The sequence below is a fragment of the Aeromonas sp. ZOR0001 genome (assembly GCF_000801015.1).
In the GTDB taxonomy this organism is placed as follows: Bacteria; Pseudomonadota; Gammaproteobacteria; order Enterobacterales; family Aeromonadaceae; genus Aeromonas; species Aeromonas veronii.
In genome coordinates this window covers 1-57,140 of sequence record NZ_JRJY01000128.1, presented here as the reverse complement: position 1 = coordinate 57,140, position 57,140 = coordinate 1, and the positions used below count along the sequence as shown (strand labels likewise).

Annotated in this window: 49 protein-coding genes; 22 read left to right on the top strand and 27 right to left on the bottom strand. The window is 60.2% G+C overall.

The features are described from left to right. Window positions 1-13: 13 nt before the first annotated feature. Together L972_RS16480 and L972_RS16475 are read right to left on the bottom strand one after the other, a co-directional pair. Complete coding sequence (locus tag L972_RS16480; RefSeq protein WP_047439623.1) at window positions 14-832, bottom strand: Cof-type HAD-IIB family hydrolase; 819 nt, start codon at window positions 830-832, stop codon at window positions 14-16. A gap of 110 nt (window positions 833-942) precedes the next feature. Further along, a complete protein-coding gene (locus L972_RS16475; RefSeq protein ID WP_047439621.1) occupies window positions 943-2,172 on the bottom strand; it encodes an MFS transporter in 1,230 nt (409 codons plus the stop codon). Between the two features lie 106 nt (window positions 2,173-2,278). On the opposite strand from L972_RS16475, the gene L972_RS16470 reads away from it, so the two are divergent. Beyond that, complete coding sequence (locus L972_RS16470; protein ID WP_047439619.1) at window positions 2,279-2,902, top strand: helix-turn-helix transcriptional regulator; 624 nt, start codon at window positions 2,279-2,281, stop codon at window positions 2,900-2,902. A gap of 311 nt (window positions 2,903-3,213) precedes the next feature. Then, the gene (locus tag L972_RS16465) at window positions 3,214-3,690 is read left to right on the top strand and encodes an Lrp/AsnC family transcriptional regulator (protein WP_005304871.1); all 477 of its coding nucleotides are present in this window, start codon (window positions 3,214-3,216) and stop codon (window positions 3,688-3,690) included. A gap of 131 nt (window positions 3,691-3,821) precedes the next feature. Here the strand turns inward: L972_RS16465 and L972_RS16460 are convergent, their stop codons facing one another. Together L972_RS16460 and L972_RS16455 are read right to left on the bottom strand one after the other, a co-directional pair. Continuing rightward, a complete protein-coding gene (locus L972_RS16460; RefSeq protein ID WP_005343224.1) occupies window positions 3,822-4,139 on the bottom strand; it encodes a hypothetical protein in 318 nt (105 codons plus the stop codon). Window positions 4,140-4,284: 145 nt separating this feature from the next. Then, complete coding sequence (locus L972_RS16455; RefSeq protein ID WP_005335715.1) at window positions 4,285-4,512, bottom strand: hypothetical protein; 228 nt, start codon at window positions 4,510-4,512, stop codon at window positions 4,285-4,287. Window positions 4,513-4,718: 206 nt separating this feature from the next. Between L972_RS16455 and L972_RS16450 the strand changes: the two genes are divergently transcribed. Both L972_RS16450 and chrA read left to right on the top strand, forming a co-directional pair. After that, window positions 4,719-5,174 (top strand): nucleotide triphosphate diphosphatase NUDT15, encoded by a 456-nt coding sequence (locus L972_RS16450; protein ID WP_047439616.1) that lies wholly within the window; start codon window positions 4,719-4,721, stop codon window positions 5,172-5,174. A 73-nt stretch (window positions 5,175-5,247) separates the two neighbouring features. Next, window positions 5,248-6,399 carry a chromate efflux transporter gene (gene chrA / locus L972_RS16445; protein ID WP_139714611.1) on the top strand — a complete coding sequence of 384 codons (1,152 nt, stop codon included), beginning with the start codon at window positions 5,248-5,250 and terminating at the stop codon, window positions 6,397-6,399. Window positions 6,400-6,472: 73 nt separating this feature from the next. On the opposite strand, the gene msrB is transcribed toward chrA, so the two are convergent. The 4 genes from msrB to malQ form a co-directional block, all read right to left on the bottom strand. Continuing rightward, complete coding sequence (gene msrB, locus L972_RS16440; protein ID WP_047439612.1) at window positions 6,473-6,859, bottom strand: peptide-methionine (R)-S-oxide reductase MsrB; 387 nt, start codon at window positions 6,857-6,859, stop codon at window positions 6,473-6,475. A gap of 68 nt (window positions 6,860-6,927) precedes the next feature. Beyond that, complete coding sequence (glgX, locus tag L972_RS16435; protein ID WP_047439610.1) at window positions 6,928-9,084, bottom strand: glycogen debranching protein GlgX; 2,157 nt, start codon at window positions 9,082-9,084, stop codon at window positions 6,928-6,930. Beyond that, window positions 9,084-11,261: a 1,4-alpha-glucan branching protein GlgB gene (glgB, locus tag L972_RS16430; RefSeq protein WP_047439608.1), complete on the bottom strand. Its 2,178-nt coding sequence runs from the start codon at window positions 11,259-11,261 to the stop codon at window positions 9,084-9,086. The genes glgX and glgB overlap by 1 nt, the downstream gene beginning before the upstream one ends. 82 nt (window positions 11,262-11,343) lie before the next feature. Beyond that, window positions 11,344-13,533 (bottom strand): 4-alpha-glucanotransferase, encoded by a 2,190-nt coding sequence (gene malQ / locus L972_RS16425; RefSeq protein WP_047439605.1) that lies wholly within the window; start codon window positions 13,531-13,533, stop codon window positions 11,344-11,346. Window positions 13,534-13,880: 347 nt separating this feature from the next. On the opposite strand from malQ, the gene gap reads away from it, so the two are divergent. Both gap and L972_RS16415 read left to right on the top strand, forming a co-directional pair. Further along, window positions 13,881-14,876, top strand: coding sequence for a type I glyceraldehyde-3-phosphate dehydrogenase (gene gap, locus L972_RS16420; protein WP_005335708.1), 996 nt, complete (start codon window positions 13,881-13,883; stop codon window positions 14,874-14,876). Window positions 14,877-14,962: 86 nt separating this feature from the next. Continuing rightward, complete coding sequence (locus L972_RS16415; protein ID WP_047439603.1) at window positions 14,963-15,829, top strand: D-hexose-6-phosphate mutarotase; 867 nt, start codon at window positions 14,963-14,965, stop codon at window positions 15,827-15,829. A gap of 70 nt (window positions 15,830-15,899) precedes the next feature. Here L972_RS16415 and nadA read toward each other — a convergent pair whose 3' ends face one another. After that, complete coding sequence (nadA, locus tag L972_RS16410) at window positions 15,900-16,973, bottom strand: quinolinate synthase NadA (protein ID WP_005343233.1); 1,074 nt, start codon at window positions 16,971-16,973, stop codon at window positions 15,900-15,902. Window positions 16,974-17,113: 140 nt separating this feature from the next. On the opposite strand from nadA, the gene L972_RS16405 reads away from it, so the two are divergent. Continuing rightward, entirely contained in the window at window positions 17,114-19,219 is a 2,106-nt protein-coding gene (locus L972_RS16405) for a methyl-accepting chemotaxis protein (protein ID WP_047439602.1), read from the top strand. 69 nt (window positions 19,220-19,288) lie between these two features. Here the strand turns inward: L972_RS16405 and L972_RS16400 are convergent, their stop codons facing one another. Beyond that, on the bottom strand, window positions 19,289-19,744 hold the full coding sequence (locus L972_RS16400) for an NfeD family protein (RefSeq protein WP_005343235.1): 456 nt from the start codon (window positions 19,742-19,744) through the stop codon (window positions 19,289-19,291). After that, window positions 19,741-20,664 (bottom strand): SPFH domain-containing protein, encoded by a 924-nt coding sequence (locus L972_RS16395; protein WP_047439600.1) that lies wholly within the window; start codon window positions 20,662-20,664, stop codon window positions 19,741-19,743. The genes L972_RS16400 and L972_RS16395 overlap by 4 nt, the downstream gene beginning before the upstream one ends. 331 nt (window positions 20,665-20,995) lie before the next feature. Here L972_RS16395 and L972_RS16390 point away from each other — a divergent pair, with 331 nt between their 5' ends. The 12 genes from L972_RS16390 to cysC all read left to right on the top strand — a co-directional run bounded on the left by L972_RS16390 (window position 20,996) and on the right by cysC (window position 37,316). Continuing rightward, window positions 20,996-23,614 (top strand): nitrate reductase, encoded by a 2,619-nt coding sequence (locus L972_RS16390; RefSeq protein ID WP_052200079.1) that lies wholly within the window; start codon window positions 20,996-20,998, stop codon window positions 23,612-23,614. 110 nt (window positions 23,615-23,724) lie between these two features. After that, entirely contained in the window at window positions 23,725-24,303 is a 579-nt protein-coding gene (locus L972_RS16385) for an ANTAR domain-containing response regulator (RefSeq protein WP_047439635.1), read from the top strand. A gap of 355 nt (window positions 24,304-24,658) precedes the next feature. After that, window positions 24,659-26,002: a CmpA/NrtA family ABC transporter substrate-binding protein gene (locus tag L972_RS16380; RefSeq protein ID WP_047439598.1), complete on the top strand. Its 1,344-nt coding sequence runs from the start codon at window positions 24,659-24,661 to the stop codon at window positions 26,000-26,002. Between the two features lie 14 nt (window positions 26,003-26,016). Further along, window positions 26,017-26,946: an ABC transporter permease gene (locus L972_RS16375; RefSeq protein ID WP_047439596.1), complete on the top strand. Its 930-nt coding sequence runs from the start codon at window positions 26,017-26,019 to the stop codon at window positions 26,944-26,946. A 15-nt stretch (window positions 26,947-26,961) separates the two neighbouring features. Continuing rightward, window positions 26,962-27,789 carry an ABC transporter ATP-binding protein gene (locus L972_RS16370; RefSeq protein ID WP_047439595.1) on the top strand — a complete coding sequence of 276 codons (828 nt, stop codon included), beginning with the start codon at window positions 26,962-26,964 and terminating at the stop codon, window positions 27,787-27,789. Between the two features lie 19 nt (window positions 27,790-27,808). Further along, on the top strand, window positions 27,809-30,310 hold the full coding sequence (gene nirB, locus L972_RS16365) for a nitrite reductase large subunit NirB (protein ID WP_047439593.1): 2,502 nt from the start codon (window positions 27,809-27,811) through the stop codon (window positions 30,308-30,310). Then, window positions 30,307-30,651, top strand: a complete 345-nt coding sequence (nirD, locus tag L972_RS16360) for a nitrite reductase small subunit NirD (RefSeq protein ID WP_052200078.1) — start codon at window positions 30,307-30,309, stop codon at window positions 30,649-30,651. Before nirB ends, nirD begins: the two co-directional genes overlap by 4 nt. 155 nt (window positions 30,652-30,806) lie before the next feature. Next, complete coding sequence (cysG, locus tag L972_RS16355; protein ID WP_047439592.1) at window positions 30,807-32,243, top strand: siroheme synthase CysG; 1,437 nt, start codon at window positions 30,807-30,809, stop codon at window positions 32,241-32,243. A gap of 96 nt (window positions 32,244-32,339) precedes the next feature. Further along, complete coding sequence (gene cysD, locus L972_RS16350; RefSeq protein ID WP_052200077.1) at window positions 32,340-33,308, top strand: sulfate adenylyltransferase subunit CysD; 969 nt, start codon at window positions 32,340-32,342, stop codon at window positions 33,306-33,308. Window positions 33,309-33,320: 12 nt separating this feature from the next. Beyond that, window positions 33,321-34,748, top strand: a complete 1,428-nt coding sequence (gene cysN, locus L972_RS16345) for a sulfate adenylyltransferase subunit CysN (RefSeq protein WP_047439590.1) — start codon at window positions 33,321-33,323, stop codon at window positions 34,746-34,748. 4 nt (window positions 34,749-34,752) lie between these two features. Then, window positions 34,753-36,477, top strand: coding sequence for an SLC13 family permease (locus L972_RS16340; RefSeq protein WP_047439587.1), 1,725 nt, complete (start codon window positions 34,753-34,755; stop codon window positions 36,475-36,477). Between the two features lie 248 nt (window positions 36,478-36,725). Continuing rightward, window positions 36,726-37,316 carry an adenylyl-sulfate kinase gene (gene cysC / locus L972_RS16335; protein ID WP_047439585.1) on the top strand — a complete coding sequence of 197 codons (591 nt, stop codon included), beginning with the start codon at window positions 36,726-36,728 and terminating at the stop codon, window positions 37,314-37,316. Between the two features lie 281 nt (window positions 37,317-37,597). Here the strand turns inward: cysC and L972_RS16330 are convergent, their stop codons facing one another. The 10 genes from L972_RS16330 to L972_RS16285 form a co-directional block, all read right to left on the bottom strand. Further along, on the bottom strand, window positions 37,598-39,280 hold the full coding sequence (locus L972_RS16330; protein WP_047439582.1) for a hypothetical protein: 1,683 nt from the start codon (window positions 39,278-39,280) through the stop codon (window positions 37,598-37,600). A gap of 614 nt (window positions 39,281-39,894) precedes the next feature. After that, entirely contained in the window at window positions 39,895-41,532 is a 1,638-nt protein-coding gene (locus tag L972_RS16325; protein ID WP_047439580.1) for a methyl-accepting chemotaxis protein, read from the bottom strand. Between the two features lie 276 nt (window positions 41,533-41,808). Then, window positions 41,809-42,669: a TIGR03899 family protein gene (locus L972_RS16320; RefSeq protein WP_047439578.1), complete on the bottom strand. Its 861-nt coding sequence runs from the start codon at window positions 42,667-42,669 to the stop codon at window positions 41,809-41,811. A gap of 104 nt (window positions 42,670-42,773) precedes the next feature. Continuing rightward, window positions 42,774-43,247 carry a DUF3299 domain-containing protein gene (locus L972_RS16315; protein ID WP_026034852.1) on the bottom strand — a complete coding sequence of 158 codons (474 nt, stop codon included), beginning with the start codon at window positions 43,245-43,247 and terminating at the stop codon, window positions 42,774-42,776. Window positions 43,248-43,277: 30 nt separating this feature from the next. After that, window positions 43,278-44,525, bottom strand: coding sequence for an ABC transporter permease (locus tag L972_RS16310; RefSeq protein ID WP_047439576.1), 1,248 nt, complete (start codon window positions 44,523-44,525; stop codon window positions 43,278-43,280). Further along, entirely contained in the window at window positions 44,519-45,208 is a 690-nt protein-coding gene (locus L972_RS16305) for an ABC transporter ATP-binding protein (protein WP_005335686.1), read from the bottom strand. The genes L972_RS16310 and L972_RS16305 overlap by 7 nt, the downstream gene beginning before the upstream one ends. Before the next feature lie 4 nt (window positions 45,209-45,212). Further along, the gene (locus L972_RS16300; protein ID WP_047439574.1) at window positions 45,213-45,797 is read right to left on the bottom strand and encodes a DUF2796 domain-containing protein; all 585 of its coding nucleotides are present in this window, start codon (window positions 45,795-45,797) and stop codon (window positions 45,213-45,215) included. A gap of 31 nt (window positions 45,798-45,828) precedes the next feature. Next, window positions 45,829-46,128, bottom strand: a complete 300-nt coding sequence (locus L972_RS16295) for a DUF2607 family protein (protein WP_047439572.1) — start codon at window positions 46,126-46,128, stop codon at window positions 45,829-45,831. Between the two features lie 44 nt (window positions 46,129-46,172). Further along, window positions 46,173-46,715 carry a YtfJ family protein gene (locus tag L972_RS16290; RefSeq protein ID WP_005343253.1) on the bottom strand — a complete coding sequence of 181 codons (543 nt, stop codon included), beginning with the start codon at window positions 46,713-46,715 and terminating at the stop codon, window positions 46,173-46,175. 220 nt (window positions 46,716-46,935) lie between these two features. Then, window positions 46,936-47,826, bottom strand: coding sequence for a hypothetical protein (locus L972_RS16285; protein WP_047439570.1), 891 nt, complete (start codon window positions 47,824-47,826; stop codon window positions 46,936-46,938). 139 nt (window positions 47,827-47,965) lie between these two features. Between L972_RS16285 and L972_RS16280 the strand changes: the two genes are divergently transcribed. Next, window positions 47,966-48,313 (top strand): hypothetical protein, encoded by a 348-nt coding sequence (locus L972_RS16280; RefSeq protein ID WP_005335669.1) that lies wholly within the window; start codon window positions 47,966-47,968, stop codon window positions 48,311-48,313. A 28-nt stretch (window positions 48,314-48,341) separates the two neighbouring features. On the opposite strand, the gene ppa is transcribed toward L972_RS16280, so the two are convergent. From ppa to L972_RS16265, 3 genes are all read right to left on the bottom strand, one after another. After that, window positions 48,342-48,872 (bottom strand): inorganic diphosphatase, encoded by a 531-nt coding sequence (gene ppa / locus L972_RS16275; protein WP_005335667.1) that lies wholly within the window; start codon window positions 48,870-48,872, stop codon window positions 48,342-48,344. Between the two features lie 216 nt (window positions 48,873-49,088). Then, complete coding sequence (locus L972_RS16270; protein ID WP_047439568.1) at window positions 49,089-50,669, bottom strand: DUF3369 domain-containing protein; 1,581 nt, start codon at window positions 50,667-50,669, stop codon at window positions 49,089-49,091. Window positions 50,670-50,778: 109 nt separating this feature from the next. Beyond that, a complete protein-coding gene (locus L972_RS16265) occupies window positions 50,779-51,660 on the bottom strand; it encodes a LysR family transcriptional regulator (RefSeq protein ID WP_047439565.1) in 882 nt (293 codons plus the stop codon). Between the two features lie 158 nt (window positions 51,661-51,818). Here L972_RS16265 and L972_RS16260 point away from each other — a divergent pair, with 158 nt between their 5' ends. Both L972_RS16260 and L972_RS16255 read left to right on the top strand, forming a co-directional pair. Next, complete coding sequence (locus L972_RS16260) at window positions 51,819-52,205, top strand: DMT family transporter (RefSeq protein WP_047439563.1); 387 nt, start codon at window positions 51,819-51,821, stop codon at window positions 52,203-52,205. After that, entirely contained in the window at window positions 52,202-52,522 is a 321-nt protein-coding gene (locus tag L972_RS16255) for an SMR family transporter (protein ID WP_005335659.1), read from the top strand. The genes L972_RS16260 and L972_RS16255 overlap by 4 nt, the downstream gene beginning before the upstream one ends. Before the next feature lie 78 nt (window positions 52,523-52,600). On the opposite strand, the gene gloA2 is transcribed toward L972_RS16255, so the two are convergent. The 3 genes from gloA2 to hrpB all read right to left on the bottom strand — a co-directional run. Then, window positions 52,601-53,002 carry an SMU1112c/YaeR family gloxylase I-like metalloprotein gene (gloA2, locus tag L972_RS16250; protein ID WP_005362902.1) on the bottom strand — a complete coding sequence of 134 codons (402 nt, stop codon included), beginning with the start codon at window positions 53,000-53,002 and terminating at the stop codon, window positions 52,601-52,603. A 58-nt stretch (window positions 53,003-53,060) separates the two neighbouring features. Further along, a complete protein-coding gene (mrcB, locus tag L972_RS16245) occupies window positions 53,061-55,379 on the bottom strand; it encodes a penicillin-binding protein 1B (RefSeq protein ID WP_047439561.1) in 2,319 nt (772 codons plus the stop codon). Between the two features lie 73 nt (window positions 55,380-55,452). Next, window positions 55,453-57,140, bottom strand: a 1,688-nt coding sequence (hrpB, locus tag L972_RS16240; RefSeq protein WP_047439558.1) for an ATP-dependent helicase HrpB, incomplete at its 5' end; no start/stop codon positions are given.

Genomic DNA, 57,140 nt, shown 5'->3' with positions numbered 1-57,140 from the left:
GCACCTTGTCAGATCAGGGCAGTACCCAGCGCTGCAGTGCCAGTGCGATACCATCTTCGTTGTGGTCGGCCGTGACCCGATGGGCATGGCTCTGGATCTGCGGCGCCGCATTGCCCATGGCCACCGCCAGCCCCACCTGCTCGAACATGCTGATGTCGTTGTTGTTGTCACCAAACGCCACCACCTGCTCCATCGCAATTCCTTCGCTGGCCGCCCACTGGGCCAGCCGGTTGCCCTTGCTGCAACCGGGCTGTACCAGCTCCACCGCATAGGGGGCCGCCCAGTCGCGGGTAAAGGGCATCTGCTCGACCACCTTGCCCATAAAGGTGTGCAGGCGCGCCGGATCCTGATTGAACAGCTCCAGTTTCCAGACCGGGTTGTCGAGCCAGCCTGCCAGCTCCTCGACCGGGTGGAGGGCGATCTTGAGGTGGTCCGGCTGATTGGCCGACCAGTGGCGGATGCGTGTGACATGCTCTTCACAGCCGATGTAGCCAATGCCCTCGCTCAGGTGGAACAGGGCGCCCATCTGCTGCGCCTCGACCGCGGCCAGCAGCTCGGTAAGCGGGGCGGCCGCCAGCGGGTCGCCGCTGATGATCCGGTTTTGCACCGGATCATAGAGATAGGCGCCGTTGCTGCAGATGAGGGGGGTATCGAGGGCCAGCTCGTGGTGAAAGGGGCGCGCCGTCATATAGTGGCGCCCCGTGACCAGCAGCACCTTGATGCCGTGGGCGCGGGCCTGCGCCAGTGCTGCCCGGGTGGCCGACGAGATCTTGTGATCACGGGTCAGCAGGGTGCCATCCATATCGAGCGCGATGGCCTTGTACTCACTCATAGCTCCTCCAGCATCGAACAAATCCGCAAAGAGCCTTACCGTCCCAGACCCAGCGCCCCGATGCAAGTCTTGCCCGCAGCCGAAGCGCCGAACTGTGATCCCTTCGTGGCTCAGGTGCAGCTGGCCAGCTGTTGACGACGGTCGGCACGGCGACGCAGCAGATAGAAACCGGCGGCACTGGCAAGGGAGCAGAGGGTGGCGAGATAGAAGGGCCACTCGGTACCGGCCAGCAGCACCAGACTGCCGAGCAGCACCGCCAGGATCTCGCTGCCCACGGCGAGGGCGCGGTAGAGCCCCATCGCCTGCCCCTGCTGCTCCGGGTGACTGCGGTTGGAGATCGCCACCGAGGTGGCCAGCTCCCCCAGACTCATGCCGATGCCAGCGGGAACGAAGGTAAGCGCCAGCCCCCACCAGTGCACGGGCAGGATAAAGAGCAGCATGCCGCTCGCCATCACCAGATGGCCGACAATGCCGAGGGAGCTGCCGCGCCAGTGGCGGGCGATGCGAGAGCCGAGCCAGGAGCCCGCCATCATGGGCAAACTCACCAGCACCGCCGCTTGCGCCAGCTGGGCCGGATCCCACGCCAGCCGCTCCACCAGCCAGATATTGAAGTAGGTGAAATAGAGCTGCACGGCGCCATAGCTGATCAGGGTAAGTGCGAAGTAGGGCAGCAGGGCCGGTTGCATCAGCAACTGGCGGCTGGAGAGGGTCGCAGTCTGACGGGTGGCCGCCACCGGAGGACGATAGGGGATCAGCCAGTAGACCAGCAGCAGGTTGATCAGGGTCATTCCTACCGCCAGCCAGGCGGCCAGACTGTAATCCCCCGAGATCACCGCGGCGTAGCCCCCGATCACCGGCCCCACTATCCAGCCCAGATTCATGCCGATATTGATCCAGGCGAAGCTGCGCGCCTTGTGCTCCTTGCCGGCGAGATCCGCCGCCATCGCCTGCACGATGGCGATGTTGCCGTTGCATAGCCCCTCCACCATCCGGCTGAGCAGCAACAGGGGGAGTGAGCGCCAGGCGATACCGAGTGCCATCAGGGCATAGCCTGCCAGAACCCCCGCCAGCGAGAGCAACAGCAGTGGCTTGCGGCCATAGCGATCGGAGAGGCGACCGAGCCAGGGACTGCCCACCAGCTGGAACAGGGGATAGAGCCCCATGATGACCCCCAGCCACACCTTGCGGCTCCAGTCGGAGGCTTCCGGCGTCAGCATCCCCTGCGCCGGATCCAGCAGCAAGGGTGCCAATACCGGGGAGGGGAGACTGAAGCCCGCGACTGCCAGCGTGACCGTCATGACCAGCACCCAGAGGGGATTTTTGTGCCCGTGTTTCTCCATGTTGCACCCATTAAGTAAAGTTATTTGTTTATTTATGCTGATTCATAGACGGGATTAAGTAAAGTGAATCGTTGATTTAATAAAGGGGGCTCCCCATAATGGGGTCATGAACGCAAGCACCGACAAGATCCTGTTTCTGCTCAAGAGCCATGGCCCGCAGAGCGCCGCCGCGCTGGGGGAGCAGTTGCAGATGACCTCCATGGGCGCCCGCCAGCACCTGCTCGCACTGGAGCAGGAGGGGTGGGTCACATTCAACGACGAGGCTCGCGGGCGCGGTCGTCCCGTGCGGCTGTGGCAGCTCACCGAGCAGGCCTGGCAGCGCTTCCCCGATAGCCATAGCGACCTGACAGTGCAGCTGATCGACAACGTGCGCGAGCTGTTTGGCGAGGAGGGGATGGAGCGGCTGATCCAGCAGCGGGAGCAGCAGATGCTTGCTCGCTATCAGGAGGTGCTGGGGTCCCATGGTCTCTCTGGCCGGCTGGCGGCGCTCAAGGAGCTGCGCACTCGCGAGGGCTATATGGCGGAGATCCGCCGCGAAGAGGATGGCAGCTGGCTGCTGTGGGAGAGCCACTGTCCCATCTGTGCGGCGGCGCGCACCTGCCGCGGTTTCTGTCGCAGCGAACTGGCGCTGTTTCGCCAGCTGCTGGCGCCGGCGACGGTGGAGCGGGAGCAATATCTGCTGGAGGGGGCGCATCGCTGCCTCTATCGTATCACGCCGCCCGCGCTCTGATTTCGTCAAACGCCCAAAAACAACAAAGCAGGCGCCGGGATGCCTGCTTTGTTGCCTTCGGGGAGGGGATTCTCTCGTTCCAGCCCGTCATTTCCCGATAAGGTAAGACGGCTGATGGGGCTCTTGACCCGGTAAGGTCCTTCACCGCAGAGACCCGGTCAGGTATCTGCTTTGCCACCGGAAGATGTAACCATAGTATCCCTCCCGTGCCGGTGAGTGGTTGCAAAGTAACCACTTATTTCGGTTGTTTTTGCAATAGTTCACCCTTAATCTAGGAAAAGTGGATTAGTCATTGCAACGAGGAAGGGTAAATGCTGAAACTTGATCGCATAGACAGACATATTCTCGAGCTGATGCAGGAGAATGGCCGCATCAGCAATCTGGAACTGGCCGAGCTGGTGGGGCTCTCCCCGTCCCCCTGCTCCCGCCGGGTCAAGGCGCTGGAGGATGCCGGTCTCATCGACACCCACGTTACTCTGCTCAACGCCCGCCAGCTTGGCCTCACCCTCACCGCCTACATTCACATTTCCATGGACAGACACACGCCCGAGCGGTTCGAGAATTTCGACCGCGCCATCAGCGAACTGCCCGAAGTGCTGGAGTGTGATCTCATCACCGGCAACGATGCCGACTACCAGCTCAAGGTGGTGGTGCGCGACATGGAGCACTATCAGCACTTCTTGCTGGACAAGCTGACCCATATTCCGGGGGTGACCGGAGTGCGCTCCAGCTTCGTGCTGCGCCGCATCAAGCACAAGACGGCGCTGCCGCTCAACCATCTGGGGTGAGCCCGCGCAAACCGCTCATATAAACAGAAAGAGGAGGCCAGTGGCCTCCTCTTTTGCTATTCGCTCTTGGTTATTCGGTAGTGGTTATCGGGTCTGGATTAGCTGTCGCGGTGACGGGGCAACTGCCGCTGTCAGACGCTGACCTGGCTGATGTCTTCCACCTGCAGCAGCCAGCCGCTCTGCTCCTGCTGCGGTTCGCCGCTGACCCGCAGCCGCTCGCCGGTCGGCACCCACTGCCCCTCGGGCAGGGAGACCAGCAGGCTCTCGCTGCCGTTGTCGAACAGCCAGCGATCTTCGCCAAGCGATTCAATCAGATAACCTTCCATCTCCACTCTGGACTCGGCTTGCCAGGATGGCGCAACGGAATCACGGCTCTCGATGAAATCCCCCTGAACACCAAAACTGGCTAGCCCCCACAGAATGGAGAGCCCGACGATGGATGTTTGCATCTTGTCTCTCCTCTTTTGGAACTGTAGGGCCAGTATGGGAACAGAAAACTGAGCGCACCATGAACAAGGTGGCAAAGTGCTGGCGAGATCGCGAAAAAATCCGGCCAATTGGCCGGTAGTGTCATTTTATGGTGCCTGGATCACACTATTTGGCGGCTTCTTCTGCCATCCGTTCAGCTCTTGGCTTATTCGTCCACATGGCTACCCCGCGATGATCCCCACAGATCCCCTCTGCCACCACGGCGCGAACCCGGGTGCCATCTTTGCAAATGGCCTGCCAGGCGTCAGCATCATCGATGGCGAGCGAGTTGGGGGGCGGCGTGGTTTGGCAAGCCGTGAGCAGCAGGGCGCACAGGGGGAGCAATTTTTTCATGGCGGACTCCTCGGGGTGATGGGGGACTGAGAGGATGGGGATGACCTCTCCATCCGGGCTTCACACCCCAGCATCAGTGATAACCGGTTCAGGGGCAAGGGGAGGGGGCACCGACAGGCGCAGGTGCCGTGCAGCCGGGGCTTGCCCTGTGCCCTTCTTGGGCCTAAGGTGGGGCCGTTTTACTGCCTGATTGAAGGAGCGTTTTCATGTCCACTCTCTATCCCCGCGTCGGGGTCGGCGTCATCCTGACCAACGCCCAAGGCCAGGTGCTGCTTGGCAAACGCAAAGGGAGCCATGCCCCCTACTGGTCGATCCCGGGTGGCCATCTGGAGTTGGGGGAGAGCTTCGAGTCGGCGGCGATCCGCGAGGTTGCCGAGGAGACGGGACTTGAGATCCATGGGCCCGAGGTGGTAGCGGTGACCAACAACCTGGAGACATGGCGCGAGAGCGGGTTGCACTATATCTCGGTGACACTGTACGCCCGAGCCGATGGCGAACCGCAACTGCTGGAGCCGGAGAAGTGCGAAGGCTGGGTCTGGTGCGATCCGCGCGAGTTGCCCGAGCCCCATTTCGACGCCAGCCGCCAATCCATCGCCTGCTGGCTGGCGGGACGCTGCTATCTGCCGGGTGATGTGCCAATGGTGTCGGCCGGATCAGCCTGATTGTCATAAAACGATCATCGCGCTGTCATAATATCTCCTCTCCATCGGGAGAAGAGGGATGAGGGAGAAGAGCGTGGGACAGGTATTTGTTCAGTTTTTATGGCTGGGATGCATCAGTTTTGGCGGCCCGGCCGCTCATATCGGCTATTTTCAGCGCACCTTCGTCCAGCGGCTCGGCTGGCTGACACAGGCCGAATTTGCCCGCTTGCTGGCGTTGTGCCAACTGCTGCCGGGGCCCGCCTCCAGCCAGCTTGGTTTCGCCATCGGTCGTCATCGCGCAGGTCTGGGCGGGGCGCTCTCTGCTTTTATTGGCTTCACGCTGCCCTCATTTCTGCTGCTACTGGCGGCCGCGATCGGCATCGGCCAGCTGGGCAGCAATCTGTGGCTCGATGCGACGCTGCATGGCCTCAAGCTGCTGGCGCTGATCGTGGTGGCCGATGCGGTGCTCACCATGAGTCGTCAGTTCTGTGCCACGGGAATGACCCAAGGGATCATGGTGGTGACCGCCGCTGCACTCTGGTGGCAGCCCGGCCTGCTGACTCAACTGTTGATGCTGGCGGGAGCTGCGCTGATCTGCGCCCGCAGCCAGCGCGGGGCGGGCAGTGTGCCAGCCACCGCCGAGTTGCCTTCTGCCGCCAGCAGTCAGCCTCATTGGCCGACCCTGCTGCTGTTTGGCATCCTTTTTATCGGTCTGCCGCTGCTCGCTAGCCCGATTGGCCAGCTGGCTGCCGACTTCTATCGTGCCGGTAGTCTGGTGTTTGGCGGTGGCCATGTGGTGCTGCCGCTGCTGCAAGAGAGCGTGGGCCAGACCCTCAACGAGCAGCAGTTTCTGACCGGTTACAGCCTGGCCCAATTGGTGCCAGGGCCCATGTTTACCCTCGCCACCTATCTTGGCGCCCAGCTGTTGCCCGAGATGCCGCTGACCGGGGCCCTGTCGGCGACCCTGGCGCTCTTTGTGCCCGGCTTTCTGTTGCTCTGGGCGGTGGGCCCCTGCTGGCAGCAGTGGTTGGCCCGGCCCCGTCTGGCGGGAGCCGTCACTGGCATCAACGCCGCCGTGGTGGGCTTGTTGCTGGCGGCGCTCTATCAGCCGGTGTGGCAGAGTGCGGTGCTGGCGCCGACCGATCTGGCGCTGGCGGCCATCGGCTTTTATCTGCTGCGGGTGTTGAAGTTGCCGGTGCCGGCCATCGCGGCCCTGTTGGTGATGGCTGCTATCCTGCTGGCGTGAAGCCGATGAAATCCCGATAAAAAACGGCGCCTCCGTGATGGAGGCGCCGTTTTTATTGCAATGGGTCAGCCGTTCAGACCTCGGGATCGAAATCCAGACTCAGGCTGTTGACGCAGTAGCGCTGGCCGGTCTCGGTCGGTCCATCGGGGAAGACGTGACCGAGGTGAGAGCCGCACTGGCGGCAGGTGATCTCCACTCGCTTCATGCCGTGGCTATTGTCTTCGGTGTACTCCACCGTCCCCTCGATGGCCTTGTCGAACGAGGGCCAGCCGCAGCCGGAATCAAACTTGGCTCCTGAGTGAAACAGCACGCTCTTGCAGCAGACACAAAGGTAGTCGCCGCTCTTGCGATTGTGGAGCAGGGCGCCGCTGTAGGGACGCTCTGTGCCCTTCTCCCAGCAGACGTGAAACTGCTCGGCGGTCAGTTTGCTGCGCCACTGTTCCGGATTGTTACTGCTCATACCGACTCCTTGCCATCCATACCGGAGCCCAGCATAGCGGCTCCGTAAAGCTGACTCCAGCATGCCTCTTATGCTTTGCCTGTATCTGTGATCGAGGTGGCAACCATCTCCTCACCGGATGCAGGGAGAATTTCCTGCTGCGGTGGCTGGGCATCCTCCGCCGTGCTGGCCAGCGCCACCCGCTCCAGCAGTTTGAGGGAGTGGGCCCGGCCGACCGCTACCTGCCGTTTGATGTCATCGGGCAGGAAGGGCAGCCCATCGTTGGTTGCGGTGTCGATGGTCTGGATCCACTCCAGCCCTTCCCCCGGCGGCGGCAGGCGGAACTGGATATCGTAGTCGCTGGCGTTGAATAGCACGTACCAGCGCTCGCCGACACAGTTGATCATGCCGATATCCATGGCGAACGCCTGCCCCATGGGGGCGTGCCAATCCTGATCGGTGAGCTGGTGGCCGTCCGGGTGATACCAGTTGACCTGATGGCAGCTGGACGGGGTGCCATTCCAGCTGTCGTCGCTCAGTTGCAGGTTGGAGAAGACGCAGGACTCCGCCCGCAGCGCCATCATCTGCTGGGTGAAGGCGAACAGCCGCTCATCCTCCGGCCGCCACTGCCAGTTGATCCAGCTGATCTGGTTGTCCTGACAGTAGGCGTTGTTGTTGCCAAGCTGGCTGCGGCCCATCTCGTCCCCGGCGAGGAAGTGGGGAGTGCCTTGGGAGAGCAGCAGGGTGGCAATCAGATTGCGCTTCTGCTGCTGGCGCAAGCTGTTGACCCGCGGATCCAGGGTCGGCCCCTCTACCCCGTGGTTATAGGAGAGGTTGTTGCCGTGGCCGTCCCGATTGTCTTCACCGTTGGCCTGATTGTGGCGCTGGTTGTAGGAGACCAGATCCTCCAGGGTGAAACCGTCGTGATAGCAGAGGTAGTTGACGCTGGTGTGAGGCGAGCGCCAGTTCTTCGGGAAGATATCCCGCGAACCCACCAGACGGGTGGCGAAGTCCCCCATCTTGCCCGCATCACCGCGCCAGAAGGCGCGCACCGTGTCGCGGTAGCGGTCATTGATCTCCTGCCACTGGCTCGGGAATTGACCCAGCCGGTAGCCGAAGGGGCCGATATCCCAGGGTTCGGCGATGAGCTTGACCTGTGACAGCACAGGGTCGGCCATCACGGCCTTGAAGAAGGCTCCCATGGGCTCGAACTCCCCCGCTTCCCGCGCCAGCGTCACCGCCAGATCGAAACGGAAGCCATCCACCTGCATTTCGGTGACCCAGTAGCGCAGGGCATCGAGCACCAGCCGCAGGGTGTTGGGGTGATCCAGATTGACGCTGTTGCCACAACCGGTCACGTTGGCGTGACGGCGGTAGTCGGGACCGTGGGGGCCCGCTTCGAAGGCGAAGTAACCGGCGTTGTCAAAGCCCTTGAACGAGAGGGTGGGGCCATCGAAGCCGGAGGCTGCCGTGTGGTTGTAGACCACATCCAGAATCACCTCGAGCCCGGCCCGGTGCAGCTCGCGTACCATGGTCTTGAACTCGCTCACTGCCGCCGCAGGCTGAGTGCTGTAGCGTGGCTCGGGGGCGAAGAAGGCGATAGGGTTGTAGCCCCAGTAGTTGGTCAGGCCAAGTTGCTCCAACCGCGGCTCTGACATGAAGGCGGCCACCGGCATCAACTGCACCGAGGTCACCCCCAGGCTTTTGATGTGCTCGATGATCAGTGGGTGGCAGATGCCCAAGTAAGTCCCTTGCAGCGCCTTGGGTACCCCGGGGTGCTGTCTGGTAAAGCCCTTTACGTGAGTCTCGTAGAGGATAGTGCGAGCCGGACTGATCCCCGGCTTGCCGATCCCCTGCCAGTCAAAGTGGTCATCAACGACCACTGACTTGGCAATCATGTCAGCGCTGTCGCCCTCATAGAGGGCCTCATCCCAAAAGGTGGAACGGCTGAGCGCCTTGGCATAGGGATCGACCAGCAGTTTTTGCGGATCGAACAGGGTTCCCTCCAGTGCGGGGCCGTAGACCCGATAGCCATACTGCTGCCCGGCTTTTACGCCGCGCACGTAGCCAAAACGATACTGGCCACGGCGGCCGGGCAACTCCAGCCGCATCAGCTCCTGCTCCTGCTCGTCGTACAGGCAGATCTCCACCTTGTCCGACTGGGGGGCCCAGACGCAGAAGTGGCAACCGTTCTCGTCAAGGCGGGCCCCCAGCGGGTGGCCCACCCCTTTTTCCATTACAAGCATCAAGACTCCTGTTTGATAAACAAGGTCGCCAGCGGCGGCAGATCCAGCACTATGCTGTGTGCCATCCCCTGCCAGGGGGTCGGTTCGGCAGCGAACACCAGACCTACATCATAGTTACTCCCCCAGTAATACTCGCTGTCGGTGTTGAGCACCACCCGATAGTGGCCCGCCGCAGGGACGCCGATCCGATATTCGAGACGAGGCACCGGGGTGAAGTTGCAAGCCACCACAATAGCCTGCTTGCCCTCTTTGTCCGCCCGCAGCCAGGCAAAGATGCTGTTGTCGGCATCGTTATGATCCAGCCAGCGGAAGCCGGTCTGCTCATAATCGGCCTGATACAAGGCAGGCTCATGACGGTAGAGGTGGTTGAGATCGTGGATCAGCCGCTGCTGACCGGCATGCTTGGGATATTGCAGCAGGTGCCACGGCAGCTGGGCATCGTGGTTCCACTCGTTGCTTTGGGCGATCTCGGTGCCCATGAAATTGAGCTTCTTGCCCGGGTGGGCGTACATGAAGCCCATATAGGCCCGCAGGTTGGCAGCCTGCTGCCACTCGTCACCGGGCATCTTGTAGAGCATGGAGTGCTTGCCGTGCACCACCTCGTCGTGGGAGAGCGACAGGATGAAGTTCTCGTCATAGTGGTAAACCATGGAGAAGGTCATGTCGTTGTGGTGGTAGCGACGGTGGATCGGCTCTTTCTGCATATAGGTGAGGGTGTCGTGCATCCAGCCCATATTCCACTTGAAGCCAAAGCCGAGGCCGCCGAGGAAGGTGGGGCGGGAGACACCGGCAAAGGCGGTGGACTCTTCGGCTATGGTCATGGCGTGGGGATACTTGCCGTAGACCTCCTCGTTGGTCCACTTCAAGAGGCTTATCGCCTCGTAGTTGTGGTTGCCGCCATCGACGTTCGGTACCCACTCACCGGCGTTGCGGGAGTAGTCCAGATAGAGCATGGAGGCGACCGCATCCACCCGCAGGCCGTCGATGTGGAACTTGTCGAGCCAGAACAGGGCGCTCGCCACCAAGAACTGGCGCACTGTGTCGCGGCCAAAGTCGTAGATGTAGGAGTTCCAGTCCGGGTGCCAGCCACGGCGCGGATCTTCATATTCGTAGAGCGGGGTGCCATCGAAACGGGCCAGGCCGTGGGCATCGGACGGGAAGTGGGCGGGCACCCAGTCCAGAATGATGCCGATGCCGGCCTGGTGGCACTGGTCGACGAAGTATTTGAAATCATCGGCGGTGCCGTAGCGGCTGGTGGGGGAGAACATGCCCACCGGCTGGTAGCCCCAGGAGCCGCTGAAGGGGTGCTCGGAGACCGGCAGCAGCTCGATGTGGGTGTACTCCATCTCCTTGACGTAGGCGACCAGCTCCACTGCCAGTTCACGCCAGCTCAGGCTGTCGCCGTTGGGGTGGCGTTTCCAGGAGCCGACGTGCAGCTCATAGATGGAGAGCGGCTGCTCGCGTTTGTCGTTGTGCTGGCTGGCAATCCACTCGGCATCCTGCCACTGGTACTGGGCGTGGTCATAGACCACGGAGGCGAACGACGGATACTGCTCGCAGTAAAAGCCGACCGGATCGCTCTTGTGGGGCAGCCGGTTGCCCATGGGGTCTTTGAGCTCGAACTTGTAGCGATCCCCGGCCTTGAGGCCCGGCACAAACAGCACCCAGTGACCGCAGAGGCTGCGCTGCATCGGATGGCGGCGGCCATCCCAGAAGTTGAAATCGCCGATGAGGCTCACGGCGGTGGCGCTCGGCGCATAGACCGCAAAACGCACCCCTTCCACCTGCTGGCCAAGATGCTCCACGGTGCGCAGCTGGGCGCCAAGGGTGTGATAGAGGTTTTCCGGCTGGGCGGTCAGTTCGGCCAGGCCTGCCCAGGCGGCATCCTGAAACTGATAGGGGTCGATGACCTCGGTGGTGGCATCTTGGTAGCTGGCGATCAGCTGATAGGGGAAGGAGTTTTTGCGGCGGGTGAAAACAGTTTCAAAAAGACCCGATTCATCGGTGGGCGCCAGGGTGGCAACGACTTTGCCCGACTTGAGATCCTTGACGCGGACTTCGAGGGCATCAGGCAACCAGGCGGTCAGTTTGAGGCCGGGCCCATCCGGATTGGCCTGCAGGCCTAAGTGAGAGAAGGGATCGGAACAGCGGGCAGCAACCAAACGTTCAACGAGCATCGAGATTTCCTTTCATGACAGAGCATCCACTCCGGCCGAAGCCGGAGTGGATTTAGGTGAGAGCGCTGTGGGAGACAGCGTCTCAACGACTGGCCTCATCACGGGCTTGGCTCATCTTGCCAGCCAGTGCCTTGAGTGCCTCATTGGCAAAAATATCTTCCAGATCAGCGGAAAGCTTGCGGCGCCAGTTGGGGTATTCGTAACTGGTGCCCGGTACGTTGACCGGCTTGTCCATCTCCAGCCAGTCTTCCAGCTGGGTACTGAACAGGGCGCAGCTGCCGCGGGACATGTGGATCTGCAGACCGTGGTTGAGTTCGGTGTTCATGCCGACCCAGTTCACGTCATGACTGATGTTGTCAGAGATGACCTTGTGGGCATGCAAGCTGTCGAGGATCCGCTGTTTGGCCTGGTGACGATCAGCATACAGAGTCTTCAATACATCTTCATCCGGATACAGACCCAGTTGACGGCCGAGCGCCAGATCGTCGCAGTGCCAGAAGCCCTTGAGGGTCGGCATGTCGTGGGTGGTCAGGGCCGACATCGCCTGCTCGGTGTAGTGCGCCGGGGAGATAAAGCCGCCATCTTCCTTGGAGCGCTCGAAGAAGAACACCTTGTAGGAGTGGACGCCGTTCTCTTTCAGGGTCACGTCGATCCCCTCCGGCACGGTGCCAAGATCCTCGCCGATCAGCAGGCACTGGTTGCGGTGGGATTCGAGGGCCAGAATGCCCAGCAGATCGTTGACCGGATAGTAGATGTAGGCGCCCTTGGCGGCGGACGCTCCGGGCGGTACCCACCACAGGCGCAGCAAGGCCATCACGTGGTCGATGCGCAGTGCGCCGCAGGAGCGCATGTTGGCACGGAACAAGTCCACCATCGGCTGGTAGGCCGCTTCGAACAGCTTGTTCGGGTTCATCGGGGGCAGGCCCCAGTTCTGACCAAGCGGGCCGAGGATATCGGGCGGCGCACCGACCGAGGCTTTCGGGCAGTAGAGATCCTGGTTGGCCCAGATCTCGGTGGAGCCTTCGGAGACGCCCACCGCCAGATCCCGGTAGATCCCCATCACCATGCCGGCAGCCTTGGCGCGTGCATCGGCTTGCGCCAGCTGCTCGTCGGCCAGGAACTGCAGATAGAGGTAGAAGTTGACATCTTGCGGGTGCGCGGCCATCCAGGCGGCAACGGCAGGATTGTGGTAATCGCGCAGCTCCTGAGGCCATACCGGCCAGCCCCAGGCATTTTCGCCTTTGGCATAGAAGTGGGCCTGCAGGGCATCAAATGCTGCCTGCTGTTGCAGGCTGTCGCCACCGGCGGCCACGAAGGCATCAAAGGCGGCCTGACGCTCGGCGCTCAGGGTGGCTTCATCGAACACCTGACGCAGCATGCCGAGTTTGGTCTGGATCACGCCGGTGTAATCGACGTTCTCTTTGGCGCGCAGATCAGCCAGATGTTGCTGGAAGGCAGGACTTGCCACTTCCGCTTTCAGGCGATCGCTCTGCTGGAATTCGGGTACCGCTTCCACATTGATATAGGCCACGTTGAGCCAGCGACGGGAAGAGGGGCTGTAGGGACTGGCGCTCTCCGGATTGGCCGGATAGAGGGCGTGGATGGGGTTGAGGCCGACGAAGTGGGCACCCCAGGCGGCCGCTTTCTCGACCAGCTGGCCCAGATCGCTGAAATCACCAATACCCCAGTTGTGGCGGCTGCGCAGGCAGTAGAGCTGCACGCTCGGGCCCCATACCTTGCGGCCATTAGCAATCGGCGCCTGTTTGTAGCAGGCCTTGGGGGCGACGATGAGGCGCATGGTGGCCAACGGCTCGTCATTGCCCTCTTCCAGCAGCACCAGCTGGTGGTAACCCAGCTCCGGGGCCATCTCCAGGGTGACGCGATAGGCCTGGCACTCCATCTCTTCAAATTCGGCCACGCCGACCAGCTCACCCTCGATGGGGGTGAATTGACCGGACAGCACTGCCCCCTGCTCCTGCTGGAGCTGCCAGTTGAGGGCGTCGTTGACGAATTCGATGGGGAGGCGAACCTCAAGGGTAACGGCGTCGCCGGTGCGAACCACCATGACAGGATCCAGCGCCCGCAGCCAGTGCTGGCGATGCTCCTCTTCCAGCTGCTGCACCAGTGCGGCCTCGTCATCGACGCGGTAGCCCATGGCGCCCAGCATGGCGGCCTTACTCTCTTCTGATACCTGGGCCGGGTGGCCCCAGGCATCGACATACTCGCTGGCGATACCTTTTGCGGCAGCCAGCTGTTCAATCAGGGTGGTCATAGTTTGAGAATTCCCGCTGTGGATTCTATCTATACTATTTTGTTTGATTTTTATGGGGTGGTACTTGAACAGTGGCTCTTTGGCCATGCTAAACCGCGCACATTTTTACATATCTCTGTGAATGGTTGTGTGACCGAGTAGGCACTATTGTTGATATCTGCGCGATGCCACGATCTGGCACTTTTTTCGTCAAAACGTGGTAATCAGTTACATAAACAGAAAATTAATTTCACAGTTTTTCATGATATAGCGCAATTTCAGACAGAATGTTGGTTGACTCACCGGAGAGTTCTAGTAAATTTACAAGCGGAATTTTCTTTGACTACTGAACAGTTAGGTAACTAAATATGACTATCAAAGTAGGTATTAACGGTTTTGGCCGTATCGGTCGTTTCGTATTCCGTCTGGCTTGCGAGCGTGCAGACATCGAAGTTGTTGGTATCAACGACCTGATCGATGTTGACTACATGGCTTACATGCTGAAGTACGATTCAACTCACGGTCGTTTCAACGGTACCGTTGAAGTTAAAGACGGCAACCTGGTTGTAAACGGCAAAACCGTACGTGTTACCGCTGAGCGTGACCCGGCCAACCTGAAGTGGGGCGAAATCGGTGTTGACGTTGTTGCTGAAGCTACCGGTCTGTTCCTGACCGACGAGACTGCTCGTAAGCACATCGCTGCTGGTGCCAAGAAAGTTGTTCTGACTGGCCCGTCCAAAGACGCTACCCCGATGTTCGTAATGGGTGTTAACGACTCTACCTACGCTGGCCAGGACATCGTTTCCAACGCTTCCTGCACCACCAACTGCCTGGCACCGATCGCCAAGGTTCTGAACGATACCTTCGGTATCGAGTCTGGCCTGATGACCACCGTTCACGCTACCACTGCTACCCAGAAGACCGTTGATGGTCCGTCTGCCAAAGACTGGCGCGGTGGCCGCGGTGCGGCTCAGAACATCATCCCGTCCTCTACCGGTGCTGCCAAGGCTGTTGGCGTAGTTATCCCGGAACTGAAAGGCCTGCTGACCGGTATGGCTTTCCGTGTTCCGACTCCGGACGTGTCTGTTGTTGACCTGACCGTTAACCTGAAGAAAGCTGCCACCTACGCAGAAATCTGCGAAGCGATGAAAGCTGCTTCCGAAGGCGCTATGAAAGGCGTTCTGGGCTACACCGAAGACGAAGTTGTATCTACCGACTTCCTGGGTGAGCGTCAGACCTCCGTATTCGACGCCAAGGCTGGTATCCAGCTGAACGACAAATTCGTTAAAGTTGTATCCTGGTACGACAACGAAATGGGCTACTCCAGCAAAGTTCTGGACCTGATCGCTCACATCTCCAAGTAATTTGGGATGCGCAATCGCGTAGCTTGAAAAAGGCGGCCATTGGCCGCCTTTTTGTTTTTCGGTTTCCCCTGATGACAGGAGTCCACATGCAATCCATTCGTCCCCTGACAGCCAATTGCAAGCTTGCCAACAATGCGGCCGGTCTGCCGGTTCTAACCATCAACAACGACTATGCCAAGGCAGAAATCAGCCTGTTTGGCGCCCATGTGCTGAGCTATCAGCGTCATGGCGAGCCATCCTCCATCTGGTTGAGTGACAAGGCGGTGCTGGATGGCAGCAAGCCTGTTCGCGGTGGTATCCCGATCTGCTGGCCCTGGTTTGGCCCGGCGCCCGCCCGCGTCGGTAGCGGCAAGCCCTCCCACGGTTTTGCCCGTACCACCCTCTGGATGCTGGACGGGGTCTCCGATCACGCTGATGGCACGCTTGTTCATCTTTCCCTGCGCGACAGCGACGCAACCCGTACCCTGTGGGATCACCCCTTCGAACTGGAACTGGACGTGCTGGTGGGCAAAGAGCTTTCGCTGGTGCTGACCACTCGCAACACCGGTAGCCAGCCGCTGACCTATAGCGGTGCGCTGCATACCTATTTGCAAATCAGTGCGCCGGAAGCGGTGAGTGTCACCGGCCTGGGCGAGCCCTATGCTGACAAGCTGACCGGACAGGATGCTAAGCAGCAGGGGGCATTGACCCTGAGCGGGCCGCTGGATCGGGTCTACTGGCAGCCAGAGGCGCTGGTGAGAGTGCAGGATGGTGAGCGCGAGATCCGGGTTGTCAGTGGCAACCACGACAGCGTGGTGGTCTGGACCCCCTGGCTGGAAGGGGCTACCGCCATGGCCGACATGAGCGACGATGGCTATCGCACCATGCTCTGCGTCGAAGCCGCCATCGCTGGCGAGGCGGGTGTGACCGTTGCGCCGGATGAAGAGCACAGCCTCTCCACTGTGATCATCTGAGCAGGATGAGTTTCAGATAAATAAAGAGGGCTCCCGCGGGAGCCCTCTTTGCATCTCGTGACGGCGGCAATCAGGCGTTGCCCTGGGTCTTGAGCTTGAGTTCGGCGGCGAAATTGAGCATCCGATCGAGCGGGATGAGGGCCTTTACCCGCAGCGCTTCATCGACATGGATCTCGTGGCGCTCGGCACCGTCGGTGAGCGCCTCCTTGATCGCCACCAGACCGTTCATCGCCATCCAGGGGCAGTGGGCGCAGCTGCGGCAGGTAGCGCCATCGCCACCGGTCGGTGCTTCCACCATCTCTTTCTCCGGACAGGCCTGCTGCATCTTGTAGAAGATGCCCCGATCGGTCGCCACGATCAGCTTCTGCTGGGGCAGCTCCTTGGCTGCCTTGATCAGCTGACTGGTGGATCCCACCGCATCGGCCAGCTCGATCACCGAGGCGGGGGATTCCGGATGAACCAGCACGGCGGCGTCCGGATTCTGCTCTTTCAGCTCGCGCAGGGCGCGGGCCTTGAACTCGTCGTGGACGATGCAGTGGCCCTGCCAGCGCAGCATCTGCGCCCCGGTCTTCTTCTCGATATAGGCACCCAGATGGCGATCCGGGCCCCAGATGATCTTGTGACCCAGACTGTCGAGGTGTTCGACGATCTCGAGCGCGATGCTGGAGGTAACGACCCAGTCAGCCCGCGCTTTGACGGCGGCCGAGGTATTGGCATAGACCACCACGGTATGGTCGGGATTGGCATCGCAGAAGGCGGAGAACTGTTCGATGGGACAGCCCAGATCGAGGGAGCATTCGGCCTCCAGAGTCGGCATCAGCACCCGCTTGTGGGGGCTCAGGATCTTGGAGGTTTCCCCCATAAAGCGCACCCCGGCGACGATCAGGGTTTGCGCCTCGTGATCGCGGCCAAAGCGGGCCATCTCCAGCGAGTCACCGACGAAACCGCCGGTGGCTTCGGCCAGCGCCTGGATCTCGGGATCCGTGTAGTAATGGGCGACCAGTACCGCCTTGCGCTCCTTGAGCAGCGCCTTGATTTCTGTGGTCAAGGTCGTTCTCTGCTCGGCACTCAGGGGAAGAGGTTTGGCCGGAAAGGGGTAGTCCATTGCGACTACCGGCGGGACACTGCTCAGTGCATTGCTCATTGCGACTGTTCCATCAACGCTCGGGAAGGCAAAAATTATAACCAGAAGCCTGCCACAAACCCATCAACAAATCGGGTGAAGCGCAAGTGGGCGAATATACTCAAGTAATTCGTTGTTATTCTGCCATAAGGAGTTGTCGCATGAAGCAACGTTCCCTCAAGTTCAAGTTGTTGTGCCTTACCATGGGGCTGTTTTTGCTGACCGGGCTGGCCATGACCCTGTTGCAATCGGCCTCTTTCAGCTCCCTTCGCAACATGGTGATGACCCAGACCAGCGATGCACTGGAAGAGGAGGTCTCCCGCAGCCTGCAGTATCAGGCAGAACGCTATGCCATCCAGATTGCCTCGCTGATGCAGAACTCCTATCAGATCCCCCTGACCGTGACCGCCCAGATTGAAGCCGGGATGGCCAAACCGGAACTGCGCTTGTCGCGACCCCAAGTGGAGTCTCTGCTCGGCAGCAGCCTGCAACAGGCGAGCGGGATCAGCTCCATCTACGCCCAGTTTGAACCGGACGGCTATGATGGCGAGGATGGCAACTGGCTGGGCGGGGCCAGCCACTCGGTGGCAGGCAAGGGGAGTTTGGAGGTCTATTTCACCAAGGATCAGGGAGGGGCCGTCGCTCAGCAAGCGGTGGACGCCGCTGCCAGCGAGGCCAAGTTTGATACCTCCCTCAACGAGTTTGGCATTCGCAACAGCGAGTGGTATCTCTGTGGTCGCGATACCCGCCAGCCCTGCCTGATGGAGCCCTACCTTTACGAAATCAGCCCGGGCAACAAGATGCTGATGACCAGTCTGACGGTGCCCGTGCTGCGTGACGGCAAGTTTGTCGGGCTGGCCGGGGTGGATATGAACCTGCCCATCTTCCAGCAACTGGCTGAAAACCTTGGCAAGAGCCTCTATGACAACAAGGCGGATGTGACCCTGGTCAGCAAGATGGGGCTGATTGTGGGCAGCAACCGCTATGCCGACAAGCTGGGCCGTCCACTCAAGGAGGTGGGCCTGACCCTGCCTGACGGTCAGCCGGTCAGCAGCGACAGTGACTTCATTCTTCATCAGCCCATCCGGGTTGAAGCAGCCAATACCCAGTGGTGGTTGATGATCAAGGTGCCCAAGGCGCTGGCGCTCGGCAAGGCGCACGCCATCAGCAATGAACTGGGCGCCCTGCTGGTGGATGCCCAGCGGCAGCAGATCATCGCCATGGGCGGGATTACCCTGTTGGTGCTGGGGCTGTTGGTCTGGTTTATCCAGACCATCACAGCGCCGCTTTCTCTTATCAGCCGCCATGTGGGCCACCTCTCCAGCAACGAGGGTGACCTGACCCAGCAGGTGGAGATCGACACCCATCAGGAGCTGATCGATCTGGGGTCCCAGCTCAATGCCTTCCTCGGCAAGCTGCGGGGCATGGTGCAAATGAGCAAGGGGATCGGTCAGCAGGTCTACCAGCAGGCGCGGGAGATGAAACATACCGCCGACACCATGCGCAACAGTCTGGATGAGCAGAATCTGGAGCTGGAGAGCGTGGTGAGCGCCATGCACCAGATGAGCACCACGGCAGTCAGCGTGGCAGGTTATGCCGAGCAGGCGGCGCAGGAGTCGGAAGCGGCGACCCACCACATCAATACCGCCCAGCAGACCCTCAGCAATGCCCGCAACGAGATCCATACTCTGGTCGGTGATATGCATGAGGCGGATAAAGCGGTGGCGCTGGTGGCCCAGCGCAGCACCAATATCAGCCGGATCCTCGATGTGATCCGCGCCATTGCCGAGCAGACCAACCTGCTGGCCCTCAACGCCGCCATCGAAGCTGCACGGGCAGGGGACATGGGGCGTGGCTTTGCAGTGGTGGCGGACGAGGTGCGGGCGCTGGCGACCAAGACCCGTGAATCGACCGACGAGATCGGCCAGCTGATCGGTAGCCTGCAGACCGAGGTGAGCAGCAGTCAGCGTCTGATGAATACCGGTATCGAGCGCTCCACTACCACGGTACAGGGTACCGAGCAGGCGTTTGAGGCGCTCAATCGGGTGGTGGCGCAGATCCAGCAGATCCACGACCACATCAGTCAGGTAGCTACCGCCGCCGAGCAGCAGAGTGCGGTGAGCGATACCATCAACCAGAACCTGATGCGGATCGGCGATACCGCCAACGTGATCGGGCAGGAGGCCAGCTCCAGCCATCAACTGAGCGAGGCGCTGGAGCAAGCAGCCACGGCGCTCGCCAGTCAGCTCGATCGGCTGCGTACCTGAGTGGCAGCCAGAGAGACAAGAGCCCGCGAGCGATCGCGGGCTTTTTCATGACTCGATGGCAGAGTTGCGTCAGTTGCGGGGTTCAACCAGCAGGATGTGGGAGTCAGCCCCCACCACCCTGACCTTGCTACCCGCCGGCAGAGACTCGTCACAGCGCACCGTCCAGACCGTGTCGTCCAGATGCACCCGGCTGGTGCCTTGGGCGACATCATCCAGCAGGGTTAGCTCGCGGCCCATATAGCTCTGCATCCGCTCGTTGATGGTGCTGGCGGCATCCTGACCCGAGTTGTCACGCTGGTGCTGCCAGCGCCACCAGACCCAGGTGGTGAGCAGGGATTGCACCGCAAACAGCAGCAACTGCGCCTGCCAGCCAAAGGGCCAGATCAGCAGCAGCAGGCCCACTTCCAGAGCGGCGATGCCGGTCCAGAGCAAAAAGCCCACCGAGCCGAGCACCTCGATGGCCAGCAGAATGAAGCCGAGTCCTAGCCAGTGCCAGTGGGTCAGCCCCTCTAACAGGGCTGTCATGACTTGCTGCCCTTGCCATCTTTGTTGAACAGCTCGGCCATACCAGCCACCGAGCCAATCAGGCTGCCCGCTTCCAGCGGCATCATGATGATCTTGCTGTTGGGGCCTTCACCGATGCGGGCCAGTGCCTCGGTATATTTCTGAGCCACGAAGTAGTTGATGGCCTGCAGGTCTCCTTCCGCAATCGCCTGGGAAACCATATGGGTCGCCTTGGCTTCCGCCTCGGCAGCCCGCTCCCGCGCTTCGGCGGCGAGGAAGGCGGCCTGACGCTCACCTTCGGCTTTGAGGATCTGGGACTGCTTTTCGCCTTCCGCTTTCAGGATTTTGGACTGGCGCACCCCTTCGGCCTCCAGTACCTCGGCCCGCTTCTGGCGCTCGGCCTTCATCTGGGCGTTCATCGCCTCGACCAGTGCCAGCGGTGGGCGTACATCTTTAATTTCGATGCGGGTCACCTTGATGCCCCAGGGGGCGGTGGCGGCATCCATGGTGCGCAGCAGTTTCTCGTTGATGGTGTCGCGCTGTGAGAGCATCTCGTCCAGCTCCATGGCACCGAGCACGGTGCGCATATTGGTCATGGTGAGATTGCGGATGGCGCTGGTGAGATCGTTGACCTCATAACCCGCTTTGCGGGCATCCACTACCTGCACAAAGCTGATGGCGTCGATGGTGACGTTGGCGTTGTCGCGGGAGATCACCTCTTGCGCCGGGATGTCCAGCACCTGCTCCATCATGATGATCTTGTGACCGACCCGATCCACATAGGGGATCAGCAGATTGAGACCGGGTGAGAGGGTGCGGGTGTAGCGACCAAAGCGTTCTACCGTCCAGTTGTAGCCCTGGGGCACTATCTTGACTCCGGCCGCCAAGGTGGCGATCACCAGGAATACGAAAAATCCCAAGACAATCAGTGATTCATTCATCGTGCTTCTCCATGTTCGGTGTCTCGATAGACTACACCCGGTGTCCTCAGATCACCATGAGTCCTTGTCTTGATCCTCTGTGGCCCCAAAACAGGGCGTGTGCACCAGAAAGGGTGCTAGCGAATGAATTGCGGTGAGCTGCTGCTGGCGCTGTCACGGTGGGAAAGTTGGCGCAATCCTTGCTATAAATCCCTTTACCGCAGGGTATACCGGTTGCCACTGTGCAGCCGCAAGGGTACAGATACAAACAAATTGGCAGTGGCATGACGCAGGCGTCAGCTCCGCAAGGGGCTGGCGCCTTTTTTACTGGCGGCGCTGGGGGATAAACAGCATGAAGAGTGTGTGCGCATATTGTGGGGTAGGATGCGGGGTTAGTCTGGAGCGGAGTGACACGGGGTGGCAGTTAAGTGGTGACGCTACCCACCCCGCCAACAAGGGGGCACTCTGCATCAAGGGGAGCAGCCTTATCGACAGCCTCGATTTTCCCGAACGTTTGCTCTACCCCCGTTGGCATGGCGAGCAGTTGGATTGGGATCGTGCGCTCGATCGGTTGGCGGGCGAACTGGATCGCATCATCTCGGAGTCCGGCCCGCAGAGTGTGGCGATCTATTTATCTGGTCAGCTCACCACCGAAGATTATTATGTGGCCAACAAATTGATGAAAGGGTTTATCGGCTCACCCCATGTCGATACCAATTCACGGCTCTGTATGTCATCGGCGGTGGTGGCCCATCAGCGTGCGTTTGGCGAAGATCTGGTGCCGGCGTGCTATGAAGATCTCGAGCTCGCCGATCTGGTGGTGCTGACCGGTGCGAATACGGCTTGGACCCATCCAGTGCTGTTTCGGCGTTTGCAGCAGGCCCGGGCACAGCGCCCCGGCATGAAGTTGGTGGTGATCGATCCGCGGGAGACCATGACGGCCAGCCAGGGGGATCTGCACCTGCCGCTGCGCCCGGGCAGTGATGTAGCCCTGTGGAACGGCCTTTGCCGTTACCTGCTTGATAGCGGTGGTTGGGATCAGGAGTATGTTGCCCGGCATGTGGCTGGTTTTGCTGAACTGGCCAGTGAACTGGATCACGCCTGCTGGCGCCCAGAGGCGGTGGCAGCCAGTTGCGATCTGCCACTCTCGGATCTGCTGGGCTTCTACAGGCTGTTTGCGGCCAATGCGCGCACCGTTACCCTGTTTTGTCAGGGGATCAATCAATCGGAACAGGGCGTCGATCAGGCTGGCTGTATCATCAATGCCCATTTGTTGACCGGGCGCATCGGTAAACCGGGAGCGGCTCCTTTTTCCATGACGGGTCAGCCCAACGCGATGGGGGGGCGCGAAGTGGGGGGGCTGGCTACTCAGCTGGCGGCCCACATGGGATTTGATGAGGCAAGCCGCGATCGTCTGGCTCGGTTCTGGGGGGCGCCGCAGCTTGTCAGTGGTCCGGGTCATAAGGCGGTGGCGTTGTTTGAGGCACTTCATCGTGGTGAGATCCGGGCGCTCTGGGTGATTGGCACCAATCCTGCGGTTTCGTTGCCTGATTCGCTAGGGGTATGTGACGCGCTGCGGCGTTGTGAGCTATTGGTGGTATCCGATGTGACGGCGGCAACCGACACCGCCCGTCTGGCCCATCTGTTATTGCCGGCAGCCGCCTGGGGGGAGAAGGGGGGGACAGTGACCAATTCGGATCGCACCATCAGCCGGCAGCGCGCATTTTTGGCTGCCCCCGGAGAGGCTCGTCCCGACTGGTGGGCATTAACACAGGTGGCGCGTCGGTTGGGCTTTGCCGACGCGTTTCCCTATGAGCATGAGCAGCAAATTTTCTGTGAACATGCCGCCTTGTCGGGCTTTGAGAACGACGGATCGCGCCAGTTCGATATCTCCGGCCTGGCCACGCTGGATCGCACTCAGTTTGAGGCATTATCACCCATCCGCTGGCCCGTTAATGGCGCCAATCCGACCGGCTGTGATCGACTGTTTTCCGATGGGCGTTTTGCCACTCCGGATGGTCGTGCCCGGCTGGTAGTGGCTGCGCCGCAGAGCGAGAGCCCGGCATCTCCGACGGGTGAGGGCGTGGCCTTGTTGCTCAACTCTGGGCGGTTGCGGGATCAGTGGCACACCATGACGCGTACGGGTCATGTGGCACGATTGCAGGAGGCTGAACCCTGGCCATCTCTGCGATTGGGGCCGGCCAGCCTGCTGGCGCTGGGAGCCGAGCCAGGCTCCTTGCTGCGGATCCGCAGCCAGCAGGGGGAGAGCCTTGCACTGGCCTCCCGTGATGAGGGGCTGCGAGAAGGGGAGGCCTTTTTACCGATGCACTGGAGCGAGGTCTACAGCCAGGGGGCGGGTGTCAACCGGCTGGTGTCAGCCCGGCTCGATCCGCTGTCGGGGCAGCCTGCTTTCAAGCAGACGCAGGTCAGGGTAGTGCGCCAGCCATTGTGCTGGCAGGGGTTGTGGTTGGCGGAGCACCGCTTTGCGCACCCCGTCTCCTGGTGGGCCCTGCGCACCCTGAGGGGAAGCAGTGGCAAGCGTGTTTGTCAGTGGTTGGCTGATTGGCACGAGACAGCCGAGCAGGTGTGGTGTCGCCTCTGTGCCGGGGGGAACTGGCTGCGAGTGCCACAACCGCAGGGGTGGCTGGCGATCGAGTTGCTACAAGGGCGCATAGTCAGCTTGCTGTTGGTCACGCCGACCCCCCAATCGGTCAGGATCGATGGGCTGGCCAGTCTGCTTGGTGCGCCACTGCAAGCCGATGCGCTTGTCTCTACCCTGGATCAGGCACTGGCGGGCACCAGTCGCCTGATCTGTTCCTGCTTGCGGGTGAGTGAGCGCCAGATCCTGGAAGCCATTACCCAGCAGGGGGTGAATGAGATCGCAGGCTTGCAGGCACTGCTGGGGTGCGGCAGCAATTGTGGGACTTGTCTGCCGGAAGTGGCACGTTTGCTGGCCACTCGGCAGACATAATACCTGAACTACCCCTGATACCTCTTGATGGATAAAAAGGAGGTATATTCAACAAGTTGGCTTTCAGATTGCCTGAGTTGGTACAACTCAGTCTCATGGAAGAGATCATCATGTTCCTCACCTCTCCCGGCGGTGTGAGCCGCTCCCTACTGTTGATCCATGCCGATGATCCGCAGCAGGCCAATCGGTTGGCTGTCCTTGGCAGCCATTATGGTCATCGAACCCGGATCCTCGATCGCCGCGCTCTGGTGACGGAAGGCGAGGCCGCCGATGGGCTGCTGATCAGTTGCCGCCGCTTGAGTGCCGAGATCCGTATCGGACTTATCGAGCGGCCCGCCTTGGCCAAAGTGCTGTTTTGTAGTCGTCTGAGCGTGGCGGAGCAGGAGGTACTGTTGGCAAAGGGGGTGTGGTTGGTGCCCCATGATTGCGGTGAGCAGGAGCGAATCGAATCCTGGCTGACACTGGCTCGCCAGCTGCAAATGGTATTGGGGGACGGGGTGCGGCGGGAGCAAGATCTGCAGCAACAACTGGAGGAGCGCCGCTGGGTGGAGCAGGCGAAAGGGCAGTTGATGCAGCGCCAGGCGCTGAGTGAAGAGGCGGCCTATCAGTTGCTGCGCAAAACCGCAATGGATCAGGGCAAGCGTATCGGCGTTCTGGCTCGTCAGCTGTTGCAGCTACTGGCGGACTAACTCGCTCGAGCTGTCTGGCCAAACTGGTGCAGCAGCGACCCGAATTGGCGCAACGGATGGCTCGGGTGGTGAGGGGGGAAGTCTGAAAGGCAGGTGTGGCACCTCTGTGCTCGGGATCACATAAACTGGCATGCAATGTGAATAGCAGTGAATAGCAATAAAGACATGAAGTGATAACGCATTAGCCGCAGTCGCAATCCATGGCGTTGTGATTGCGGCACACATTGACCTGACGATGTCAGGTAACAGGCACTGTCGCCTCACCGATCACCCGATCGGTGAGGCGTTTTTTTTGTGGCTCAGCCAATGGCAATGGCGCCGTTTGCTGGATCCGCTTCACACAGGGAGAGACGTGATGAGCATGATCAAATGGGGGGCGCTCTGTGGCGCCGTCTTGTTGGGGGCCGCCGCACAGGCACAAGTGGGTGAGCCGGAAAAAGAGACACTGCGGCTCGGGTTTATCAAGCTGACTGACATGGCGCCGCTGGCAGTCGCCTACGAGCGGGGCTATTTCGAGGACGAAGGACTCTATGTGACCCTGGAGGCCCAAGCCAACTGGAAAGTCTTGCTGGATCGGGTGATCGGTGGCGAGTTGGATGGCGCGCACATGCTGGCAGGTCAACCACTGGCCGCCCATATCGGTATTGGCACCAAGGCCGAGCTGGTGACCGCTCTGTCACTGGATCGCAACGGTAACGCCATCACAGTGGCCAATTCGGTCTGGGAACAGATGCAACCGGCCCTGGTCAACCATACGGGACCGATCAGCGCTGCTGCATTGCAGCCCGCCGTGGAGCAGTCGCGCCGTGATGGCAAGCCGTTCAACATGGGCATGGTATTTCCGGTCTCTCCCCACAACTATGAGCTGCGCTACTGGTTGGCTGCCGGTGGGCTGCACCCGGGGTTTTACGCCCCGGAGCGAGGTGATAACTCGGGTCAGCTCAAGGCCGATGTGTTGCTCTCGGTGACCCCTCCTCCCCAGATGCCAGCCACGTTGGAGGCAGGCACTATCAAGGGGTACTGCGTGGGCGAACCGTGGAATCAGCAGGCACTGGCCAAGGGGATTGGCAGACCGGTGATTACCGATAGCGAGATTTGGCACGCCAATCCCGAGAAGGTATTGGGGGTCACCCGGACCTTCGCCGAACAGTATCCCAATACCCATGTGCGAATGGTCAAGGCCCTGCTGCGGGCGGCCTACTGGCTGGATGAGCAACATAACCGCAATCGGCCTGAAGCGGCCCGTCTGCTGGCGCGTCCCGACTATGTAGGCGCGGATGAGCAGGTGATCGCCAGTTCAATGATCGGCACCTTCCGCTACAGCAAGGAGGATGTGCGTCAGGCCCCCGACTTTACCCTCTTTTTCCGGCAGCACGCCAGCTATCCCTTCTACTCGGATGCGGTCTGGTTTTTGACCCAGATGCGCCGCTGGGGTCAGATCCCCACCGCCAAGCCAGATAGCTGGTACGACGCGGTCGCTCGGGCTGTCTATCGACCCGACGTCTACCGCCAGGCTGCCGAAGCACTGATTGCCGAGGGCAAGTTCAAGGCTGCCGACTTTGTCGATTTTGCTCATGAGAGTGGCTATCGGGCACCGGATGCCGGTTTTATCGACGGCATCACCTTTGACGGGCGCCAACCCAACGCCTATCTCGCGCAGTTCCCCATCGGCCTCAAGGGCGATGAGCGGGCAGAGTAACCAAGGAGCATCCTATGAATCTCAATATTTGCAAACGTCTGGGCTTGCCCTTGCTGGGTTGTGCACTGTTTCTGCTGCTATGGCAGTGGGGGGCTGGCCATGTCAACACCTCCCTGGGGGCCCTGCCGGGGCCAGTTGCGACGCTGAGTCAGGCGGGACGGCTTGGTGAGGAATTTGTGGCCGAGCGGGAGCGTGAGCGCGCATTTCTGGCGCGTCAGGCTCAGCGCAATGCCGAGCGGTTGGCGATCGATCCTGCCGCCAAGGTGCGCATCGTGCCCTACACCGGGCGACCCACCTTCATCGATCAGGTATTGACCAGCTTGCGCACCGTGTTGCTCGGTTTTGGTCTGGCCAGCCTACTGGCCGTGCCGTTTGGCATCCTGTTGGGGATGAATCCGCGGCTTTATCAGGCCATCAATCCGCTGGTTCAGGTGCTAAAACCTATCTCCCCACTGGCATGGCTACCGCTGATCACCCTGGTGGTGAGTGCCCTCTACGTCAGTAGCGATCCGTTGTTTGCCAAGTCGTTCATTGTTTCGGCGGTGACGGTGGCGCTCTGTTCGCTGTGGCCAACCCTGATCAATACCGCGGTCGGGGTCAGCACGCTGGATCCGGATCTGGGAAATGTCAGCCGGGTGTTGTGTCTCTCCTGGCCTACCCATGTGCGCCGTATCGTGCTGCCGAGCGCCTTGCCGATGATCTTCACCGGTTTGCGGCTCTCGCTCGGGGTGGCCTGGATGGTGCTGATTGCCGCCGAGATGCTGGCGCAGAATCCGGGGCTCGGCAAATTCGTATGGGATGAGTTTCAAAGCGGCGGTGCCAGCTCGCTGGCACGCATCATGGTGGCGGTGCTCACCATAGGACTTATTGGATGCGGTCTTGATCGACTGATGCTGTCGCTGCAGTTGCGCTGGTCGTGGGATAAACGCGCCGAGCTGCGCTAACAAGAGGGATAAGGGATGAGCGCATTCTTGCAATTGAGCAACATGGGGGTGGGGTTCACCACCGAGCGTGGTTACTTCGAGGCGCTGACCAATGTCAACTTGCGCATCGAACAGGGGGAATTCATCTCCCTCATCGGTCATTCGGGATGCGGCAAGAGTACCTTGCTAAACCTGGTAGCCGGGCTGTGCGAGCCGAGTTGTGGCGGGGTCATTCTGGCCGGTCGCGAAGTCCGTGGGCCTGGCCCGGAGCGAGCCATGGTTTTCCAACACCATGCGCTGTTGCCCTGGCTCTCGGTGTTCGAGAATGTCGCCCTGGCGGTGCGCCAGGTCGAGTCGGGTCGGGGCCGGGTGAGTGAGCGGGTGATGGAGTTTCTCTCTCTGGTACAGATGGATCATGCCGCCGACAAGATGCCACACGAAATATCGGGGGGGATGAAGCAGCGGGTTGGCATTGCCCGCGCGTTGTCACTCAGCCCCAAGGTGCTGTTGATGGATGAGCCGTTTGGCGCGCTCGATGCGTTGACCCGGGCGCATCTGCAAGATGCCTTGATGGCCATTCAGGCCAGGCTCGGTACGACGGTGCTGATGGTGACCCACGATGTGGATGAGGCGGTGTTGTTGTCGGATCGCATCGTGATGCTGACCAACGGCCCCAGCGCCACTATCGGTGAGGTATTGACGGTGTCGCTGCCCCGGCCGCGGGATCGGGTGGCGCTGGCCGACGATCATCACTACCACAGGCTACGCCAGCAGGTGCTGCGTTTTTTGTATGAAAAACAGCGCAAGGTCACCCCACTCAAAGGGGAAGAGAGCAAGCCACAGGCCGGCAAGTTGCGGGCGTGAGAGAGTAAGGAGTACAGGGATGAACAAACAGCGATTGGTGGTAGTGGGCAACGGTATGGTCGGCCACCACTTTGTGGAGCAACTGGTGGCGGCCGGCGGGTTGGCACAGTTCGAGTTGACTGTGCTGGGGGCGGAGCCAGATCCGGCATATGACCGGGTCCACCTCTCCGAGGTGTTTGGTGGCAGAGCCCCCGAGGCGCTGCGGTTGGCGGATCCGGGCTGGTATCACGATCAGGGCATCCCCCTGCGTCTGGGGGCGAGCGTGGAGGTGATCGATCGGCAAGCGGGTCTGGTGCAGTTGAGTAATGGGGAGGCTATTGGTTATGACCGTCTGGTGCTGGCCACGGGGTCGATGCCCTTTGTGCCACCGATCCCGGGACGAGATCGCAGCCACTGCTTTGTCTATCGCACTCTCGATGATCTGATTGCGATCCGCGAAGCCTGTGCCCATGCGCGCAGCGGGGTGGTGATCGGTGGTGGACTGCTCGGGTTGGAGGCCGCCAATGCCTTGCGCCTGCTCGGTCTGCAAACTCATGTGGTGGAGTTTGCACCTCGCCTGATGCCGGTTCAGCTCGATGAGCTGGGGGGAGAGCTGCTGGCCAGCAAGATTGCCGGGCTCGGCGTAGAAGCGCACCTGGGCAAGGTGACCGAGCGTATCGTCGATGGTGAGCAGGCTCGCCACCGGTTGGTGTTTGCCGATGGCGGGCACCTGGAGTGCGACGTACTGCTCTTCTCGGCCGGGATCCGTCCGGCCGATAGTCTGGCGCGCGGTGCCGGGCTGGCGGTGGGTGAGCGCGGCGGTATCGTCATTGATGAGCAGTGCCAGTGCTCGGATCCGGCCATTCTGGCCATTGGTGAATGTGCGTTGTGGCAGGGGCGGATCTTTGGTCTGGTTGCTCCCGGCTATCAGATGGCTCGTGCCGCCGTGGCCACCCTGTGTGGTGGCGAGAGCCGTTTCAATGGCGCTGACATGTCTACCAAGCTCAAGTTGATGGGGGTGGATGTGGGGGCCATCGGTGATGGTCAGGGGGTGACCGCAGGCGCCCAGTCGCTGTTGCTGCTTGACCGAAGCACAGGGGTCTACAAAAAACTGGTGGTTGATGAGCAGGGTGAGCGGTTGTTGGGGGCCATCCTGGTGGGGGATGGGGCCGACTACGATCGGTTGCTCACCTACTACCAGCAAGGGATGCCCTTGCCCACCCCGCTATTGGCGTTGCTCACTGGTGAGGGGGATACGGTGGCCGCACCGCTGACCTTGCCAGAGAGCGCAACCCTCTGCTCCTGCCATAACGTGAGCAAGGGGGCCGTGGCAGCGGCGGTTCGGGCCGGGCATCACGAGCTGGGTCAGATCAAGGCCGTGACCCGCGCCGGCACCGGCTGCGGGGGGTGCAGTAACCTGCTTAAACAGGTGCTGGATCAGACCCTGAGCGAGCTCGGGGTCGAGACCGACAATCATTTGTGCGAACACTTTGGCTTCAGCCGTCAAGAGTTGTGCCATCTGATCCGGGTCGAGCAGATCCGCGACTTTGACACGCTGCTGGCTCGCCATGGTCAGGGGCTTGGCTGCGAGGTGTGCAAGCCGGTGATCGCCTCCATCCTCGCCTCGCTCTGGAACGAACACGTGTTGGAGAAGCCGCATCGGGCGCTGCAAGACAGCAACGATCGTTTCCTCGCCAACATCCAGCGAGATGGTACCTATTCGGTGGTGCCACGGATTGCAGGGGGGGAAATTACCCCGCGCGGGCTCATCACCCTTGGGGAGATCGCCGAGCGTTACGGGCTCTTTACCAAGATCACTGGCGGCCAGCGGATCGACATGTTGGGGGCTCGGCGCGATCAGTTACCGGCGATCTGGCGTGACCTGGTGGCGGCGGGCTTCGAGACCGGCCAAGCCTATGGCAAGTCGGTGCGTACCGTGAAGTCATGCGTGGGGTCCACCTGGTGCCGCTACGGGGTACAGGATTCGCTGGCGATGACCCAGCAGTTGGAGCACCGCTACAAGGGGTTGCGAGCACCCCATAAGCTGAAGTTTGCCGTCTCCGGCTGTACCCGTGAGTGTGCCGAGGCCCAAAGCAAGGATATCGGTGTGATTGCCACCGAGCGGGGCTGGAATCTCTATGTCTGCGGCAATGGCGGCATGCGCCCGCGTCATGCAGACCTGTTTGCCACCGATCTGGATGACCAGACCCTGATCCGCTACATCGACCGTTTGCTGATGTTTTATGTGCGTACCGGGGATCGCTTGCAGCGCACCTCGGTCTGGCTGGAAGGCATGGAAGGAGGGCTCGACTACCTCAAGTCCGTCATCATCGAGGACCGACTCGGTATCGGGGGCGAGTTGGAATCGGCCATGGCGGCCGTGGTGGGTAGTTGGGAGTGTGAATGGAAGGCCACGTTGGCCGATCCCGACAAGCTGCGGCTGTTTGAGGCCCATTTGAATCAACCCGAGGAGATCACCCCGCCGCGCCATGAGATCCGTGGTCAGTGGGTGCCCGAGATCAAGATCAAGGAGGTGGTATGACGACATCCGGTATGGCGTGGCTGCCCGCCTGTGAATTGACGCAGCTGGAGGAGGGCGTGGGACGCAGCCTGCGGGTGGCCGATCGCGTGGTCGCACTGTTTCGCTGTGGGGGCGAGATCTATGCCCTCGACGGGATGGACCCGGTGGCGGGGGTGGCGGTGATGGACTCCGGCTTGGTGGGTGACTGCCAGGGGGAGCCTATGGTCGCCTCGCCCCTTTATAAGCAGCGCTATTCGCTGCGCGATGGCCGCTGCCTCGATAACCCTGCGCTGGGGCTGCGGCCTTGGCCTATCAAGATCGAGGAGGGGCAGGTCTGGCTGGCCCAGCCTGACTTGACGTGATCCCCTCAGGCGCCCCAGCCCCTTGGGGCGCCTGCTCTTAGCGGCCGCTGGCTGCTCTCTTATATTCCTTATAGTTCTAAATGAACGTTCTTTATTATTTTGTTGCGCGCTGGCGCCCCGCTAGAGTGCGCTCATCAGGTATGGAGAGGTGCAAAATGGATTATTTGCCGATGTTTGCCAAGTTGGAAGGCCGCCCGATACTGCTGGTGGGCGGGGGCGAGGTTGCCCTGCGCAAGGCGCGCCTGCTGCTGGCGGCCGGTGCCCGGCTGACCCTGGTCTCCCCGAAGCTTGAACCGGAATTTGCGGAATTCACCGGGCGTTTCAGCCATCTGGCGGAGCGCTTCACTCCGGCCCATCTCGCAGGCCAGATTTTGGTGGTAGCGGCGACCGACAATCTCGAAGTCAACGCACTGGTTTATCAAAGTGCCAATCAGCTGGGTCTGTTCGTCAACGTGGTGGATGACCCCAAGCGTTCCAGTTTTATCTTCCCCTCGATTATCGATCGCTCGCCGCTGATGGTGGCGGTCTCCAGCGGCGGCAAGGCGCCGGTGCTGGTGCGCCTCTTGCGCGAGCGGCTGGAGAGCCTGCTGCCGCGCCATCTCGGCGGGCTGACCGAGCTATCCGGCCGGGTCCGTGACAAGGCCAAGCAGGTGCTCTCCTCGATTTCCGATCGCCGCCGCTTCTGGGAGCGCGCCTTTGCTTCCAACACCCTCGCCAGCCTGATTGAGAAAGAAGATTGGCAAGGTGCCGAGCAGTGGCTGAGCGATGGCCTCGATCAGGCGAAAAGCGAAGTGGGCGAGGTGGTCTTGGTCGGCGCGGGCCCCGGCGATCCGGGCCTCTTGACCCTCAAGGCGCTGCAACAGATTCAACAGGCTGAAGTGGTGCTCTACGACCAGCTGGTCTCCGCCGAGATCCTCGATCTGGTGCGCCGCGACGCCACTCTGGTGTCAGTTGGCAAGAAGGCGGGTGCCCACAGCGTGCCGCAGGAGGAGACCAATCGCCTGCTGGTGGAATACGCCAAGGCGGGCAACCGGGTGGTGCGGCTGAAAGGGGGCGATCCCTTTATGTTTGGCCGGGGTGGCGAGGAGCTGGAAGTGCTGGCCGACGAAGGCATCCCCTTCTCGGTGGTGCCCGGCATCACGGCCGCCGCCGGTGCCACCGCCTATGCAGGTATTCCGCTCACTCATCGTGATTACGCCCAGAGCGCTGTCTTTATCACGGGTCATTGCCAGATCGATGGCAAGGAGCCCGACTGGCAGCAGCTCGCCGCCACCAGTCAGACCCTGGTCATCTACATGGGGCTGATGCGCTCCGAGAATATCCAGCAGCAGCTGGTGGATCACGGCCGAAGCCAAGCCACCCCCATCGCCATCATCGAGCGCGGCACCACATCCCGCCAGCGGGTGCTGACCGGCACGCTGGCCGACTTGGCCGAGCTTGCCAAACAGGCGGTGAGCCCGTCGCTTATCGTCATCGGCGAAGTAGTGGCACTGCGCGAGCGGCTCGCCTGGTTTGGAGAAAAAAGCGGCGAGCAGCTGCGCGCTAACCCGGATCTCGATGGCTGCGACCTCAAGCTGGTGCAGCTGGCCTGACCGAGAAAGAGATATTTGATGCGGCTGCCGATGCGGCCGCGCACTGAACCACCCAGCGCCCCGAGCAGGCGCATAAGCAATGACCCGAGGACCAACATGGACCGTGAAAGATTGACCCACTTGCAGCAGCCGAACGCGGAGAGCAGTCATGCAGGTGTCTCTCGTGAAAGATTGACACATCTGCAGCAGCTGGAAGCCGAAAGCATCCATATTATCCGCGAGGTGGCTGCCGAATTTGAAAACCCGGTGATGATGTACTCCATCGGCAAGGACTCCTCCGTCATGCTGCACCTGGCCCGCAAGGCCTTCTATCCGGGCAAGATCCCGTTTCCCTTGCTCCACGTCGATACCGACTGGAAGTTCAAGGAGATGATCAAGTTCCGCGATGAGACCGCCAGGAAGTACGGGCTGGATCTCATCGTCCACAAGAACCCGGAAGGGCTTGCCATGGGCATCAACCCCTTCGTCCACGGTAGCGGCAAGCACACTGACATCATGAAGACCGAGGGGCTCAAGCAGGCGCTCAACAAATATGGCTTCGACGCCGCCTTCGGTGGCGCCCGTCGCGACGAGGAGAAGTCCCGCGCCAAGGAGCGGGTCTACTCCTTCCGTGACAAGTCCCACCGCTGGGATCCGAAGAACCAGCGCCCGGAGCTGTGGCGGGTCTACAACAGCCAGGTCAACAAGGGGGAGAGCATCCGGGTGTTCCCGCTCTCCAACTGGACCGAGCTGGATATCTGGCAATACATCTATCTCGAGAACATCGACATAGTGCCGCTCTACTTCGCCGCTTACCGTCCGGTGGTGGAGCGCAACGGCATCAAGATCATGGTGGATGACGATCGTATGCCGCTGACCGCCGAGGATGAGGTGAAGCAGGAGCTGGTGCGTTTCCGCACCCTCGGCTGCTATCCGCTCACCGGGGCCATCGAATCCGATGCCACCACCTTGCCGGAAATTATTGAAGAGATGCTGCTCACCACCTCGAGCGAGCGGCAAGGGCGGCTGATTGACCACGATCAGGCCGGCTCCATGGAGCAGAAGAAGCGTCAGGGATATTTCTAAGGAGTCGTCAGCATGAACAGCCATATTCAGACCGCCATCACCGAACAGGGCATCGAAGCCTATCTGCACGCCCAGCAGCACAAGAGTCTGCTGCGTTTTCTCACCTGCGGCAGCGTGGATGACGGCAAGAGCACCCTTATCGGTCGCCTGCTGCACGACTCCCAGCAGATCTATGAAGATCAGCTCAAAGCGCTGGAGTCCGACAGCCAGAAGCTCGGCACCACCGGCGAGAAGCTGGATCTGGCGCTGCTGGTAGACGGCCTGCAAGCGGAGCGCGAGCAGGGCATCACCATCGACGTGGCCTACCGCTATTTCTCCACCGCCAAGCGCAAATTTATCATCTCGGATACCCCGGGCCACGAGCAGTACACCCGCAACATGGCCACCGGCGCCTCCACCTGCGATCTGGCCATCATATTGATCGATGCCCGCAAGGGTGTGCTGGATCAGACCCGCCGCCACAGCTTTATTGCGAGCCTGCTTGGCATCAAGCAGTTTGTGGTGGCGGTCAACAAGATGGATCTGGTGGAGTTCAGTCAGGAGGTGTTCGAGCGCATCAGTGCCGACTACCGCGAGTTTGCCAAGAAGCTCAGCGTCGACACCATCCATATCGTGCCGGTCTCGGCCCTGGACGGTGACAACGTAGTCAACCAGAGCGACAAGCTGGCCTGGTATCAGGGCGAAACCCTGCTTGCTCTGCTGGAGTCTGCCGAGGTTGAGCGCGAGCTGGAGCGCCATCCGGTGCGCCTGCCGGTGCAGTATGTGAACCGCCCCAACCTCGATTTTCGCGGCTTCGCGGGGACGCTCGCCTCCGGCATCCTGCGGGTGGGCGACCGGCTTGCGGTGCTGCCGTCCGGCAAAGAGAGCACAGTCACCCGTATCGTCACCTTCGACGGGGATCTGGAGTACGCCCTGCCGGGTCAGGCCATCACCGTCACCTTCGCGGATGAAATCGACATCAGCCGCGGCGACCTGCTGGTGGATGCCGCCAACCGTCCGCAAGTGACCCAGAATGTGCTGGCCCATATCGTCTGGATGGGGGAGGAGTCCCTGCAACTGGGTCGGGTCTACGACGTCAAGCTGGCCACCAAGAAGAGTCGCGGTCAGGTGGAGGCCATCCGCCACCGCATCGAGATCAACAAGCTGGACGAGTTGGACGCGAGCGAACTCAAGCTCAACGAGATCGGCCTGTGCGAGCTGAGCCTGACCGACCCGGTGGCGTTCGACCCGTATCAGGAGATCCGCGATACCGGCAGTTTTATCCTGATCGACCGGCTGACCAACGTCACCGTCGGCGCCGGCATGATAGTGGAAGGCTTGGCCGCCAAAGCGGTAAAAGGGCACTACAGCGAGTTCGAAATCGAGCTCAACGCGCTGGTGCGCAAGCACTTCCCGCACTGGCAAGCCCTTGCCATCGGTAACGACACAAGCAAGGAGTAAGCCCATGACCTGGCAACAATTCCTGGTGCTGGGTCTGCTGGCTGCTCTCGTGGCCCTGCTGATCCAGGGCAAACTCCGCCCGGCGCTGCTCTTCTCGGGCGCCGTGCTCATCACCTACCTGAGCGGGCTGGCGGATATCAACGCAGTGGTGGCGGGCTACACCAACAGTGCCCTGCTGACGCTGGTGCTGTTGCTGCTGGTGTCGCTGGCGGTGGAGAAGACCCGCATCATGAGCTGGTTCGCCAATCTGGTGGGCACGGGTTCATTCAACAAGGTGCTGGTGAAGGTGTGGTTCTCCACCGCCTTCCTGTCGGCTTTCGTCAACAACACCGCCGTGGTGGCCTCCATGCTGGGAGCGGTCAAACGCAACCCCAACCATGCGCCGTCGCGGCTGCTGCTGCCCATGTGCTTCGCGGCCACCTTTGGTGGGGTGCTGACCCTCATCGGCACCTCCACCAACCTTATCGTCAACAGCTTCCTCATCAAGATGGGGGCGCCGCCGCTCGGCATGTTCGACTTCTTTATGGTGGGAGCGGGCACCCTGCTGACCGGTCTGGTGGCCGTGCTGCTGTTTGCCCGCCACCTGCCGGTGCAGGATACCGAGATGAGCCGCGAATCCGGCTACTTTCTCGAAGCCAAGGTGGGCGCCGGTTCACCGCTGGCGGGGCGCAGCGTCAAGGAGAACGGCTTGCGCAGCCTGAAAAGTCTCTATCTGGCGGAGATCATTCGCGGCGATCAGGTGATCTGCCCGGTGCAGCCGGAACATGAACTGCACGAAGGGGACGTGCTGCTGTTTTGCGGCGATGTGGAGAGCGTCGGCGTGTTGCAGGAGATGAAGGGGCTGGATCTCTACGGCCAGCACCGCCTCAACGGCCAGCATCTGGTGGAGGTGATCGTCAGCCACAGCTCGCGGCTGGTGGGTCAGACCATCAAGGATGCCGAATTTCGCACCCACTTCGATGCGGTGGTACTGGCGGTGCGCCGCGGCGAAACCCAGCTTACCGGCGGTCTCGGCCAGATTGAACTGCACGCCGGTGATACCCTGCTGCTGGCCCCCGGCCCCCAGTTTGCCCGCAACAAGTCGCTGGGGCGGGAGTTTGTGGTGGTGAGCGGGCTGGAAGCCTCCACCCGCCTCGATGGCAAGCGCAGCGCCGCCGTGGTGCTGGGATTTCTCGGGGTGCTGGCGCTCTCGGTGTTTGATCTGGTGCCGCTGTTCAAGGGCTTGCTGCTGATGCTGGTGGCGCTGCTGCTCACCCGCATTCTGACCTTGGACGAGATCCGCCGCCGCTTTCCGCTGGATATCTGGCTGGTGGTGGGCGGGGCGCTCGCCATCGCCGATCAGCTGGAAAAGAGCGGGCTGGCCAAGCTTATCGCCGACTGGCTGATGGGAGAGTTCAATGGTGCCAGCCCCATCATCGCCTTTATCGGTATCTATCTGTTTACGCTGGTGCTGACCGAGCTGATGAGCAACAACGCCGCCGCCGCGCTGGCCTTCCCCATGGGTTACCAGCTGGCGCTCAGCATGGATGTCTCGACCATGCCGTTTATTCTGGCGGTGCTGTTCGGGGCCAGCTCCAGCTTTATCCTGCCCTACGGCTACCAGACCAACCTGATGGTCTATGCCGCGGGCAACTACAAGATGCCGGACTACCTCAAGCTGGCCCTGCCGGTCTCGCTGGCCTATAGCCTCGGGGTGATTGTGATGGTGCCCCTGCTGTTTCCGTTTTAAGGCGTGAGCGCCAATCAAGGCGTGTTGGGTGAGCAATACCATGGCATCAGCACGTTGGCGGCTGATAGTCCGAAGCGGCTCCCCGTGGTGCCGGACAGTTTAAGTTTTGAGGCGTGAGCGCCAATCAAGGAGTGTTGGGTGAGCAATGCCATGGCACTAGCACGTTGTCGGCTGATAGTCCGAGGCGGCTCCCCGTGGTTCCGGACCGTTTAAGTTTTGAGGCGTAAGCGCCAATCAAGGAGTGTGGGATGAGCAATATCGTGTGGCACAAGCATGCCGTGGACAAACAGAGCCGGGCCGAATTGAAAGGGCAAAAGCCGCTGGTGATCTGGTTTACCGGGCTGTCGGGGGCGGGCAAATCGACCCTGGCGGGGGCGCTGGAGCAGGCGCTGGCGGCACAAGGCAAGCACACCTATCTGCTGGATGGCGACAATGTGCGCCACGGCCTGTGCGGCGATCTCGGTTTCGATGATGCTGCGCGGCAGGAGAATATCCGCCGGGTCGGCGAGGTGGCAAAACTGATGGTGGATGCGGGCCTGATCGTGCTCACCGCCTTTATCTCGCCGTTCCGTGCCGAGCGGGCGCAGGTACGCAATCTCTTGGGCGAAGGGGAGTTTGTCGAGGTCTTTGTCGATGCACCGCTCGCCATCTGTGAAGAGCGCGACCCCAAGGGGCTCTATAAAAAAGCGCGAGCGGGGGAAATTACGAATTTTACCGGTATCGACTCCGCCTACGAGGCGCCGGAGCAGCCGGAAATCCATCTGCTGAATGCCGGTACACCGGTGGAAGCGCTGGTGGATGAGCTGCTGACTGCCCTGCGGCAGGGGAACTATCTGTAATTGGATCGGAAGAACCTATAACAAGCGCCCGGCGGTCGTTAAGTTGACCAACACTGGCGCTGATGGGCTGGCGGTAGCCACTATAAGCAAAAGTTGGGTCATTATCGGAAAACCCATAAATCCAGCTTATAGTGGCACCGGCAAGTCTTGAGCCACCCCAAGGCGGTCGATAGCAACCCCGCAAGAGGAACTTCCGTTCCTTGCTTATATCGCGGCGGGGTTATTCGCGATTGTCAGAATACGCTGCGCTATTCGAACCTAGGGGCTGTAGTTATGTGTTGTTAAGTATTCTCTTTACGTATTTTAAAAAGAAGGCCGACAGGGGATTTCTTGATTTTTTTATTCTCTTCCGCTAATTCTATTATTGATTTTGGAATGTCTTTTAATTTTGGAACATCAAGTATTTGATTTGCGGCTATGGTGGCTAAGCCCCAGACTGGTGTACCAGTAACTGCTGCAGCCACTTCCAGAGATCCCACAACTAGCCAAGAACCAACATCCTTCCCTGCAAACTTCCATTTCTTATGGCTCAAGGTATCAAGATTTTTTTGATGTTGGCCAAATGCTGAGTGGATATTATCGAATATCTGGTCTCGGCTTCGGTGGAAATTATCAGGGTTAATTTCTATTAAATCATTTATTCCTTTTCCTAAAATATCTCTGATTTCATCCATTGCCCCATTTTTTCTTATTTCTATTAATGCTCTCGGAGGAATATTACCAATCCACTGCATATCACCTGTTGAAAGGTCACTTAATCCTTTTATAACATGTAGGTCTTTCGATTTTAATGTTGATTCAGCTCTTTCTGCATCGTATTCCATTTTCCAGACTAGGTACTGCCAAGAAGTCGGGGCATCTATTATTGGCGTGCCATTTAAGCGTCGTGCTTTAATTAGCATTTCATTACTAACAGACATGCGACCAAGAGCTAAACTTGCCAGAGCTACTCCAGGTGTAATATTTCCAAATGGCTTAATATAATCGCTTTTCATTGCTTTTTCTATTTGGGTGCCTATATCTTCACTCCAATTGGCATCAAATAAAACTCGATTTTTATCAGATATTTCGGCAACAGTTCTTTCAATGGAATCCAATGAGCTACAAAATTCAATTAATTCTTCGAATGACTCGAAATCTCGTCCAAATAATTTACCTGAATGCACTAGAGAATCTTCCCTCCCTAGTCGCTGGAAAAACTCGCGTTCTCCATCTTGTAAAACAGCTAAGTCTGGTAAAATAACAACAATAGGTTCATCAATTTCTGCGCATGCCAACTCCTTGTATTGCAAAATATTCATCGCATGCTTCATGAGGTAATAGGCTTTATCTGCCAGACTGGAATGCTCAAAGATAACTTTCGATCTTAAAAATGGATCTGGAAGTACAATTGTATCAGTATATAAACCACACTTAGATGCAATGTTTTCATCATGTGATGGAAAAAGATCACCACCAAAAATTCCTTTTACATTGTGGCGCATATCTTCTACATGGATGTGTGCGACTTCACCGAGCCCTTCCCAAAACTGGTCTATTACTTCAAGAAATTTATCAAGATTATCTGTTATTTCTTTAATGGAGCCTTCGCTACTTTTTGCTGCCATTCCCGCATCATGCGGTTTCATCCCTCTTTGAGTCATCATTTTATAAAAATGACCAAAATTATCATCTATGAATTTGAAATACATATGCTGTATTTCACTCAATGATGCTTCTTTTTTTAGTTCTTCACGATCATGCATTGCAGTAACAGCTAGAGCCATAGACCTGACAAGACCATCTACAGTGTCTAGATCTATCTCACCATCAGGACCTATACGAACGGCGAGAAGGCTTTTTTCAATATCAAGACCTTCGGCAATTCTTATTTTTCCCGCTTGGAATTGTTCTTGAAGCACTTTTAGCCGTCTGCGAAGTCTTTGCTCATATGCAGCGTCTTCTATTGTCTTCTCGTCGCTCATTTTTAACTCCAGTCTCGATGAGATACTTAACTTTTTCTTACGGAAAGAAAATCTAGGACAGCTAAATCTTAAATCTGGGCGGATGCAGTAGCTGCTCTCGTATGCTGGGCTAAAAATCATAGGTTGGTGCTGAACACGGTGAAGCCCAACATTTACCGCGAAACGCATCTGCAAATTTGTTTTACCGTTCGGGCCAATACATGTTTATCCCGCTCTGGTTGAGCTGAGCATGCTTGTCTGTTGGGCTTCGCTACGCTCTGTGCCAACTTGCAAAAACCACGCTACCGCCCCTGAATTTCAGCCTCCAGTTTGCTGCTTTTTACCTGCGTTTTGGCACTGGCTTGGCTCATGGCTGTCTCCTGCGAGAGGTTGCCAAGCGGCTATGTTACCGAACGGGGCTGGGGAGAAAAGCGGAAGAGGATGGATTTCCAAGCAAGATCAACAAATCAACCAAGAACTGGTGGGGATGCGATCGCCCAGCAGTGACGGCCATCAGAGCTGGGGAAAATCGAACGGGGAAACGGCAGTGTCGCCATCTTGTTGGCAGGCAATAAAAAAAACCTATGGGCCTGCTGGCCCATAGGTTTTTTCTGCGGTGATTGTTTGTGTAGTGGTTATCTGGCTTGGCGAACCGGCACGGCGCGGGTGGTGGCCACTTCGTAGCGGCTCTGGGTGGCCGGAGCCCCTTTCTGGAACTGGCGCACCAGTCGGTCGAGATCGCTCAACTGGTTTACCAGCTGGGTGATGCCGTGTACGGCGTGCTGGCTGCCGACGCTGGAGTCATCGGCCAGGGTCTTGATGCTGAGCACGTTGCGGTTGATCTCGGCGGTGACGTGGAACTGCTCCTGTACCGCCTGGGCAATCTGGCCGCTGCCAGAGGCCACCTGCTGCAGCATATCGTTGATCTGCTGGAGTATGGTGCCGGTCGCCGAGGCTTTTTGCTGGCAGCTCTCGGAGAGTTGGCAGCCCTTCTCCATCGCCTGTTCTGCATCCCCGGCGCTGGTTTGCAGCTCGGTGATCATCTTCTGGATCTCGCTGGTCGAGGATTGGGTCTTGATGGCGAGGGTGCGGATCTCGTCGGCCACTACCGAGAAGCCGCGACCCGCTTCGCCAGCCCGGGCCGCTTCGATGGCGGCATTGAGGGCCAGCAGGTTGGTCTGGTTGGCGATGTTATTGATCACATCGAGGATGCCGTCGATATCGCGGCAGTGGCCGACCAGCGCACTGATCACGCTCTTGGAGGTGGTCAGCTCGCTGTTCATACCCGCCACGGCAGCCACGGTTTCGGCCACGCTGTGGTTGCCGCTCTTGAACAGGTCGGCGGTCTCGTCCAGCAGGCTGGAGGATTCGCTGGAGCTCTGTGAAACCTCGCGAATGGATTCCGACATCTCGGTCACGGCAGTGGCTACCTGATTGGTTTCGGCCTGCTGCTGTTGCAGGTTGTCAGTGATGGATTCGGCGTTACGCAGATCCCCCTCGGCGGCTTGCAGGATCTTGCTGCAAGTCTGTTGGGTACGGGCCAGCACGGCGTTGAACTCGGCCTGATTCATCAGCATCGAGAGTTCGATGGCGGCGATGTTGTCCACCTTGTTGGTGTAGAGCAGCTGCATCAGCGGGTTGTCAAAGCGGCTGCGGGCCATCTTGTTGAGCTTGCCGAGGCGGCGGGAGAGGGCATTCAGGGTGATGGCCGCTATCGCCAGCGGCAGGGCGACCAGCGCCAGTTGCCAGTTCATGTCGTGGTTGTAGCCCAGCGCAAACATGGCGAGCAGGCTCAGCAGCAGACAGAGGTTGATGGTCAGGGTATGGGAGAAGGTGGGTAACTTGAGCGCCAGCGGCAGCTTGTTGTTGCGAAGGTCGGCATAGACCTTCTCGGCCCGCTGTTTGATCTCCTCGCTCGGGGCGGTGCGCACCGACTGATACTCCACCACCCGGCCACTGGCATCCTTGATGGGGGTGACAAAGGCGCTGACCCAGTAGTGATCGCCATTCTTGCAGCGATTTTTCACCGGCCCCATCCAGCTCTTGCCTTCGCGAATATGGTTCCACAGATCGGCAAAGGCCTGTTTCGGCATGTCAGGATGGCGCACCAGATTGTGGTGTTCCCCCACCAGCTCGTCGAGCGAGAAGCCTGCAATCTCGCAGAACTCATCGTTGGCGTAGGTGATGCGGCTCTCCAGATCCGTGGTGGAAATCAGGCTCTGGTGGTCTGGATAGAGACGTTCTCTTTGGGTAACCGGTTGATTGATTCTCATGGCCTTGCTCCCGAGCTGTGATGGTTAAATTTTGATCTGCATCAAGACATGTGCAAAGGGCGGGCCAGCTGGCAAAAACTAATGATTGATGTGTTATTAGTGAGGTTTGGAGAGGAAAAGCGCGTGGTTGTTTGCAATATGCAACGGAGCAGATGGGGTGTGCCTCTGCGGCATCTGCAATTTGCAACCTATTCTGGACAAGCCCATAAGCTTGGAGCCAGCAGCTTGATGCGAAGGATCTATGAACCGACGGGGCATCCGCTGCCCCGCCAGAGCTCAGGGGAGAGGGTCGGGAGCGGGTGAGGAGGGGGCGCTGACGAGCTGCATCACTTCAATCTGGATCCCCTGCACCAGCACGGTTTTCAGATCCTGCAGGTACTCCTCCAGCGGCGACTCTTGCAGCAGCTGGGCGAGCTCGTTGCCCACCGGGGTGAGGCGGTAGTAGAGCAGGGTGATGTTGTTCTGCTTGCACTGCAGCCGCCAGCGCTGGTTGCCGAACTCCAGCTCGACCCCATCGGCGGGCAGCGGGCCGGACTCCAGCTCCGCGCGATGCAGCAGCCCTAGCTCAAACAGTTGCAGCAGGGCGTTGTAGGGCAGTCGGTATTTGCCAAGGCCAAGGCGCGTTGCTTTGGCGCGACTCAGCAGGGTGGCCCCCTTGTGCAGCCCCAGCAGCAGTCGCTGCTCGTCGCTGCCGGTGTAGTGGCAGGTCAGTGAACAGATGCGCTGGAACAGCTGGGCCTCGCGCTGGGTCATCTCTTTGAGGGTGGCGAGCGCTCGGATGGAGAAGCGGCCCGGCGTGGCGACTTCCAGCGCGAAGATCCGCCCCCACAGCTGTTGCATCGGCACCATGCTGATATCTTCCGCCAGTTGCAGAAAGCGGGTCAGCCAGTCGCTATCCATCTCGCCGCCAGCCGCGGTCTCTTCGCAGTGGCGGGAGGCCATCACCATGATGGCTTCCAGATTGCGCTGGCGAGCGGCCTGGTCCGCCAGATGGCGAAAGGTGGCGCGCTGTTCGAAGGTGCTATCGGTATTGCGGGTGAGCATGCCGTCGATGCCGCGACTGCGGGCCAGACGCAGGGTCTGCTCCTGGCTGCTCAGGATCGAACTCTCTTTTTTCGGGGGGGGGAGGTCTGCCATGCTGACTCCATTCGCACAGGTTCTGGAGCTGAATGTTACTCCAACCGGGATGCCAAGATAACAAAGCGGCCTCCGTGGAGGCCGCTTTTTTTGCAACGGGAGGATTACTCCTCGTAGACGCTCACCTCGACCGCTTCCATCGAATAGGAGGCGGTGGCCATCTCGTGGCTGGAGCTGACCGTGCGCATCTTGCCTTTTACCCAGATGGCATCCCACAGATCATCCACCGGCGCACCCTTGGGGTAGCTCACATAGATCACCTGATTGGTGGGGGGCGGCGGCACATGGATGCAGGCGCCGAAGTAGGGTACCAGCAGGAAGGCGGTGATCTTCTTGGCATCCCCTTCCAGCGGCACCACGAAGCCCGGAATGCGCACATCCTGGTTGTCCAGCTTCTTGTTTACCCCGCCCACCGGTTGCGGCACCGACATGGGATCTTCGTGATTGACCTGGGGCGGTGGTAGCAGTTTCTCCCCTTCCGGGATGAGCACATCCCAGTCGATGGTCTTGTAATCGGCGGCCAGGGCGGGCAACACCAGCAGGCTGGCGAGCAGCGCCACAATTTTCCACTTCATCATCTGTCCTTCTGTTTCTATTTGGGCGTCTCGCTAGACGCGAATGCTCATGCCATCGCTCAGGCTGTAGCGGTAAGCGCGGGCAGCAGGGAGCAGGCCAATCACCATGCCTGCCAGCCAGACTACCCCCAGCAACTGCCACTCGTAGGTGCTCGGCAGCCCCAGACTCAGTTGCAGGCCATAGTGGCTGAGCAGCCAGGGCGAGGCAAGCCCCTGCCCCAGATAGAGCACGGCGACCCCGAGAGCGATGCCGACCGTGGTCAGCGCCATGGCCTCCAGCGCCAGCAGCAGGAACAGGTGGGCAGGGCCCGCACCGAGGGATCGCAATATGGCGAGCTCCCGGCGCCGCTCGTTAAGCCCAGCCAGCAGGGTAGTCAGCATGCCGATAAGGCCAGCCACCACCACGAAACCGGCGATCACCGAGAGGGCGGTTTCCGCCACGCTCATCAGGCTCCACAGCTCCTGCAGGGCGGCGCCCGGCAGGATCGCCATCAGCGGCTCTTTGGGATAGGTGTTGACGCTGCGCTGCAGCTGGAACGCCAGGATCCGGTTGCTCAGCCCCACCATAAAGGCGGTGATGGTTTTCGGGGTGAGATCCTGCGCCAGCGCCTGCTCCGGCGTCACGTTCTTGCTGTGACGGCCGGTGTCCCAACCGAGATGGATCGCCTCTATCCCCGCCAGCGGCACATGGATGGTGCGATCAATGGGCGTGCCGGTCGGCGCCAGAATGCCCACCACCTTGAACGGCAGGTTGTCGTGCTGGCTGAACGAGGTGTTGCCAGCGCCGTGGGCGATGACGATGGATTGGTCAAGGTGATAGCCGAGCTTCTCGGCCACCTGAGCGCCCAGCACAGCTTCAAACGGCGTGTCGAATGGCCGCCCTTCCCGCAGTTGTAGCGACTGTTGCTGACCGTACTTCAGGTGAGTGAAGTAGTCGCCATTGGTGCCGAGCACCCGAAATCCCTTGTGGGAGTCGCCAAGGGAAAGCGGGATGGTCCAGGCGACGCCCGGTTTCTGCTTGATAGCCTGATAGGAGTCCCACCCCACGTTGTTGGTGGGGTTGCCGATGCGAAACACCGAGTAGAGCAGCAGATTCACCTGACCGGAGCGGGCGCCAACGATGAGATCGGTGCCCGAGACGGTGTTGGAGAAGTTTTCGCGGGCCTGGGTGCGCACCCGCTCCACCCCGAGCAGCAGGGTGACGCTGATGGCGACGGCCAGCAGGGTGAGCCCGGCGGTGAGGCGGCGGGCCCAGAGACTTTGCAGGGCGAGCTTTAGCATGATGCCCTCCGGTTGAGCTGTTGCAGGTTTTCTACCCGCGGGAACAGGGGTTCGAGATAAGGGTCGTGACTGACGAAGATCAGGGTCGAGCCCTGCTTGTCGCACTCCTCGAACAACAGCTTGATAAAGGCGGCCCGGTTGTCGGTGTCGAGTGCCGAGGTGGGCTCGTCGGCGATCACCAGTGGCGGCGAGCCGATCAGCGCCCGTGCGGCAGCAACCCGCTGCTGCTGGCCGATGCTGAGGGCATGGACGGGGCGATGCAGTGCGTCATCCGGCAGTTGCAGCTCCGCCAGCAGACGGCGCGCCTCCTGCTCCGGACTCCCTTGCAGGCGAGCCCGTTTGGCGGGCGAGAAGGTGAGGGCAGCGGTCACGTTGTCCTGCACCGAGAGAAAGGGCAGCAGATTGAACTGCTGGAAGATATAACCCAGATTGGCCGCCCGGAAGTGGTCACGGGCACGGCCAGAGAGCCGGGCCAATGGTTGGCCCAGCACCTCCAGGGTGCCGTGGTTGGCGGTCTGGATCCCGGCCAGCAACCCGAGCAGGGTCGATTTGCCGGAGCCCGACGGGCCCTTGATAAAGACCCGCTCACCCTCGCGGATGGTGAGGGCGGGCAGATCGAGTACAGCGTCGCCACCTGGCCAGGCAAAGGCCAGATCGCGGATCTCAACCACGGCTTTTTTCATGGCGTTACCAGCTCAGCTTGTTGGCGGACGGGGTCAGCTCGCCTGCGGTCTGGCCGGTGGGCAGGATCCCCTGCACGCTCAGCTTCTCAAGGCTCGGATAGACGCTGAACAGGGTCGCTTCAAGGCCGGTGAGTTTGGCCGGGGTGGCGCAGGTGTAGGTATACATGGCGCCCATATCGGCGTGACCCGCTTCGTCATGATCATGGTGGTCTTCATGTTTGTCGCTGGCAGCCCTGTCATGGTCATGGTCATGGTCGTGATCATGCTCTTCTTTGGCTGCTTGCAGCTCCTGCTGGGTCAGTTTGCAGCCAGCCGCCGGGTCGAAGCGGAACAGGGTGTCAGGCTGCTGGAGGCGGGCGACCGCTTTGGCATATTGCGCCTTCTCTTCATCGCTCTTGGCGGCGTGCTCGAAGCCCACCAGATCGGCTGCGGGTGCCTGCAGCTCGATCATCAATTGGTCGCCATCGACCACCAGATTGAGGTGGCCGTGGCCATGCTCGTGGGCGCCGTGGCTGTGGCTCTCGTGTTCGTCGTGATTTGCGTGTGCGCCAAAGGCCGCTGCGGCCAGCAACAGAGTAACTGCTTTCATCTTTAATCCTTTTTCAAAACAAATAGCGAAATTAAGCAAAGGGATAGAGAAAAGCAGAGGCTGGCGGCGCACGGATGGCATAGCTGTGAAGCGTGGCGGTATCCGCCGAGCGCTGCATGGTTGCAACGACGGGCAGAACAGAGGTCGAACCGAGGAAACAATAGGGGGTAGCGGTGATGACCTGTTTGCCATCCAGATGGAGGGCGCAAACCAGGCAGTGATGGTCGTCGTGGCCGGGCAGGGCAGATTCAAACTGGTGCCGGGCAAGGGCAGGCTGCAGCCATAACCAGCCCAGCAGCAAGATCCAGATTTTCAGCTTGATACGACCCATAGACCCTTATGGAAAGGGCGCCATCAGCGCCCTTTCTCTCTGACTTAGAGATGGGACTTGATGAGCCCCATCACGGTAGCAATGTTGTTGGCATCGAGCTGGCCATCTTTGGCAAACAGCACCTTGCCCTCTTTATCCAGCAGGATGATCGCCGAGCTTTCCGGCGTCAGATCCCAGGCGTTGCGCGCCATGCCCTTGGCATCCAGCACCATGGCGGACCAGGGGAACTCTTTCTTGCTGTCCTCGGCACTGCTCTTCACGAAGCCGGAGGTGCCCCAGATGGCGTCATTGCTGTTGATGACAGTAACGGTCTGGTACTTGTCTTGCGGCAGCTTGGCGGCCTTGATCGCCTCAATCATCGGGGCGTTCAGCTCCTTGGCACTGGAGCGACCGGCAATATGCTGGATCAGGAACACCTTGCCGGTGAGCGAGGTGCTCTGCCACGGCTGGTAACCGATATCCTTGCCGTTCAGTACCAGCTCACCCTTGTCGCTGACATTGACCAGCGGCACCGGGTTGCCATCCTTGAAGTTGTGAGCAAAGACCAGAGATGGCAGCAGCGCCAAAGTAAGTACCAGATGTTTCATCCTGATGACACTCCATTTGTTATGTTATAACGAGTTTCGGATTGAGGGAATGGGCGAGCTTCATCCTAAACTGATCGGATCTGTTTAAAAAGTGTTAAATAAGATCGCAATTCAGAAGCGTCGGCGCCCCGCCAGTCAGGTGGTTGGCTGGCAAGGGCGGCTAGGATGGCATGACATCGATAAAAATCAATGAATTGGCTGCTGGTCTGAGCTGTCGGCGTCAGTAGAGCGACTCGCTGATGAGGGGAATCTTGGCCATGGTCATTTGCTGGGCCAGCAGGGACGAGCCAGTCAGCAGCACATGGCGCTGATTGTTGATCACCACCACATCACCTGGTACGCCACTGTCTGCCGTAATGGCCAGCCAGGCAGGGGAGACGCTGCCGATGCTGATATCCGGGTAGATGATGCTGAGCACATATTGCGGGGCCAGCTCTGCCAGCAGGCTGGCCATCAAGAGCGCCTTCTCGTCGCTGTCGGCCTTGTTATCTTGCAGCGCCTGCAGCGGCGGCGCGAAGTGATCCAGCTGCTCCGGCTGGGTGGGGATGGCGTTCAGCCACTCCTGCAGCAGGCTGACGCTGGTGGCGAGATCCTTGGCGGCAAACTGCTGCGCCAGCGGCTTGAGATGCCCTTTGAAGTGGTAGAAGAGCTGGGAGTAATCGGGTCGCACGCAAGGCAGTTTGCGATTGGCCGGATGGACGCAGGGGATCACCCTCATCTGGTAGAAGGCATCCTCCTGATACTGCTGGTAGGCTTGCCAAAACAGCATCGACTCCATGCTGTCGTCCCGCAGGGTGAAGGCCTGCTCCAGATTGCGAAATTTGGTAGCGGTCTCGGGGCTGCTCTGATTGATCAGGTTGATGCTGTTGTAGAGCCGCGGGCTGATGTAGGCGTAAAGGGTCTCCAGCGGATTGGTGAGAGAGGCCTTCAGCAGGCTCATCTCGTGGCGACTGGCGGCCATCACCTGATCGTCGGTGGTCAGCTGGAAGTGCTTGCGCTGGCCATCGGTGGATTGCCACTGCCAGCTCATGTTGATCTCGCTGGCGTTGCTTGTGGCGCCAAGGGTGGTGCTGAGAGTGAGGCTGAGCAACAGCGCGGGGGTCAGCTTCATGGTGGTGCTTCCTGCCGTGGACGATAATTAACAACTAGGTGAGCCGGCACCACTTTGGTGATGTTTCGTTTTGTGATATGGATAACAGATTGATGTGACTTTTAATTTAATTGTGAAATTAAGTCACTCTGGAGGGGTTATGAAGCCTTGGATCATAGTGCTGTTTGGGCTGCTCAGCCTGCCAGCCATGGCGGGTCAGGTGATCGTCAACAAGGGGATGTCCATTGCGGATACCTTTGCCCTGCGTGATCAGCTGGCACGCGAGCACGAATGGCAGGAGTGGCTGCGCTACCAGCAGGCCATCAAGTGGCTGGAGGTGTTGCCGGTCAACTGCGAGCTGATGAGCCAGCCTGGCGGCGGCTATCGCTGTGGCGGTGATTACTATCGTCCCTACCAGAAAGATGGTCGTGAAATATACATTCAGGGCAATCCTGCCGAAGATGCGGCCGGTCAGCTGCCGCAAACACCGACAAAAAAGGCGCCATAAGGCGCCTTTTTTACAAACCGAGTGATGCTTACTTGGCAGCGTAACGCTCGGCAGAGGTTTTGATCTCGGCTTCGGCAGCGGCCTTGTCGCCCCAACCTTCCACCTTGACCCATTTGCCCGCTTCCAGCTCTTTGTAGCGCTCGAAGAAGTGCTGGATCTGGGCTTTCAGCAGTTCCGGCAGATCGTTCACATCCTGGATGTGGTCGTACTGCTTGGTCAGCTTGGAGTGCGGTACGGCAACGATCTTGGCATCTTCGCCAGATTCGTCGGTCATCTTCAGCACGCCAACCGGGCGGCAGCGAATGACGGAACCGGCCAGCAGCGGGTAGGGGGTCGGAACCAGTACGTCGACGGGGTCACCATCCAGAGAGAGGGTCGCGTTCACGTAGCCGTAGTTGCATGGATAGAACATCGGGGTAGACATGAAGCGATCGACGAAAATAGCACCGCTGTCCTTGTCGACTTCGTATTTGATCGGGTCGGCATTCTGCGGGATTTCGATGATGACATAGATATCGTCGGGCAGGCTCTTGCCGGCCGGTACCAGGTTCAGGCTCATGATAATTCCTTCGTTGTTAGTATCAGGTTTGCAGGCCGATATTATAGCGATGTGATGTTAAATGACCATATTTCAGCGGCTATCGCTAACAAAGAAGGGGGATGTTTCCGCTTTGCGGCGCTTTGATGTGTGCGGGATGCAACAAAACGGCTATTTTGATGCCCTGCCGCTGACCTTGGTCACCGGCAGGGTATGTGGAGTTGCGAGCAAAGAGGGTCAGAGCGAGTAGGGGAGTCTCGACTCGTTGACCAGTCGCGACAGGGCTGTCACTACATGAGGGTCAAACTGGGTGCCGGAGCGGGACTGGATATACTCCATGGTCTGCGTCAGCGTCCAGGGCTCCTTGTAGGGGCGCTTGCTGAGCAGGGCATCGAATACATCGACTACCGCCACAATCCGCGCCGACAGCGGGATCTGCTGGCCAGCCAGCTGCTGTGGGTAGCCCTTGCCATCGAAGTGCTCATGGTGGCCCCGGGCGATTTCGGCGCCGAGAGAGAGGTAGCTGGTTCCCTCCACCATTTCGCCCGCCTTGTGCAGGATATTGGCGCCGATACCGGCGTGCTGCTCCATGATGGCCCGCTCATCCGGGTCGAAACGCCCCGGCTTGTGCAGGATATGATCCGGGGTGCCCACCTTGCCCACATCGTGCAGGATGGAGGCCATGCCGATCATCTCGACAAACTCCGGGGTTAGCTGCTCGGGATAGGCCGCCATCTGCCTCAACTCTGCCACGATGGCATCCGAGAGCTTCTGCACCCGCAAGACATGCTCGCCGGTATCGGAGTCGCGAAACTCCGCCAGAGCCGCCAGCGCCACTACGGTGGCCTCCTGGGCGCGCAGCAACTGGTTGTAGAGATAGAGGTTGTCGTAGGCCGCCGAGATGCGCTGGCAGAAGACATCCAGCAGATCGCACTCGAGGGGATCGAGGGGCTGGGTCGGGGTAAAACTCAGCACGAACTCGCGACCATTCTGGGCGGCGATATAGAGGGAGTCCTGCGGGTGTTCAAAGCGGTTGCTGCGCGCCGCCAGTGCCTTCAGAACCGAGTCATTGAGGGGGGGGAAGTCGGTGATCTTGCCATCATCCAGCAGAGTCTCGTAGTCGCCGGTGGCGGCGAGGATCTCCAGCCCCTGTTCGCCGGGACGGCGCTCGACGCAGATAGCCCCTTCGGTGCCCACATCGAGAATGGCGCTGATCTGTTTCAGCACGCCGGAGGCAAACTCCTTGAGTGAATGAAGATGGTAGAGATCGCCCGCTCCTTCCAGAATTTTGCCGAGCCCCTGACGGCTCTTGTCGATGGCACTGAGGGTTTCGTATGAACGCAGGGATGCGATGACAGTGGTGTAGAGCTTTTGTACCGTCAGCTCGGTCTTGGTCTTGTAGTCATTGATGTCGTAATCGAGGATCACCCGCTGCTCGGGGGCTTGGCCGGGTTGGCCGGTACGCAGCACGATCCGCACCAGCGAGTTGTGCATTTCGTTGCGGATCCTGTGCACCAGCCGCAGACCTGCATCTTCGGTCTCCATCACCACATCGAGCAGGATCAGCGCAATCCTGGGATTGGCCTCCAGCATGCGGCCAGCTTCGGCGCCGCTGTAGGCATTGAGTAGCTCCAGCGGACGGGATTTGTAGTGAATGTTGGAGAGGGCCAGGCGGGTGGCATGATGGATATCCGGCTCATCATCCACGATCAGCACTTGCCATGGGTTGAGTGCCTTGGGGACCACGACCTCCTCATCATCGAGTTCGATGATGTCGTCGTCCAGCAAGATATCGTCCTTGTCTTGGGCACTGCTCATATCGGTTACGCCTCCGGCGCTCAATGAGTATGTGAACAGTATGCACGATCACATCCGCTCGGATCATCAGGATAAGTAGATATCGTGAGCTGGCTCCGCCTCTTTATCGCTACTCGAAAGGTTCCAGATACCCCTGGATCGACTTCTTCAACCAGGCCAACACCTTGCCGTGATAGGCGTTTTCCGCCAGATAAACCCCGTAATCCCGCCACTGCAGGCTGAACTTGTGTTTCAGAGTCAGCAGGGAGCCTTGTCGCAGCTGGCTCTGGATCAGTGGCGAGGGGAGCACCGCCCAGCCCAGTCCGTCCAGCACCGCATTGCGCATCAACTCGAAGCTGGAGAGACCGATATGCATGCCTCCCACAGGCAGCAGGCTTTTTACAGAAAATTCATCTACATACGAGAGGGTAACCTGGGTGTGATCGGTCAGATCCTGCTGTTTGACCCGCTTAAGTCCGGCCAGCGGATGGCTGGGTGCCACCACCATCAGGGTGCGGATCGGGTTGAGCACGTCGATATTGAGGCCGCTGCGCTCCTGATCCTCGGTGATAAGGCCAAAAGCGGCATCGACGAATCCCTCTTCCACCAGCGCTGGCAGTTCGGGCGGAGAGGCGAGCACCAGCGAGATACTGGTGCCGGGAAACTGATTGTGCAGGCTGGCCAGCATCTCGCGCCACACCGGTTCGGGAATCGCGTCATCGCGGGCAACCCGCAGCGCCACTTCGGCCCCCGAGGCGTAATGTTTGCACTTCTGCTGCAGGCTGTTGGCTGCCTGCAGCAGGCGTGTGCAATCATCCAGCACCAGCTCGCCGATTTCGGTCAGGCGACTCTGATTGGCGCCTCGTTCAAAAAGTTCGACGCCAAGCTCAACTTCAAGCGCCGCGATGGCGGTGCTGACGGCGCTGCGGCTTTTGCCGAGGCGACGGGCGGAGTTGGCAATAGAGCCGCTATTGGCTGACTCTACAAAGAGTTCTATCTGATATAGCTTCATCTTTTACAGGCCATGACGGATTTTTTCACCATCACCTTAGCGTGCCGAACCGAGGCAAGGCAAACCTGTGGCGTCGGAATAATCGACGCTGAGCGATTGTCGCGAGTTGCTTCTCCCCGTTTACCATCCCTCCCGTCGAAGCAACAAAGGCATCTTATATGTTATTAAGTCGTATGTTTCTGGCCCGGCTGTTTTTGACCGGCGCCATCGTGACCGAGGTCGCCGGTACCTCCAGCATGGCCATGATCCCCGAGCAGGGGGCAGACTGGATGAATTACATCCCGATGTGGCTGTTGATCGGTTTCTCGTACTGGTTGCTGGCGAAAGCCGCCAAAACAATCTCCATTGGTATTGCGTTTGCGCTCTGGGAGGGGCTCGGGATCACCTTGATCACCATAGTGTCGGTCATGTTCCTTGGTTACGATGTGACCGTTCAGGAGCTGATTGGCCTGGCTCTCGCGATAGTGGGGATTGTTATGGTGACCATGGGGGAGACCCATGATGAGCCCGCAGACAAGTCAGTAGACGCGGAGGCCACAGCATGAGTCCGTTTGTGATTGTACTGGGTGCCGCGCTGATCGATATCGGCGCCAACATGGCTATCAACCGCTCCAAGGGTTTTCGTTACAAGGGGTGGGGATTCCTGGGGATCATGCTGGTACTCGGCGCCTTTACCCTGCTCTCGGAAGCGGTAAGTGGCGGCCAGATTGACCTGGCTGTTGCCTACGCCACCTGGGGGGCTATCGGCATCGTCGGTACGGCGCTGGGCGGTTTGCTCTTCTTCGGTGAGCGGCTCAAGCCCATCGGCTGGGCTGGCATGATGGTGATGGCGCTGGCTGTCGTCATGCTGACTACCGCCTGATAACCTGAAGCAATAAGAAAAGCCGCCCGGTAGCAACCGGGCGGCTTTTGTTTGTCTGATTGCTTGGTCGATGCAGGCTCAGCGCGGCGCTTCGTAGAGCTCCAGCGGCAGGCCGTCGGGGTCGGCGAAGAAGGTAAAGCGTTTGCCGGTCAGCTCGTCCACCCGTACCGGCTCTACCTCGACCCGATGGGCCAGCAGGTGGGCGATGACCCGGTCAAGGTCGCTGACCCGAAAGGCGAGATGGCGCAGGCCGCACGCCTCGGGGCGGGAGGGGCGCTCGGGAGGCGAGGGGAAGCTGAACAGCTCCAGCTGGCTGCCGTCCGGCAGGGCCAGATCCAGTTTCCACGACTGGCGCGCCTCGCGCAGGGTCTCGGCGATAATGGGTAGCCCCAGCACCTCGTGGTAGAAGTGGCGCGAGCGTGGGTAATCACTGGCGATGATGGCCACATGGTGGATGGCGTCAAACAGCGGAAAGGTCATGGTGTTTCCTTGTCAGCAGCATAGTGAACGGGCAGCCTGCGCTGCCCGTGTCGTTGATCTAGTTGAAGAAACCGCCGAACCAGTCATCCAGCGCGCTGCGCGGCGTCGCGCTGCTGGCGCAGCCGGCCGGGGAGCCCATGGTGGATGCCTTGGCCGGCACCTGCAGGCTGCCCGGGCAGTCGCTGGTGACGCGGGTGCCGCTGGCGCGGGAGAAGTTGGCCCAGGTGACCCCTTCCGGCATCTTCAATCCCAGACTGTTGACGCCGCGCTGGCTCATGTAGCCGCTAAAGAGCTGCAGGGCACCGCTGGCACCGGTCAAACCCGCCGGGGTGTTGTCGTCGCGACCGACCCAGATACTGACCAGTTCGTTGTTGTCCATCCCGGCAAACCAGGAGTCGCGCAGCTCGTTGGTGGTGCCTGTCTTGGCCGCCATGGTGGCGCCCGGGAACTTGGCACTGAGGGCGCGGGCCGTGCCCTGACTCACCGTCTTGGTCATGGCGAACAGGGTCAGCCAGCTTGCTTGCTGGTCGGTGACCCGCTTGGCGGTCTGATCATGCTGATAGAGCAGGCTGCCATCCCCGTTGACTACGGCGCGAATGGCCGACAGCGGCTGGGTGAGCCCCTGATTGGCGATGGGCAGATACATCTGGTTCACCTCCAGCGGGGAGAGGGCGACCGCCCCCAGCACCAGCGACGGATAGGGCTGGATCTCCTGCTGGACTCCCAGCTTGTGCAGGGTATCGACCACTTTTTCCAGCCCCACCTGCAGACCCAGATTGACGGTCGGCACGTTGAGTGAGCTGGCCAGCGCATCCATCAGCGGCACGCTCTGACGGAACTTGCGATCGTAGTTCTGCGGCGTCCAGACCTGACCATCCTGACCGCGAATGCGGATTGGCTGATCTTTGAGCGGGGTCGCCAGGGTCAGGCCGTTGGAGAGACCGGTCAGGTAGACCGCCGGTTTCACCAGCGAGCCGATCTGGCGGCGGGCATCCAGCGCCCGGTTGAACCCGGCGTAGCGGGGATCGCGGCCCCCCACCAGCGCGACCACTTCGCCCTTGTGCCAGTCGGAGACCACCATGGCCGCCTCCAGCTTCTTTTTGCCGCGCAGTTTCTCGATATCGGCGAGGCCCGATTCGACCGCGCGCTCGGCCGCATGCTGGGCGATAGGGTCGAGGCTGGTGAAGATCTTGAGGCCAGACTGCTTGAGCAGATCGGCGCCGAAGCGGCTCTGGATCTCTCGCTTGAGCAGTCCCATAAAGGCCGGGGTGCGGCCATAACTCATCTGGCCACGGGCGATGATGCCGAGGGGCTGACGGCTGGCCAGCTCATATTCAGCCTGGGTCAGGCTGCCGTGATCCATCAGCAGCTTCAGCACCAGATCACGGCGGGTCTTGGCCCGCTCAGGGAAGCGCCAGGGATCGTAATAGGAGGGGCCTTTCACCAGACCGACCAGCAGGGCGACCTGATCGATATCCAGCTCGTTGACCGGAATGCCGAAGTAGAAGTAGGAGGCGAGGCCGAAACCGTAGACCCCTTGCGAGAAGTTCTGCCCCAGATAGACCTCGTTGAGGTAGGACTCCAGGATCTCGTCCTTGCTGTAGCGATAGTCGATCAGCACCGCCATGTAGGCTTCCTGCAGTTTTCGCCACAGGCTGCGTTCACGGGTCAGGAAGAAGTTTTTGGCCAGCTGCTGGGTCAGGGTACTGCCCCCCTGCACGGTACGACCCGCGATCAGGTTGGCGAACATGGCGCGCATGATGGCCACCGGCGAGACGCCGCCATGCTGGTAGAAGTCGCGATCTTCGGTGGTGAGCAGGGTCACCAGCAGGCTGTCGGGCACTTCGGTGATGCGCACCAGCAGGCGATCTTCCCGATCTTCGGTATTGAGGCGATCGAGCAGCACCGGGTCCATCTGGGCGTAACCGAGCTGGCGCTGGTTCTCCAGCGACTGGATCCCCTCAAGGCGCGGGCCGTTGAAGGTGAGGCGCAGGCCACGGGCTCCATCGGCGCCGTCATAGAACTCGAACGGACGGCGAATAAGCTCGATGCGATTGCCGTTGATAGTGTATTCACCCGGCGTGTGAGGCTGGCGCACCTGCTTGTAGCTCAGCATGTTGAGCTCGCGCAGCATCTGGTCCCGCGACAGGCGCTGGCTGGGGTAGAGCTCCAGCGGGCGGCTGTAGACCATCACCGGCAGCTGCCACTTCTCGCCATCGAAGCGCTCGCGCACCTTGGTATCGAGGTAGATGCCAAACACCACCATAAAGGCCGCCACCACCAGAGAGAGCTTGAAGCCAAGCCAGAACAGCTTGCGCCAGATGGTGCGTTTGGGCGCTGCCTTCTTGGGGGCACGCTTGCGTCGTTGGGTTGCCATAAATCCTCTTTGCTTTCCTTTCTACTTGTTATGTCGCATTCGCGAACGTCCGAGCGGGATTAACCCGTCGAACCTAGATGCCCATCTTCTTCTTGGTGACCTTGGTCGGCATCGCCTCCAGCGGATTATCCGGCCAGTAGTGGCGGGGATAGCGCCCCTTCATCTCTTTCTTCACCTGTTCGTAGGAGCCAGCCCAGAAAGCGGCCAGATCGGCAGTGATCTGCAGCGGTCGCTGGGCGGGGGAGAGCAGCTCCACCACCAGCGGTACCCGGCCATCGGCCACGCAGGGGGTCGAACCTTGCCCGAACATCTCCTGAATGCGTACCGGGATCACCGGTGCCTGACCCGGCTGATAGCGGATCCGCACTCGGCTGCCGGTCGGTGCCGTGAAGTGGCCGGGCAGCGCCTCGTCCAGCCGTTTGGGCAACGGCCAGGGCAGGGATTGGCGCAGGATGTCGCTCATATTGAGCTTTTTCAACTGCTCCAGCCGGGTCATGCCGCTCACCGCTGGCAGCAGCCACTGTTCCAGCGTGGCCAGCAAATTTTCCTCATCCATCGCGGGCCACCCCTCATCGGGCAGCCAGTCGCGGGCGCAGCGCAGACGGGCCAGCAGCCCTTCGCTGCTCTCGTCCCACGGCAGCACATGCAGCCCCTTGCGGCGAATGCCTTGCAGCAGGCAGCGCCCTTTCTGCTCGTCAGAGAGTTCGGTCAGCGGTCGCTGGTTCAGCACCAGCTCGCCGATCACCTGCTGGCGCTCGGCGCGCACCCGCTCTTCCCGCTCATCCCAGTCGAACCACTGCCGTTCGCTCACCAGTTCCGGCAGCAGGCGTACCAGCTCGTCCAGATCGACCGGTTCGGCGATAAAAATGCGGCTGCCGCGATCGTTCTGCCCCATCTCGATGGCGATAAGGGCGGCTTGTCCCTGACAGGGATGACCTTCTACCAGATCGCAGCTCACCCCACCACTGAGTTGATAGCGACTGCCGCTGCGCAGTTTGCCAATGCGATCCGGCCAGGCGAGGGCACAGAGCAGCCCCAGCCACTGCCCCTGCGCACTGGCAGGGCGCACGCCAAGCCGCTCAAACCAGCGGGCCGCTCCCTGACGCAGGGCACTTTGACGGCGGTGGAACAGCACGGAGAGGCGCTCCGATCCTCGCAGATCTTCTTCCTGCAACGCCACCAGATAAGCGGCATCGGCGACAATCCCTGTCAGACCCTCGGACTCCAGCTCGCGGGCGCGCAGCAGCATGCGAGCGAGGCGAGGGTGAGTACCGAAGGCGGCCATGGCGCGGCCAGCGGGAGTGAGTTGTTGCTCACCCTCCGGCTTCATGGCGCCAAGGGCCACCAGCAACCTCTGGGCGCTGGCCACCGCGGCGGCGGGAGGCATATCGAGAAGCGGCAGATCTTCTACCTTGGCGCCCCACTGGGCGGCATCTATCAGCAGGCCGGTCAGCTCCTGAGTGAGGATGTCTGGCGGGCTCTGCTCGGCGAGCCGCTCCTGCACCTCGCTGCTCCAGAGCCGGTAGCAGACGCCGGGGCCGAGACGGCCAGCACGGCCTGCCCGCTGGGTGGCGGAGGATTTGGCTATCTGGCGGGTCTCCAGCCGGGTGACGCCGCTTTTCAGATCGAACGAGGCGCGCCGCTCCAGCCCGCTGTCGATCACCACCGAGATCCCCTCGATGGTGAGGGAGGTCTCCGCCACATTGGTTGTGAGCACCAGCTTACGGCGGCCCTCAGGTGCGGGCTCGATGGCCGCTTGCT

What these genes read in the sequence shown, in the direction of transcription:
- L972_RS16480 (WP_047439623.1), bottom strand. Translation starts at nt 832, where the DNA reads ATGAGTGAGTACAAGGCCATCGCGCTCGATATGGATGGCACCCTGCTG.
- L972_RS16475 (WP_047439621.1), bottom strand. Translation starts at nt 2,172, where the DNA reads ATGGAGAAACACGGGCACAAAAATCCCCTCTGGGTGCTGGTCATGACG.
- L972_RS16470 (WP_047439619.1), top strand. Translation starts at nt 2,279, where the DNA reads ATGAACGCAAGCACCGACAAGATCCTGTTTCTGCTCAAGAGCCATGGC.
- L972_RS16465 (WP_005304871.1), top strand. Translation starts at nt 3,214, where the DNA reads ATGCTGAAACTTGATCGCATAGACAGACATATTCTCGAGCTGATGCAG.
- L972_RS16460 (WP_005343224.1), bottom strand. Translation starts at nt 4,139, where the DNA reads ATGCAAACATCCATCGTCGGGCTCTCCATTCTGTGGGGGCTAGCCAGT.
- L972_RS16455 (WP_005335715.1), bottom strand. Translation starts at nt 4,512, where the DNA reads ATGAAAAAATTGCTCCCCCTGTGCGCCCTGCTGCTCACGGCTTGCCAA.
- L972_RS16450 (WP_047439616.1), top strand. Translation starts at nt 4,719, where the DNA reads ATGTCCACTCTCTATCCCCGCGTCGGGGTCGGCGTCATCCTGACCAAC.
- msrB (WP_047439612.1), bottom strand. Translation starts at nt 6,859, where the DNA reads ATGAGCAGTAACAATCCGGAACAGTGGCGCAGCAAACTGACCGCCGAG.
- glgX (WP_047439610.1), bottom strand. Translation starts at nt 9,084, where the DNA reads ATGCTTGTAATGGAAAAAGGGGTGGGCCACCCGCTGGGGGCCCGCCTT.
- glgB (WP_047439608.1), bottom strand. Translation starts at nt 11,261, where the DNA reads ATGCTCGTTGAACGTTTGGTTGCTGCCCGCTGTTCCGATCCCTTCTCT.
- malQ (WP_047439605.1), bottom strand. Translation starts at nt 13,533, where the DNA reads ATGACCACCCTGATTGAACAGCTGGCTGCCGCAAAAGGTATCGCCAGC.
- gap (WP_005335708.1), top strand. Translation starts at nt 13,881, where the DNA reads ATGACTATCAAAGTAGGTATTAACGGTTTTGGCCGTATCGGTCGTTTC.
- L972_RS16415 (WP_047439603.1), top strand. Translation starts at nt 14,963, where the DNA reads ATGCAATCCATTCGTCCCCTGACAGCCAATTGCAAGCTTGCCAACAAT.
- nadA (WP_005343233.1), bottom strand. Translation starts at nt 16,973, where the DNA reads ATGAGCAATGCACTGAGCAGTGTCCCGCCGGTAGTCGCAATGGACTAC.
- L972_RS16405 (WP_047439602.1), top strand. Translation starts at nt 17,114, where the DNA reads ATGAAGCAACGTTCCCTCAAGTTCAAGTTGTTGTGCCTTACCATGGGG.
- L972_RS16400 (WP_005343235.1), bottom strand. Translation starts at nt 19,744, where the DNA reads ATGACAGCCCTGTTAGAGGGGCTGACCCACTGGCACTGGCTAGGACTC.
- L972_RS16395 (WP_047439600.1), bottom strand. Translation starts at nt 20,664, where the DNA reads ATGAATGAATCACTGATTGTCTTGGGATTTTTCGTATTCCTGGTGATC.
- L972_RS16390 (WP_052200079.1), top strand. Translation starts at nt 20,996, where the DNA reads ATGAAGAGTGTGTGCGCATATTGTGGGGTAGGATGCGGGGTTAGTCTG.
- L972_RS16385 (WP_047439635.1), top strand. Translation starts at nt 23,725, where the DNA reads ATGTTCCTCACCTCTCCCGGCGGTGTGAGCCGCTCCCTACTGTTGATC.
- L972_RS16380 (WP_047439598.1), top strand. Translation starts at nt 24,659, where the DNA reads ATGAGCATGATCAAATGGGGGGCGCTCTGTGGCGCCGTCTTGTTGGGG.
- L972_RS16375 (WP_047439596.1), top strand. Translation starts at nt 26,017, where the DNA reads ATGAATCTCAATATTTGCAAACGTCTGGGCTTGCCCTTGCTGGGTTGT.
- L972_RS16370 (WP_047439595.1), top strand. Translation starts at nt 26,962, where the DNA reads ATGAGCGCATTCTTGCAATTGAGCAACATGGGGGTGGGGTTCACCACC.
- nirB (WP_047439593.1), top strand. Translation starts at nt 27,809, where the DNA reads ATGAACAAACAGCGATTGGTGGTAGTGGGCAACGGTATGGTCGGCCAC.
- nirD (WP_052200078.1), top strand. Translation starts at nt 30,307, where the DNA reads ATGACGACATCCGGTATGGCGTGGCTGCCCGCCTGTGAATTGACGCAG.
- cysG (WP_047439592.1), top strand. Translation starts at nt 30,807, where the DNA reads ATGGATTATTTGCCGATGTTTGCCAAGTTGGAAGGCCGCCCGATACTG.
- cysD (WP_052200077.1), top strand. Translation starts at nt 32,340, where the DNA reads ATGGACCGTGAAAGATTGACCCACTTGCAGCAGCCGAACGCGGAGAGC.
- cysN (WP_047439590.1), top strand. Translation starts at nt 33,321, where the DNA reads ATGAACAGCCATATTCAGACCGCCATCACCGAACAGGGCATCGAAGCC.
- L972_RS16340 (WP_047439587.1), top strand. Translation starts at nt 34,753, where the DNA reads ATGACCTGGCAACAATTCCTGGTGCTGGGTCTGCTGGCTGCTCTCGTG.
- cysC (WP_047439585.1), top strand. Translation starts at nt 36,726, where the DNA reads ATGAGCAATATCGTGTGGCACAAGCATGCCGTGGACAAACAGAGCCGG.
- L972_RS16330 (WP_047439582.1), bottom strand. Translation starts at nt 39,280, where the DNA reads ATGAGCGACGAGAAGACAATAGAAGACGCTGCATATGAGCAAAGACTT.
- L972_RS16325 (WP_047439580.1), bottom strand. Translation starts at nt 41,532, where the DNA reads ATGAGAATCAATCAACCGGTTACCCAAAGAGAACGTCTCTATCCAGAC.
- L972_RS16320 (WP_047439578.1), bottom strand. Translation starts at nt 42,669, where the DNA reads ATGGCAGACCTCCCCCCCCCGAAAAAAGAGAGTTCGATCCTGAGCAGC.
- L972_RS16315 (WP_026034852.1), bottom strand. Translation starts at nt 43,247, where the DNA reads ATGATGAAGTGGAAAATTGTGGCGCTGCTCGCCAGCCTGCTGGTGTTG.
- L972_RS16310 (WP_047439576.1), bottom strand. Translation starts at nt 44,525, where the DNA reads ATGCTAAAGCTCGCCCTGCAAAGTCTCTGGGCCCGCCGCCTCACCGCC.
- L972_RS16305 (WP_005335686.1), bottom strand. Translation starts at nt 45,208, where the DNA reads ATGAAAAAAGCCGTGGTTGAGATCCGCGATCTGGCCTTTGCCTGGCCA.
- L972_RS16300 (WP_047439574.1), bottom strand. Translation starts at nt 45,797, where the DNA reads ATGAAAGCAGTTACTCTGTTGCTGGCCGCAGCGGCCTTTGGCGCACAC.
- L972_RS16295 (WP_047439572.1), bottom strand. Translation starts at nt 46,128, where the DNA reads ATGGGTCGTATCAAGCTGAAAATCTGGATCTTGCTGCTGGGCTGGTTA.
- L972_RS16290 (WP_005343253.1), bottom strand. Translation starts at nt 46,715, where the DNA reads ATGAAACATCTGGTACTTACTTTGGCGCTGCTGCCATCTCTGGTCTTT.
- L972_RS16285 (WP_047439570.1), bottom strand. Translation starts at nt 47,826, where the DNA reads ATGAAGCTGACCCCCGCGCTGTTGCTCAGCCTCACTCTCAGCACCACC.
- L972_RS16280 (WP_005335669.1), top strand. Translation starts at nt 47,966, where the DNA reads ATGAAGCCTTGGATCATAGTGCTGTTTGGGCTGCTCAGCCTGCCAGCC.
- ppa (WP_005335667.1), bottom strand. Translation starts at nt 48,872, where the DNA reads ATGAGCCTGAACCTGGTACCGGCCGGCAAGAGCCTGCCCGACGATATC.
- L972_RS16270 (WP_047439568.1), bottom strand. Translation starts at nt 50,669, where the DNA reads ATGAGCAGTGCCCAAGACAAGGACGATATCTTGCTGGACGACGACATC.
- L972_RS16265 (WP_047439565.1), bottom strand. Translation starts at nt 51,660, where the DNA reads ATGAAGCTATATCAGATAGAACTCTTTGTAGAGTCAGCCAATAGCGGC.
- L972_RS16260 (WP_047439563.1), top strand. Translation starts at nt 51,819, where the DNA reads ATGTTATTAAGTCGTATGTTTCTGGCCCGGCTGTTTTTGACCGGCGCC.
- L972_RS16255 (WP_005335659.1), top strand. Translation starts at nt 52,202, where the DNA reads ATGAGTCCGTTTGTGATTGTACTGGGTGCCGCGCTGATCGATATCGGC.
- gloA2 (WP_005362902.1), bottom strand. Translation starts at nt 53,002, where the DNA reads ATGACCTTTCCGCTGTTTGACGCCATCCACCATGTGGCCATCATCGCC.
- mrcB (WP_047439561.1), bottom strand. Translation starts at nt 55,379, where the DNA reads ATGGCAACCCAACGACGCAAGCGTGCCCCCAAGAAGGCAGCGCCCAAA.